This window comes from Enterococcus sp. AAFC-DPL-5182 (assembly GCF_058216605.1).
In genome coordinates this window covers 1903157-1960827 of the sequence record NZ_CM177101.1, presented here as the reverse complement: position 1 = coordinate 1960827, position 57671 = coordinate 1903157, and the positions used below count along the sequence as shown (strand labels likewise).

Annotated in this window: 54 protein-coding genes (1 of these 54 cut by a window edge); 13 read left to right on the top strand and 41 right to left on the bottom strand. The window is 36.2% G+C overall.

Annotation, left to right across the window (positions count from 1 at the left end; translation table 11 throughout):
- The 5 genes from AC4BB7_RS09030 to AC4BB7_RS09010 form a co-directional block, all read left to right on the top strand.
- Positions 1 to 379, top strand: the 3' end of a protein-coding gene (locus AC4BB7_RS09030; RefSeq protein ID WP_490482798.1) for an Ig-like domain-containing protein. It extends 5219 nt beyond the left edge of the window; 379 of the gene's 5598 nt are visible here — the last part of the coding sequence; the start codon falls outside the window, past its left edge; it ends in the stop codon at positions 377 to 379.
- A 186-nt stretch (positions 380 to 565) separates the two neighbouring features.
- Positions 566 to 1495 carry a homoserine O-acetyltransferase MetA gene (gene metA, locus AC4BB7_RS09025; RefSeq protein ID WP_490482797.1) on the top strand — a complete coding sequence of 310 codons (930 nt, stop codon included), beginning with the start codon at positions 566 to 568 and terminating at the stop codon, positions 1493 to 1495.
- A gap of 416 nt (positions 1496 to 1911) precedes the next feature.
- Positions 1912 to 3267, top strand: a complete 1356-nt coding sequence (locus AC4BB7_RS09020) for a citrate transporter (RefSeq protein ID WP_086313074.1) — start codon at positions 1912 to 1914, stop codon at positions 3265 to 3267.
- A 20-nt stretch (positions 3268 to 3287) separates the two neighbouring features.
- A complete protein-coding gene (locus tag AC4BB7_RS09015) occupies positions 3288 to 4511 on the top strand; it encodes an amidohydrolase family protein (RefSeq protein ID WP_490482796.1) in 1224 nt (407 codons plus the stop codon).
- Between the two features lie 330 nt (positions 4512 to 4841).
- Positions 4842 to 6185, top strand: a complete 1344-nt coding sequence (locus tag AC4BB7_RS09010) for an FAD-dependent oxidoreductase (protein ID WP_490482795.1) — start codon at positions 4842 to 4844, stop codon at positions 6183 to 6185.
- A 54-nt stretch (positions 6186 to 6239) separates the two neighbouring features.
- Here AC4BB7_RS09010 and AC4BB7_RS09005 read toward each other — a convergent pair whose 3' ends face one another.
- Entirely contained in the window at positions 6240 to 6632 is a 393-nt protein-coding gene (locus AC4BB7_RS09005) for a VOC family protein (RefSeq protein WP_086313071.1), read from the bottom strand.
- 147 nt (positions 6633 to 6779) lie between these two features.
- Between AC4BB7_RS09005 and AC4BB7_RS09000 the strand changes: the two genes are divergently transcribed.
- Genes AC4BB7_RS09000 through AC4BB7_RS08990 form a run of 3 tightly spaced genes read left to right on the top strand, consistent with a single transcriptional unit; the run spans position 6780 to position 8385 of the window.
- A complete protein-coding gene (locus AC4BB7_RS09000) occupies positions 6780 to 7091 on the top strand; it encodes a winged helix-turn-helix transcriptional regulator (RefSeq protein ID WP_010772493.1) in 312 nt (103 codons plus the stop codon).
- A gap of 55 nt (positions 7092 to 7146) precedes the next feature.
- Positions 7147 to 7602 carry a nucleoside deaminase gene (locus tag AC4BB7_RS08995; RefSeq protein WP_490482794.1) on the top strand — a complete coding sequence of 152 codons (456 nt, stop codon included), beginning with the start codon at positions 7147 to 7149 and terminating at the stop codon, positions 7600 to 7602.
- Between the two features lie 57 nt (positions 7603 to 7659).
- Complete coding sequence (locus AC4BB7_RS08990) at positions 7660 to 8385, top strand: alpha/beta fold hydrolase (protein WP_490485135.1); 726 nt, start codon at positions 7660 to 7662, stop codon at positions 8383 to 8385.
- A 265-nt stretch (positions 8386 to 8650) separates the two neighbouring features.
- Here AC4BB7_RS08990 and cls read toward each other — a convergent pair whose 3' ends face one another.
- On the bottom strand, positions 8651 to 10111 hold the full coding sequence (gene cls / locus AC4BB7_RS08985) for a cardiolipin synthase (RefSeq protein WP_490482793.1): 1461 nt from the start codon (positions 10109 to 10111) through the stop codon (positions 8651 to 8653).
- A gap of 204 nt (positions 10112 to 10315) precedes the next feature.
- On the opposite strand from cls, the gene AC4BB7_RS08980 reads away from it, so the two are divergent.
- The gene (locus AC4BB7_RS08980; RefSeq protein ID WP_086314298.1) at positions 10316 to 10855 is read left to right on the top strand and encodes a DUF2179 domain-containing protein; all 540 of its coding nucleotides are present in this window, start codon (positions 10316 to 10318) and stop codon (positions 10853 to 10855) included.
- 82 nt (positions 10856 to 10937) lie between these two features.
- On the opposite strand, the gene AC4BB7_RS08975 is transcribed toward AC4BB7_RS08980, so the two are convergent.
- The 7 genes from AC4BB7_RS08975 to AC4BB7_RS08945 form a co-directional block, all read right to left on the bottom strand.
- Positions 10938 to 11879: a DUF1803 domain-containing protein gene (locus tag AC4BB7_RS08975; protein WP_490482792.1), complete on the bottom strand. Its 942-nt coding sequence runs from the start codon at positions 11877 to 11879 to the stop codon at positions 10938 to 10940.
- A 106-nt stretch (positions 11880 to 11985) separates the two neighbouring features.
- Positions 11986 to 12912 (bottom strand): manganese-dependent inorganic pyrophosphatase, encoded by a 927-nt coding sequence (locus tag AC4BB7_RS08970; RefSeq protein WP_490482791.1) that lies wholly within the window; start codon positions 12910 to 12912, stop codon positions 11986 to 11988.
- 96 nt (positions 12913 to 13008) lie between these two features.
- Positions 13009 to 13773, bottom strand: a complete 765-nt coding sequence (pflA, locus tag AC4BB7_RS08965) for a pyruvate formate-lyase-activating protein (RefSeq protein ID WP_086313066.1) — start codon at positions 13771 to 13773, stop codon at positions 13009 to 13011.
- Between the two features lie 65 nt (positions 13774 to 13838).
- A complete protein-coding gene (pflB, locus tag AC4BB7_RS08960) occupies positions 13839 to 16085 on the bottom strand; it encodes a formate C-acetyltransferase (protein WP_490482790.1) in 2247 nt (748 codons plus the stop codon).
- Positions 16086 to 16371: 286 nt separating this feature from the next.
- Positions 16372 to 18843, bottom strand: a complete 2472-nt coding sequence (gene parC, locus AC4BB7_RS08955; RefSeq protein ID WP_490482789.1) for a DNA topoisomerase IV subunit A — start codon at positions 18841 to 18843, stop codon at positions 16372 to 16374.
- Between the two features lie 12 nt (positions 18844 to 18855).
- The gene (gene parE / locus AC4BB7_RS08950; RefSeq protein ID WP_086313063.1) at positions 18856 to 20934 is read right to left on the bottom strand and encodes a DNA topoisomerase IV subunit B; all 2079 of its coding nucleotides are present in this window, start codon (positions 20932 to 20934) and stop codon (positions 18856 to 18858) included.
- Between the two features lie 122 nt (positions 20935 to 21056).
- Positions 21057 to 21482, bottom strand: coding sequence for a CoA-binding protein (locus AC4BB7_RS08945; protein WP_086313062.1), 426 nt, complete (start codon positions 21480 to 21482; stop codon positions 21057 to 21059).
- Between the two features lie 116 nt (positions 21483 to 21598).
- On the opposite strand from AC4BB7_RS08945, the gene plsY reads away from it, so the two are divergent.
- Complete coding sequence (plsY, locus tag AC4BB7_RS08940) at positions 21599 to 22231, top strand: glycerol-3-phosphate 1-O-acyltransferase PlsY (protein ID WP_086313061.1); 633 nt, start codon at positions 21599 to 21601, stop codon at positions 22229 to 22231.
- A gap of 53 nt (positions 22232 to 22284) precedes the next feature.
- Here the strand turns inward: plsY and AC4BB7_RS08935 are convergent, their stop codons facing one another.
- The 17 genes from AC4BB7_RS08935 to AC4BB7_RS08855 all read right to left on the bottom strand — a co-directional run bounded on the left by AC4BB7_RS08935 (position 22285) and on the right by AC4BB7_RS08855 (position 39058).
- Entirely contained in the window at positions 22285 to 23160 is an 876-nt protein-coding gene (locus AC4BB7_RS08935; RefSeq protein ID WP_490482788.1) for an aldose 1-epimerase family protein, read from the bottom strand.
- A gap of 12 nt (positions 23161 to 23172) precedes the next feature.
- Complete coding sequence (codY, locus tag AC4BB7_RS08930) at positions 23173 to 23964, bottom strand: GTP-sensing pleiotropic transcriptional regulator CodY (RefSeq protein WP_086313059.1); 792 nt, start codon at positions 23962 to 23964, stop codon at positions 23173 to 23175.
- A 122-nt stretch (positions 23965 to 24086) separates the two neighbouring features.
- The gene (hslU, locus tag AC4BB7_RS08925; protein WP_086313058.1) at positions 24087 to 25490 is read right to left on the bottom strand and encodes an ATP-dependent protease ATPase subunit HslU; all 1404 of its coding nucleotides are present in this window, start codon (positions 25488 to 25490) and stop codon (positions 24087 to 24089) included.
- A 16-nt stretch (positions 25491 to 25506) separates the two neighbouring features.
- The gene (gene hslV, locus AC4BB7_RS08920) at positions 25507 to 26055 is read right to left on the bottom strand and encodes an HslVU peptidase proteolytic subunit (protein ID WP_086313057.1); all 549 of its coding nucleotides are present in this window, start codon (positions 26053 to 26055) and stop codon (positions 25507 to 25509) included.
- A gap of 144 nt (positions 26056 to 26199) precedes the next feature.
- Positions 26200 to 27099, bottom strand: coding sequence for a tyrosine recombinase XerC (gene xerC, locus AC4BB7_RS08915; RefSeq protein WP_490482787.1), 900 nt, complete (start codon positions 27097 to 27099; stop codon positions 26200 to 26202).
- 221 nt (positions 27100 to 27320) lie between these two features.
- Entirely contained in the window at positions 27321 to 28646 is a 1326-nt protein-coding gene (trmFO, locus tag AC4BB7_RS08910) for an FADH(2)-oxidizing methylenetetrahydrofolate--tRNA-(uracil(54)-C(5))-methyltransferase TrmFO (protein WP_086313055.1), read from the bottom strand.
- A gap of 56 nt (positions 28647 to 28702) precedes the next feature.
- Positions 28703 to 30781, bottom strand: coding sequence for a type I DNA topoisomerase (topA, locus tag AC4BB7_RS08905; RefSeq protein WP_086313054.1), 2079 nt, complete (start codon positions 30779 to 30781; stop codon positions 28703 to 28705).
- Positions 30782 to 30901: 120 nt separating this feature from the next.
- Complete coding sequence (dprA, locus tag AC4BB7_RS08900) at positions 30902 to 31783, bottom strand: DNA-processing protein DprA (protein ID WP_490482786.1); 882 nt, start codon at positions 31781 to 31783, stop codon at positions 30902 to 30904.
- Positions 31784 to 31850: 67 nt separating this feature from the next.
- A complete protein-coding gene (gene rnhB, locus AC4BB7_RS08895; RefSeq protein WP_490482785.1) occupies positions 31851 to 32618 on the bottom strand; it encodes a ribonuclease HII in 768 nt (255 codons plus the stop codon).
- Positions 32608 to 33471 (bottom strand): ribosome biogenesis GTPase YlqF, encoded by an 864-nt coding sequence (gene ylqF, locus AC4BB7_RS08890; RefSeq protein ID WP_490482784.1) that lies wholly within the window; start codon positions 33469 to 33471, stop codon positions 32608 to 32610. The genes rnhB and ylqF overlap by 11 nt, the downstream gene beginning before the upstream one ends.
- A gap of 8 nt (positions 33472 to 33479) precedes the next feature.
- Positions 33480 to 34034 carry a signal peptidase I gene (gene lepB / locus AC4BB7_RS08885; RefSeq protein WP_086313050.1) on the bottom strand — a complete coding sequence of 185 codons (555 nt, stop codon included), beginning with the start codon at positions 34032 to 34034 and terminating at the stop codon, positions 33480 to 33482.
- Positions 34035 to 34193: 159 nt separating this feature from the next.
- Entirely contained in the window at positions 34194 to 35639 is a 1446-nt protein-coding gene (locus AC4BB7_RS08880; protein WP_490482783.1) for a S41 family peptidase, read from the bottom strand.
- A 96-nt stretch (positions 35640 to 35735) separates the two neighbouring features.
- The gene (locus AC4BB7_RS08875) at positions 35736 to 35954 is read right to left on the bottom strand and encodes a YozE family protein (protein ID WP_490482782.1); all 219 of its coding nucleotides are present in this window, start codon (positions 35952 to 35954) and stop codon (positions 35736 to 35738) included.
- A gap of 4 nt (positions 35955 to 35958) precedes the next feature.
- Positions 35959 to 36468, bottom strand: a complete 510-nt coding sequence (msrA, locus tag AC4BB7_RS08870; protein ID WP_086313047.1) for a peptide-methionine (S)-S-oxide reductase MsrA — start codon at positions 36466 to 36468, stop codon at positions 35959 to 35961.
- Positions 36465 to 37148, bottom strand: a complete 684-nt coding sequence (locus tag AC4BB7_RS08865; protein WP_490485134.1) for a YpmS family protein — start codon at positions 37146 to 37148, stop codon at positions 36465 to 36467. The genes msrA and AC4BB7_RS08865 overlap by 4 nt, the downstream gene beginning before the upstream one ends.
- Before the next feature lie 8 nt (positions 37149 to 37156).
- Positions 37157 to 38053: an SGNH/GDSL hydrolase family protein gene (locus tag AC4BB7_RS08860; protein ID WP_490482781.1), complete on the bottom strand. Its 897-nt coding sequence runs from the start codon at positions 38051 to 38053 to the stop codon at positions 37157 to 37159.
- A gap of 162 nt (positions 38054 to 38215) precedes the next feature.
- Positions 38216 to 39058 carry a DegV family protein gene (locus AC4BB7_RS08855; RefSeq protein ID WP_086313045.1) on the bottom strand — a complete coding sequence of 281 codons (843 nt, stop codon included), beginning with the start codon at positions 39056 to 39058 and terminating at the stop codon, positions 38216 to 38218.
- 130 nt (positions 39059 to 39188) lie between these two features.
- Here AC4BB7_RS08855 and trhA point away from each other — a divergent pair, with 130 nt between their 5' ends.
- A complete protein-coding gene (gene trhA, locus AC4BB7_RS08850; protein WP_170922944.1) occupies positions 39189 to 39842 on the top strand; it encodes a PAQR family membrane homeostasis protein TrhA in 654 nt (217 codons plus the stop codon).
- Between the two features lie 161 nt (positions 39843 to 40003).
- A complete protein-coding gene (locus AC4BB7_RS08845; protein ID WP_010761341.1) occupies positions 40004 to 40204 on the top strand; it encodes a hypothetical protein in 201 nt (66 codons plus the stop codon).
- Positions 40205 to 40281: 77 nt separating this feature from the next.
- On the opposite strand, the gene AC4BB7_RS08840 is transcribed toward AC4BB7_RS08845, so the two are convergent.
- From AC4BB7_RS08840 to AC4BB7_RS08775, 14 genes are all read right to left on the bottom strand, one after another.
- The gene (locus tag AC4BB7_RS08840) at positions 40282 to 40794 is read right to left on the bottom strand and encodes an adenine phosphoribosyltransferase (RefSeq protein ID WP_069644738.1); all 513 of its coding nucleotides are present in this window, start codon (positions 40792 to 40794) and stop codon (positions 40282 to 40284) included.
- 3 nt (positions 40795 to 40797) lie between these two features.
- Positions 40798 to 43110 (bottom strand): single-stranded-DNA-specific exonuclease RecJ, encoded by a 2313-nt coding sequence (gene recJ / locus AC4BB7_RS08835; protein WP_490482780.1) that lies wholly within the window; start codon positions 43108 to 43110, stop codon positions 40798 to 40800.
- Between the two features lie 126 nt (positions 43111 to 43236).
- A complete protein-coding gene (locus AC4BB7_RS08830) occupies positions 43237 to 43674 on the bottom strand; it encodes a LapA family protein (RefSeq protein ID WP_490482779.1) in 438 nt (145 codons plus the stop codon).
- A 108-nt stretch (positions 43675 to 43782) separates the two neighbouring features.
- Positions 43783 to 44583, bottom strand: coding sequence for an SDR family NAD(P)-dependent oxidoreductase (locus tag AC4BB7_RS08825; RefSeq protein ID WP_490482778.1), 801 nt, complete (start codon positions 44581 to 44583; stop codon positions 43783 to 43785).
- Positions 44584 to 44595: 12 nt separating this feature from the next.
- Positions 44596 to 45525 (bottom strand): ribonuclease Z, encoded by a 930-nt coding sequence (gene rnz, locus AC4BB7_RS08820; RefSeq protein WP_490482777.1) that lies wholly within the window; start codon positions 45523 to 45525, stop codon positions 44596 to 44598.
- Between the two features lie 68 nt (positions 45526 to 45593).
- Positions 45594 to 46889 carry a sensor histidine kinase gene (locus AC4BB7_RS08815; RefSeq protein WP_490482776.1) on the bottom strand — a complete coding sequence of 432 codons (1296 nt, stop codon included), beginning with the start codon at positions 46887 to 46889 and terminating at the stop codon, positions 45594 to 45596.
- Positions 46882 to 47574 (bottom strand): response regulator transcription factor, encoded by a 693-nt coding sequence (locus AC4BB7_RS08810; RefSeq protein ID WP_490482775.1) that lies wholly within the window; start codon positions 47572 to 47574, stop codon positions 46882 to 46884. The genes AC4BB7_RS08815 and AC4BB7_RS08810 overlap by 8 nt, the downstream gene beginning before the upstream one ends.
- A 92-nt stretch (positions 47575 to 47666) precedes the next feature.
- On the bottom strand, positions 47667 to 48239 hold the full coding sequence (locus AC4BB7_RS08805; RefSeq protein ID WP_086313037.1) for a DUF1269 domain-containing protein: 573 nt from the start codon (positions 48237 to 48239) through the stop codon (positions 47667 to 47669).
- Between the two features lie 69 nt (positions 48240 to 48308).
- Positions 48309 to 50189: a carbohydrate-binding domain-containing protein gene (locus tag AC4BB7_RS08800; RefSeq protein WP_490482774.1), complete on the bottom strand. Its 1881-nt coding sequence runs from the start codon at positions 50187 to 50189 to the stop codon at positions 48309 to 48311.
- A gap of 9 nt (positions 50190 to 50198) precedes the next feature.
- Positions 50199 to 50876 (bottom strand): DUF4956 domain-containing protein, encoded by a 678-nt coding sequence (locus AC4BB7_RS08795; protein ID WP_086313035.1) that lies wholly within the window; start codon positions 50874 to 50876, stop codon positions 50199 to 50201.
- Positions 50866 to 51594 carry a polyphosphate polymerase domain-containing protein gene (locus tag AC4BB7_RS08790; protein WP_490482773.1) on the bottom strand — a complete coding sequence of 243 codons (729 nt, stop codon included), beginning with the start codon at positions 51592 to 51594 and terminating at the stop codon, positions 50866 to 50868. Before AC4BB7_RS08790 ends, AC4BB7_RS08795 begins: the two co-directional genes overlap by 11 nt.
- Before the next feature lie 135 nt (positions 51595 to 51729).
- Entirely contained in the window at positions 51730 to 52842 is a 1113-nt protein-coding gene (gene ald / locus AC4BB7_RS08785) for an alanine dehydrogenase (protein WP_086313033.1), read from the bottom strand.
- 23 nt (positions 52843 to 52865) lie between these two features.
- Positions 52866 to 54140: a kynureninase gene (gene kynU / locus AC4BB7_RS08780; RefSeq protein WP_490485105.1), complete on the bottom strand. Its 1275-nt coding sequence runs from the start codon at positions 54138 to 54140 to the stop codon at positions 52866 to 52868.
- Positions 54141 to 54221: 81 nt separating this feature from the next.
- Complete coding sequence (locus AC4BB7_RS08775; protein WP_490485104.1) at positions 54222 to 55409, bottom strand: MFS transporter; 1188 nt, start codon at positions 55407 to 55409, stop codon at positions 54222 to 54224.
- Between the two features lie 322 nt (positions 55410 to 55731).
- Here AC4BB7_RS08775 and AC4BB7_RS08770 point away from each other — a divergent pair, with 322 nt between their 5' ends.
- On the top strand, positions 55732 to 56175 hold the full coding sequence (locus AC4BB7_RS08770; protein ID WP_490485103.1) for an Lrp/AsnC family transcriptional regulator: 444 nt from the start codon (positions 55732 to 55734) through the stop codon (positions 56173 to 56175).
- 120 nt (positions 56176 to 56295) lie between these two features.
- On the opposite strand, the gene obgE is transcribed toward AC4BB7_RS08770, so the two are convergent.
- Complete coding sequence (gene obgE, locus AC4BB7_RS08765) at positions 56296 to 57609, bottom strand: GTPase ObgE (RefSeq protein WP_490485102.1); 1314 nt, start codon at positions 57607 to 57609, stop codon at positions 56296 to 56298.
- Positions 57610 to 57671 lie beyond the last annotated feature (62 nt).

Here is a 57671-nt window from a genome sequence, read left to right as displayed (position 1 = left end):
TCAAAATGCAGCTGGAGAAGTTCTAGGTACGGCGACGGCAGGCGATAACGGTGGATTTGTTATTGAAATCCCAATCGGCTTTGCTGAACCAAAAGAGCTGATTTTAGCAATTGCCAAAGATAGCGATGGTAATCAAAGTGAACCAGCTAGCTTTAAACTGCCAGCCGATCCAAGTGACGGCAATGGCAACGGTAATGGAACTGGTAACGGCGGCAACTTAGGTAATAATAGCGGTTCTGGCTTGAAAAACCTAAGCGGCGGACAAAAAAATCTTCCTAATAACGGTGAAATTGTCAGCAATTGGGGAGTAGTAGGAGCGTTACTATTAGGTGTCTTTGCCTTCTTCACCTTCAAACGCAAAAACAAAGAAGAAGAATAATCTAAGGCATTAACAAGTTTACTTTCTATAAGGGAAAACATGAGGTGGGACTAATATCCTGCCTCGTGTTTTTTTGATGAAAATCAAAATTAGAAGTTTGCTTAGCGTTTTCTCAGAAAGAAACTTCCTTTCTCCCGCGTTTTATCGTAAAATGAAATTAGACAAATAGAAAGGGAGGATATGGGTATGCCGATTCGTGTTCCAAAAGAATTACCAGCTATTAAAGTATTAGAGAAAGAGAAAATTTTTGTAATGGACGAAGATCGTGCTATGCACCAAGACATTCGACCTTTAGAAATTTTAATCTTAAATTTAATGCCTAAAAAAGATGAAACAGAAGTTCAACTGTTAAGACTACTCAGTAATACGCCATTGCAAATAAATGTTGACTTCTTGCATATGTGTAGTCACGAGGCAAAAAATACATCAAGTGAACATCTAAACCGCTTTTATTATCAATTCAAAGAAGTTCGGGAGAAATTTTACGATGGTTTGATTATTACAGGCGCACCAGTTGAACAATTACCATTTGAAGATGTTGATTATTGGGAAGAATTACAAGGGATTTTCGAATGGAGCAAATCACACGTGTTTTCAACGTTTCACATTTGCTGGGGAGCGCAAGCAGGGCTTTATTACCATCATAAAATCGATAAGTACCTATTAGACCAAAAATTAACAGGGATTTATGATCATGATGTACTGGCGCCAACGTGGAGTATTTTAAAAGGATTTGACGATTTATTTTTTGCTCCTCATTCACGTTATACTGGCATTAAAAGAAGTGATGTCGAGAATGTGGCAGAGTTAGAGGTTTTGGTTGAATCAAAAGAGGCTGGGGTTTTTTTAGTTGGAAATAAAAATAATCGAGCATTCTATGCAACCGGACATTTAGAATATGATCGGGAAACGCTTGAACAAGAATTCGAGCGAGATCAATTAAAAGGGATTCATCCTAAACTACCTAAAAATTACTTTCCAAATGATAACATGAAGGAACGACCTCAACTAAGATGGCATATGGCAGCTTCATTGTTATTTTCTAATTGGTTAAACTATGCGGTTTATCAAAATACACCGTATGATTTAACTGAATTGCTTAAAGAAAAAGAATAGTAAAGACAAACAGCATAAACAAATTGTGTACTTCGATTTGCATATGCTGTTTTTTTACAAATACTGCATACATAAAAATGCAAGCGTTACCGTTCTTTTCTAATTCTTACAACTTATTGGTGCATTCTTGTTCCTTTTTTTAGAAAATAAACGTATTATAAGATGGAGGAAGGAGGTTGCGGTAGCTGAATTGAAACAAGTAAACAAGATTATTTCAATCACATAAATAGTTATTTATCCTATTTTCTATTTGAGAATAAATAACTTAATCAAGTTGAAGAACTAAAAATGGACATACCCATAATTTTGTATCCTATTGGAATATTTCAAAGGGTATAAAATTCAGTAATTAAAAAAATGCAATGATTACTTGTTAAAAAAAGAGGTTTTAATTAGCCAAAGTTGGAGGAATAATGATGAAAATACCTAAAAGATTTTTGAGTGGACTACTACTTTCAATACTGTTTCTTTTTTCATTTGTGCCTGCATTTGCACAAGAGATTGATGCAATTACAGCACCTACGGGAATAAAAGCGGTTATCGTAATCATTCCATTGATTTTAGTTTTAGTTTTATTATTTATGAAAGTCGATATGATCATTGCTGGTTTTGTCGGCGGTGTTCTAGCGATGATTATTGGTGGAATTGGATTAGAACAAGCCAATAAGCAATTATTAGAAACTATCCCAATGATGCTCGGAATTACTGTGCCAATCATCAATTCTGCAGTTGCAATGGCCGTGTTTAAGTCAGGCGGTTATTCAGCAGCATTAACACTTGCCAAACGTGGGACAAAAGGCAAAGTCGAATATGTTTCAGCATTTATTGTTATTTTGTTAGCAGCAGCGACATATATGTCAGGCATTGGCGGCGGAAGCGCAATGGTTATCGCACCATTAGCATTTGTAGCGGTCGGGGCCGTTCCTGAGCTGATTGCGGCGATGTCACTTGCGGCAGCTGTTTCGTTTACGACTTCACCAGCTTCATTGGAGTCTAGTATCGTTTCTAAATTAGGCGATTTCAGTGTAGCAAAATATGTTTCAGATATGCGTCCGATTTGGTTACTTTTTTGTGCGTTAGCTATTATTCTAGCTTTTTGGGGAACAAAACGTCGAAATATTGGTTTTAAAGAAAATAGTGATGATGAATACGCGCAAATGAGTAATAAAGCATTATTTAAATTGACTTTACCTGCAATCTTTTTATTGTTTGCCGTAATTTTCGGTCCTGTAGTTAATGATCTTGTAGGATTCCCATTATTGACGCCGCTAGTCTATATGGTTTTGACATTGGCTTTGATTTTTATTTGTTCAGATTTCACGTTGAATCAGTCTGTGGAAGCTATGGTGGATGGTTCTACGTATATTTTGACTCGATTGTTCCAAGTAGGTATTTTCCTAGCATTTATTAATATCATTGCTCAAACTGGTACCTTTGCTGTTATTGCGGGTATTGCAAGTGCTGCGCCTACGTTGATCATGGTTCCAGTTGCGATTTTAACGGGAATTTTAATCGGTGTTCCTGCGGGTGCTTATGTAGGTTCCGTGTTAACACTTGTTCTCCCTGTAGCTGTGTCATTAGGTTTTTCATCTATCGAGCTTGGATTAGTTGCAGTTGGAGTAGGGCTAGGAAGCCAAATGAGTTTTGTTAATATCACGATGCAAGCTTTATCATCTGGATTCCAAATTCCGATTTTAGATGTGGTAAAAGGCAATGTAAAATGGATCAGTTTAGCTTCAGTTGTATTGATTGCAATTGGATTCTTTATTTAAAATAGAAAGGGTGTTCAAAAATGGATATTTTAATTAAACAAGCAAGATTAAGTGATGGAGAAGCGTTGCAGGATGTTGGAATTAAAGATGGGAAAATCGTTGCAATTTCAGAAAGTATAACTGAGAATTCGGTTACTGTGATCGAGGCTCAAGGTCGGGTATTGATTCCCGGATTAGTAGAAAGTCATATTCACTTAGATAAAGCACTGATTGCAGATAGAAAACCAAATAAGTCTGGAACTTTACAAGAAGCTATTAGTGTTACAGCTGAATTGAAACCCACATTTACAGAAGAGGACATTTACACACGGGCAAAAAGAGCCTTGGAAATGATTATTTCTCACGGTGTGACAGCAGTTAGAACCCATGCGGAATTTGATCCTGCACAAGGTTTTTCGGGTTTTAAAACAATTATGAAATTAAAAGAAGAATATCGAGATTTAATCGATATGCAAATCGTTGCGTTTCCTCAAGAAGGGATTTTTAAAGCTCCGGGGACTGAAAAAATGATGTACGAAGCAATGGAAATGGGTGCAGATGTTGTCGGGGGGATTCCTTACAATGATGCACCAGCTGATAAACATATCGATTTAGTTTTTGAAATTGCTAAAAAATATGATAAAGACATTGATCTTCATCAAGATTTCAGTGATGAAGCTACAGATATTTCGATTGAGTATTTGTGTAAAAAGACGATTGCAGAAAATTATCATGGCAGAGTTTCTGTTGGGCATTTGACTGCGCTTCATGCATTAGAACCTGAACGACTAAATGAAATTATTACCTTGATGGCTGAAGCACAAATCAGCGTTATGGCTTTACCTGCTACAGATTTACATTTAGGCGCTAGAAATGATCTATATAATGTGAGAAGAGCGGTAACACCAATCAGAAAACTTCGTGATGCTGGCGTGAATGTTTGCTTAGCTACCAATAATATTCGCAATGCGTTTACTCCTTATGGGAATGGTGATTTAATGCAGATTGCCATGTTAGCGATTCCTGTGGGACATTTAGGCGGAGCAGATGATTTACCGACTGTTTTACCTATGATTACAGACAATCCGGCTAAAGCACTAGGGCTTCAACATTATGGTCTTCAAGTAGGGGATAATGCGGACCTTGTTTTGTTAGACACGAAAGTAAAAGCTGATGCGATCATTGATATCCCTGAAAGAAATTATGTCATTAAGAATGGCAAAATCACTGTCGAAGTAAAAAAAGAAGTGACTATTTTTAAATAATCTGATTTTATAGCCAACTATGAACGTATTTAACTGTTTATAGTTGGCTTTTTATTATGTCTAATCAAACTAGTTTTCTATAATTTATTTATGTAAACTATAGTTAGGAACGATTATCACTTTAACCAAAAAGGTGAGTATGCAATAGATATGATAAATTCAAATGAATATACTGATATGAAAACAATATGTAAAGAATACAAATAAAAAAATACTTGTAATTCTCAATTATTTAACTTAATTGAGAATAAAAAAGTGGAAAAACTTGTAATAACCTATGATTATATGATACTCTTTATTATATAATAAAGAATATAGGAGGAATGTGAAATGAAAGTAATAGTTTTAGGTTCATCGCACGGAGGTTACGAAGCAGTTGAGGAATTATTAAATTTACATCCAGAAGCAGAAATTCAGTGGTATGAAAAAGGAGATTTTATTTCTTTCTTATCATGTGGCATGCAACTTTATTTAGAAGGTAAGGTAAAAGATGTCAATTCCGTTCGATATATGACAGGTGAAAAGATGGAGAGTAAAGGAGTCAATGTCTTCTCGAATACTGAAATCACTGAAATCAAACCTGAGAGTCATCAAGTAATAGTTAAAGATTTATTGTCAGGTGATGAACGCATCGAAGCTTATGATAAACTGATCATCAGTCCAGGAGCGGTTCCGTTTGAATTAAATGTCCCAGGAAAAGATTTAGAAAACATTTATTTGATGCGTGGCAGAAAATGGGCTATCAAATTAAAGGCAAAAACGGTTGATCCTGAAGTGAACAATGTTGTCGTAATTGGAAGCGGCTATATTGGTATAGAAGCAGCAGAATCATTTGCTAAAGCTGGTAAAAAAGTAACAGTGATCGATATTTTAGATCGACCTTTAGGCGTGTATTTAGATAAAGAATTCACAGATGTTTTGACAGAAGAAATGGAAGCTAACAATATCAACGTAGTAACTAATGAAACCGTTCAAAGTTATAAAGGTGAAGGACATGTTCAAAAAGTTGTAACAGATAAAGCAGAATATGATGCTGATCTAGTCGTTGTGGCAGTCGGTGTTCGTCCTAATACGGGTTGGTTAAAAGATACATTAGAGTTACATCCTAATGGGCTGATTAAAACGGATGAGTACATGCAAACAAGTGCTCCAGACGTTTTTGCTGTAGGAGATGCGACAATGATCAAATATAATCCAGGTGAAACAGAAGTCAACATTGCGTTAGCAACAAACGCAAGAAAACAAGGTCGTTTTGCAGTGAAAAATTTAAATGGTCCTGTAAAACCATTCCCAGGTATTCAAGGTTCATCAGGTTTAGCCGTTTTCGACTACAAATTCGCCTCTACTGGTATCAATGAAGAAATGGCCAAAAAATTAAATAAAACAACGAAATCAGCCTTAGTTGTGGAAGATTATTTAATGGATTTCAATCCAGACAAACAAAAAGCTTGGTTCAAACTTGTATATGATCCCGAAACAACACAAATATTAGGGGCACAGTTGATGTCAAAAGCAGACTTAACTGCAAACATCAACGCTATTTCTTTAGCAATCAAAGCGAAAATGACAATCGAAGATTTAGCCTATGCTGATTTCTTCTTCCAACCATCGTTTGATAAACCTTGGAATATTATCAACACAGCTGCACTAGCAGCTATGAAGAATGAACAATAATTTTATAGTAAAAAACCAATTGCTAAATATTTTTTAGCAATTGGTTTTTTTATTTTAGCGATCAAGAAGTTCGACCCAAATACCATCTGGATCTTCTACTATAGCAAACCGAACTCCATTTTCATCACTAGAAATTGGAGCAACAACAGGAATTCCAGCGTTTGAAACTTTTTCAAACAGCCTATCTAAATCGCTAACAGTTACAGTTAACCAGCGTAAACCAGTCGCTGCTGTTGGTCCTCCCAAAGGATTCTTTTCTACACTGCCGATTCCAGCTTCCAAGAGTTTCAAAATCGAACCATCAATAGAGAATCGGTGAAGCGAGATACCATTTGTCTCTAAAACACCAATGTAGGGTAACTCAAGAATCTCTTCATAAAATGTTTTACTTTTTTCAAAGTTAACAGGATTTATTCCTATTTGTAAATTACGAAATGTTGTTGACATATATTGCACTTCCTTCGTCGAGTTTTTTGTATCAAATTTATGCTTTTATTTGATATGTATTGATATTATAATAATGGAAACAAAGATACTAGTACTAACATTTTTGTTACCTAGATATTTTTGATTTAAAAAGGAGTTTTTGAATTTATGAACGAAGAAAAAAACTGTGCTATAAGTAACATAATGAATATTTTAGGTGGGAAATGGAAACTAGAAATACTGTGGCAAATATTGAATGATGAAGGTATCCGATTTAACCAGCTGAAGCGAAACATACCAGGCGTCACAAATGTCGCTTTAATCAGATGTTTAAAAAGTTTAGCTGAGCATAAATTTATCAAACGAATCGACAAAAAAACTGTTCCTCCTCATGTGGAATATTATACGACAGAAAAAACGCAACTTTTATTTCCAATTCTTTCACAATTAGCTGAGCTCGGAAAAACAATTAGTTCGTGAAAAAAGGACTGTTAGTTAACTAAACAAATAATTGAAGTGAAAGAGGGACAATCAGATGATGAACCAGCATCCAAGAACTAGAATCATGTCAGAGTTAATCCGAAAGCAGTGGAGTACACACTCTATTTATGCCGCAATTGTAAATAAAGAAATGGAAATCGTTACTATTGGTCAAACGACTGTTCAAGAAAATAATGATCCAACAGCACATGCTGAAGTCAATGCAATCAGAGCAGCATGTAAGTTTTTAAAAACCGATATTTTACCAACTGGTTATTGGTTATATTCAACATTCGAACCTTGTCCGTTATGCTCATCTGCCATCATCTGGAGTGGTCTTGATGGGGTTGTGTATGCTAATGACCCCAGATTTAGAGGAACTTTACCAAATTGGTCATTTATTAAGTGCAAAGAAATTCTAAAACAAGGTGCTGATATACATCAAGTGAATTTAATCGAAAATTTTATGTTAGATGATATAAAAGGATACTTCACTAGACCTCAGAAATAAAAAAGTTTTTTCAACGTTAACGAGAGAGGGGAGGGATAGATGTAATACTCTAATGAGATTGCAAAAATATATTATACAATTGTTGGTCAAGGGGATCCGTTACTAATTATCCACGGCTTTTCTATTGACCACAGAAGTGTTAAAGGGATTGTCGAAGAGTCTCTTCAGAATAAAGAGTATAAACGGATTTATATTGATTTACCTGGTATGGGAAGATCGGCCGCACCAAGAAAAATGATTAACGCTAATGAATTATTGACCGTTTTAATTGAATTTATAAATGATATCATTGGTAAAGAATCTTTTTCTCTTTTAGGTTATTCATATGGGGGATACCTAGCATTAGGAATAATAAAAGCGATACCTGATAGAGTAGAAAAGTTAATCTTATTAGTACCTGTAGTGAAGGCGCTTTTTGGTCAAAGGCGTTTGCCGAAAAGACTCGAAGGAGGAGCGGCATATTTTGAAATTGAAGATAAAACCCTTTTCGAAGAATACAAAAACAATGCTGTTAATATCACTAAAAAAGGATATGAAAACTATGTTTCAGAAATCCATTCAGGACTTTCTGTAGGAGACCGCGAATTCCAAAAGTCTTTTCGAAAAAATGGCTATTCATTCGATTTCGAAGAAAGTCTTTTTGGTGAAGTTATCAATTGTGCAGCTTTAATTATTTTAGGTGGACAAGATGAAGTTGTCGGCTATAAATACATGCTCGAAAATCAAAAAGACTTTTCGAAAGGGGTTTTGATTCTGTTAGAAAATGCTGGACATAATTTTTAACTAGATGAACGTGAAAAAGTAACGAACGAAATTAGTACATTTTTAGAATTACAATAGAGTTTATTAAGTATAAGGATAAAACATATAAATCTATCCATATTTTACAGTTCAGAAACTACTTTGTATAATGTATATTATGTTAACTAGAATATGAAATCGAAAAAGCGGATTGCAATTATTACATCGGAGTCTTCCATCTTACTCTTCTTATCTGTATATAAAAAAAGGAACAAATTCGTAAGATATCGAGTTTGTTCCTTTTTTATTATAGTATCGGTGATAACAATCGTGAAAAGTTTTGCTTAAATCGTAACCAATGAGATTGATTGCGAATAATTTCGTCCGTTAATAAAAGACTGTTATCCATATCGGATTCAAATATTTGAGTTAGTTTCCATGCGATTCTGGTATCATAGATAAATGTACTTACTTCAAAATTCAATGCGTAACTTCTAATATCCTGATTTGTGGTACCGACCATACAGATTTCATTATCGATAATCATCGTTTTAGCATGCAAGAAGCCATTTTGATACATATAGATCTTAATCCCTCTTTTGTGTAGGTAATTGGCATAATACTGAGTTGCACGATAAATAAATGGATGGTCTGGCATACACGGAATCATGATGCGCACATCAATACCAGATCGAACTGCAATCAACAATGCATTGATCATACTGTCATCTGGTATTAAATAAGGTGTTTGAATCCAAACCGATTTTTCAGCAGATAAAATCATTTTGATAAAACCGCTTTTTAAGATTTCTTCTTCAGAGTCCGGTCCATCAGACACCACCTGTAAGGCTAAATTTCCAAGTTCGTTGTCTTCAGCAATTTGGAAATAGTTTTCTAAATAATCCATTTTTTGTGATTCATGTTGTACAGAAGCGTTCCAATCCATAATAAAAATCTCCTGTAGGGAGAATACGGAAGTGCCAACTAAACGGATATGTGTATCTCTCCAGTAACCAAATTTCTTACTTTCTCCTAAATATTGATCGCCAACATTAAATCCACCAGTCCACCCAATCTTCCCGTCTATTACGACGATTTTACGATGTAGGTGATAGTTTAAACGAGTCTTGCTAATCATGTTTTTTGACGTAATAAAAGGTGCAACCTTCCCTCCTAAGGCAACGAGTGCAGCAAAAAACTTTTTATTTGCTCCAGGAGAGCCCCAAGGATCATAAATCAAATGAACCGATACCCCTTCTTTTACTTTCTCCCCTAATAAATCTAAAAACTGATTCCCGATATGATCGTTAAAAAAGGAATAATATTCAACATGGACTGTTTCTTTAGCCTGACGAATATCATCAAATAGGGCATCGAATTTTTCTTTTCCATCTGTATATATTTTTAGACTATTCCGTTTACTTAATGGTGAAGAATCCATATTTCTAAAGTATTTATTCAACACACGTGCGTCAGTTAATAAATTAATATCCAATTTTCCATCTGACTTTAGATTGTCTTCATCGACCATGTTCTTGATTTCAGTAATTTTTTCTTTATCATAAGCAGTCAGATTGAACACTTTTTGCCCATTGATGCCTCTGCCACAAAAAAGATAAATAATAAAGCCGATTCCTGGTAAAAATAATAACGTCATGATCCAAGCTAAAACACTTGAAATGCTACGTGGTTTTCTAAAAACAGTAATAAGTGCTGCAGTGGTATTTAATAACAATAATACCAAAAGTATGATGATAAAAATTCTCATCCGATTTCATGTCTCCCTTAAAATACGTAATATATTGATTATAGCAAAAACCATAGATTCATCCAACAAATAACATCTCTTAAAAAAAGATTCGTTGTGTGCATGGCCTAAATCAAAATTATTTTTATATTTGGATTTTTACTATTTTAATTCTCATAATGTTGTACTATAATATGCTGATATTGTTAATTGAAAAGAGGAAATATTAAAATGGACATCAAAATGTTAGTAACTATCTTTGTGGTTAATTTTTCTTATATTACATTGAATACGATTCGTTTTATGCTAACTATGAAAGGCTATCGCTTGATCGCGCCTTTAGTAAGTATGGCAGAGATAACGATCTACGTGTTAGGCCTTAGCATGGTACTCAACCGCTTAGATAATCCACTAAATCTAATTGTGTATGCGCTGGGTTATGCAGTGGGTATCAGTGTTGGAATCAAAATCGAAGATTATTTAGCGCTGGGATACATTATGGTAACAGCTATCCTACCTTCTTCCACAGAGCAGCTCAATCTACCAGAAATCCTAAGAGATCACGGTTATGGTGTTACACAAAGTTTTGGCGCTGGTCGTGAAGGTGAACGAATGATTTTAGAAATTTTATCTCCACGTAAAAATGAACGTAGCCTTTATAAACTAATCAACGAAAAAGAACCTAGAGCATTTATCATTTCGTATGAACCTAAGTTTATCTCCGGTGGTTTTTGGACAAAGAAAGTACGCAAAAGAAATAAATGATCAAACAACGTCTCTTGATTTATTAAAAATGAAGGACGTTGTTTGATTCATATGCAAGTTTACATAATATAATTATGGTAACTTAGTGTTTGAAGTAACGAATTTGGTTTTGATTTGGAAAACATGTACTAAACAAAATGCTATATACTTGCATCTTATAGAATATACGTTGGTTCTGATCGTCAATGGTCTTCCATAACAACCTGAATTCTGTTTCTAGTTTATCTAGAGTAAGTTGGTTTTCTTCTGAAAGTTTATCATCCTCTAGATAAGTTGCTTCGAGGAATAATTCTCCTTCAGTATTTCTGATTAAGTCTTTTGTAGTTATCAAAGCCTCTTCAAAAATATTTGGTTTTCTTACTCTTGAAGGATTTCGCTTAGCAGAACGAATTACTTTTTGAATTTGGGCTATAAAATAATGGATGTCCACATCACCAATTATGTCTTGTAAGGGTTTGAAATGTTCAGGTAGCTCTACCCTTCTCGAAAGTAAATTGAAATAATTGGCCAAGTCAAACGGAATCTGATTTTCTTGATAAACAGACACAAATCGTAATGTATCATTCCCCTCCTCTCTTTTGCGATAGAATGGTAAAGAGAATGACTCTGGAGAAGATTCGATACCAAAAAAGTAACCCTCCTCCTCTTCTTCAAAAAGCAAGGACCACAGCCATTCCCCAAATATAAAGAAATTGACTTGTGATGAATTCTTTTGAACAATATTTCTTAATAGACTGGTTATTGTTTCAGGAATTTGTACGTTTTTTTGGGTGGAATATATTGGAAAGGTTAAATGATATCTTCTGTTTTTTCGCTCAAGAAGGCCATATTTGATTAACTTATCCAAATATAATTCTAAATTACTATCTGTTGGAATATTGGCTTTTATTTGACGTAATATCACATCTTGCTCGTTGTGGTTAGAAAGATAATCCACTATTTTTTTGAATAATGGATCAAAAATCAAGTTATTTAACTCTGTTTCATTTTTGTCTGTTGTAAAATAGTAGGTTGTATTTTTCACGATAAGATCACTCTTTCTTTAACCTAGATAAAAAATAAAAACTACAGGTGGAGTCATTAAAACACCACCTGTAGTTTATTAAGTTGCTAAATCAGATGTATAGTTTTTAACTAAATGCTTCTGTTAATTGAGGAACAACTTGCTTTTTACGAGAAACAACTCCATTTAAAAATGCACGGTTATTATCTAATTTCACCTTAAATGCTGCTTCTACTTTATCTAATGAATCTCCAATCACTAATAATTCAGAATCACTATTTAAAATATTTGTGATGATCAAGACGAATAAGTCATACCCATTCGCTGAGTTTGCGTTATTCATTGCCGCTTCTAGCTCTACTTGACGGTCTAGTACTTCATTTAGATCAACTGTATTGACTTGTGCGATACGAACGTTTTTATCTCCCATTGGGAAACTTTTAGCATCTAAATCTAATAACGTTTCAGCAGATTTATCACTTAAATTTGTACCAGCTTTTAACATATCTAAACCATAGCCGTCTAAGTTGATTTCTGCGATATCTGCTAATTCATTTGCTGCATCGATATCTTCTTGTGTACATGTTGGTGATTTGAATAACAACGTATCTGAAATGATCGCTGACACCATCATCCCAGCAATTTGTTTAGGGATAGTGACATTGTTTTCTTTAAACATCTTTAAAACGATTGTACTTGTACAGCCTACGGGTTCTGCACGGTAGTATAATGGATCAGCTGTCTCAAAGTTAGCGATACGGTGGTGATCGACTACAGCAAGGATAGTTAGATCTGCAATATCAGCAATACTTTGTTGGAATTCGTTGTGATCTACAAGCATGACTTGTTTTGTTTCATTAGCAGCGCTTTCTACGATTCTTGGTGCATCTACATTGAAGTAATCTAGTGCATATTGAGTTTCTTCGCTTGGTGCACCTAATGCTACAGCTTCTGTATCTTTACCTAGTTCTTTTTGTAAGTATGCAAAGCTGATTGCAGCTCCAATTGCATCTGTATCAGGATTTTGGTGTCCAAAAACAAGAATTTTTGACATAAAAATAGTTCACTCCTTCTTTTTTCTTCATTACTAATAATAACAAAAAATAGAAAAGAAACAACAATAATTGCCGCTCTTTTCTATTTTTATAAACTATCTTGTCGCAAAACCTTGATAGTCATCGACATGAAGTAGTTTTTTAGCATTTTCTACACGGTCTTCTTTAGGCGGCTCGATACCATTAAGTGGATATTCTAGGCCTAATTCATCCCATTTATATTTGCCCATTGTATGATACGGCAATACTTCAACTTTATCGACGTTTTTTAATGTTTTAATAAAAGTATCTAAACGGATTAAATACTCATCGTAGTCACTACGCTCTGGAACTAAAACGTGACGAATCCAAACCGGTTTACCAATTTCAGAAAGATATTGGGCCATTTCTAAAATATTTTCATTTCCTAATGAAGTCAGTAATTTGTGCTGTTCATTATCAATGTGTTTGATATCAAATAATAATAAATCAGTATAATTCATCAGTTCTTGAAATTGGCTAAAGAAAGGTTCTTCTCTCGTGAATGGTTTGCCACAAGTATCGATCGTTGTATGTATTCCTTTTTCTTTCGCTTTTTTAAATAAGTCAGTTAAAAATTCTAATTGAAGTAACGGTTCGCCACCGCTGACAGTGATGCCGCCTTTATCGCCCCAATAAGAACGATACTTGATTGCTTCATCCAAAACTTCATCTGTTGTAACTTCGCGTCCACCAGAACCAATTTTCCAAGTGTCTGGGTTATGACAAAATTGACAACGCATGCGGCAACCTTGTGTAAAGACAATAAAACGAACGCCGGGTCCATCAACGGTCCCAAAATTTTCTGTAGAGTGGATTCTACCGATAACAGGAGTTGTCATTTCTTGTTCCTCATTTCTTTTAAAAAAAGGGCTGACACGAGGTCAACCCTTCAATTGTTTGTTTATTATAGTCTGTCGTGAGAAGTTCTAGAGATAACGTCTGCTTGTTGCTCAGGAGTTAAGTCACGGAATTTCACGGCATATCCAGATACACGAATTGTTAAGTTAGGGTATTTTTCTGGATGAGCTTGCGCATCTAATAATAATTCATTTGTGAATACGTTAACGTTCAAGTGGTAACCGCCTTTATCAAAGTAGCCGTCCATTACGTTACGTAAGTTGTCGATTCTTGTGTCATCATCTTTACCTAAACCGTTAGGGTTGATTGTTTGTGTATTAGAAATTCCATCTAATGCACTTGTATATTCTAATCTAGCAGTTGAGTTAAGTGATGCTAAAAGACCATTTTTCTCACCTAAGAATTTACCATCTTGGTAACTTGGGTTAGCACCAGGTGCTAATGGTTTACCCGCACGACGACCATCTGGTGTGTTACCAGTTGCTTTACCATAAACAACGTTTGAAGTGATTGTTAATAGTGACGTTGTTGGTTTTGCATTACGGTACGTATGTTGACGTCTGATTTGAGTCATGAAGTATTCAAGGATCCAGTTAGCCATTGCATCTGCTTCTTCATTATCGTTACCATAAGTTGGGAACTCATTTTGAGGAACATAGTCAATTGCTAATCCATCTTCATCACGGATTACTTGTACATTACCATGTTTGATCGCCATTACTGAGTCTGCAGCATGTGAAATCCCTGCAATCCCTGTTGCGAAAGTACGGTTTAAGTTGCTTTCCATGAAGGCTAATTGTGCTGCTTCATAAGAATATTTATCATGCATATAGTGGATAACATTTAAAGTATTTACATATAATTCAGCTAACCAATCCATAATATCTTTATAACGATCGATAAATTCGTTGTAGTCTAAAGTATCGCCAGTCATTGGACGGAATTTAGGAGCTACTTGCATCTTCGTTTTTTCGTCTACCCCACCATTGATTGCATAAAGGACAGCTTTCGCTAAGTTGGCACGAGCACCGAAGAATTGCATATCTTTACCCATAACTGTTGCAGACACACAACATGCAATTGCACAGTCATCTGATCCCCAGTTAGCGCGTAATAAGTCATCATTTTCAAATTGGATAGAAGAACTTTGTTTCGCAATTTTAGAAGCAAATGTTCTAAATCCAACTGGTAAATGTGAAGAATATAACACAGTTAAGTTTGGTTCTGGAGATGGTCCCATGTTTGTTAATGTGTGTAAGATACGGAAATCACTCTTCGTCACTAATGAACGGCCATCTAAGCCCATACCAGCGATTGATAATGTTGCCCAAATTGGGTAACCAGAGAATAATTGGTTATATTCTGGAGTACGAGCGAATTTAACCATACGTAATTTCATGATTAAGTGATCGATCATTTCTTGTGCTTCAAATTCAGTGATCAATCCAGCTTCTAAATCACGTTGGATATAGATATCTAAGAATGCTGAGATACGTCCGATAGACATTGCAGCACCATTTTGTGATTTGATTGCTCCTAGGTAACCGAAGTATAACCATTGGATTGCTTCTTTGGCATTTTCAGCAGGTTTAGAAATATCAAAACCATAAGTTGAAGCCATTTCTTTAAGATCAGCCATTGCTCTGATTTGTTCAGAGATTTCTTCTCTTAAACGAATAACATCGTCTGTCATTACTTTGTTACCAGTATTGCTTAAATCTTTTTTCTTTTCAGCTATTAAGAAGTCCATACCGTATAATGCAATACGACGGTAGTCACCGATGATGCGACCACGTCCATAAGCATCTGGAAGACCTGTGATGATTTTGTTTTTCCGTGCTGATCTCATTTCTGGTGTATAAGCATCGAAAACACCTTGGTTGTGTGTTTTTCTCCACTCTGTGAATATTTTAGACATTTCAGAGTCTACTTCATATCCATTTGATGTTAAAGAGTTGTTTGCCATATTGATACCGCCAAATGGCATAAATGCTTGTTTTAATGGAACATCCGTTTGTAAACCAACGATTGTTTCTTCTTCTTTGATCAAATATCCAGGTTCGTGTGATGTAATTGTTGCAGGAATGTTGCTGTCCATGTCGTATACACCATTTTTTTCATGTTGTACTTCAAATAATTCCTGTAATTTTGTCCATAATTTGTCTGTGCTTGGCGCGATTGGTTCTAGGAAAGAATCATCACCTGTGTATTCAGTGTAGTTTCTTTGAATAAAGTCACGTGTGTCTACTGATGTTTTCCATTTGTCGCCTTTAAAGCCTTTCCATTGCTCCATTGTGGGCCTCCTTAGTATGCTGAAATCTACTGTAACAGCTTTATGTGATTAGTATAACACATCGCGGATTTTATGCAAGCCTTTCCTTACTATATTTCGAACTAATCACTGTTTTTACGACCTATTTCAACTTGAAAAGCTTATATAACAACGTTTTGTGTTTGTGATAAAATTAACTAAGTTGTTTTTTGTTGATAGTGAAAGTAAGAAATCTGTTATACAAAAAGAGGTTTCTGTACTAGTACAGAAACCTCTTTTTGCTAATTATATAGAACAGTTATATGAATTATTTAGGATTTTCTTCTTCTTTTGCTTCTAGTTCAGCTGTATGCATTTCATGTACTTCAAGAATTTCACCATCTTGTTTTTCATCAAGCATAAAGGAACCGTTTGATGTTCGATCATTAATTGGATACTTTTCAGAGTCAATCGTATACTGCTTACCGTTTTGTGTTGTAACTAATAGTTCTAATGGGCTGCTTTCCGACATAAAGGTTACACGATGTGGATTTTTTTTCAATTCTCTAAGAACCATCAATCCTCGTTTGGCACGTCCCAGTTGAGGTAATTCTTGAGCCAGCATTCGTTTAATGCTTCCTCGCTGTGTTAACATCACGATCGGGGTATCGCCGTCTTCATGAACTAATAAACCATTCACTACATAATCTTGCTCTTTCAAGTTCATGGCTTTAACACCGGCAGCTTTGGCACCTACTACAGGTACTTCTTCTAGTGGATAGCGTAAACCAAAGCCACGATGGCTAACTAAAAAGACATCTAAGATTTTTTGTTCATTTGTCAAATAGACATTTACGATTTCATCTGTTTCAGATTTTAGTTTCATACAGTTTGTTGGACGACTCTTATAGGTCCTCCAAGGTTCGAAATCGGTCATTTTACTTTGTTTGATCATACCTTCTTTTGTCATAAAGACAAATGTTTTGGTTGGAGATAGTTCTTTATAGGTATAAACAGCTATAATCGATTCGTCGATTGAGAGATTTAAAATAGCTTGTGAAATATGTTCACCTATTTCCTTCCATCTCAAGTCTGGAAGTTCGTGGACTGGTCGATAAATCACATTAGCTTTATTTGTAATCAGCAAGATGTGATCTAATGTATTGACTTCTCCTGTGTAAAGCAGGAAGTCCCCGTCTTTCATTCCCACTTCTTCTGGTTTCGATGCGCTGTAAGAGCGTAAACTGCTGCGCTTGATGTACCCTTCATGGGTAACCGTAACAACTACATCTTCTTGAGCAATCAGAACCTTTGTATCAATCTTGATTTCTTGAATTTCATCTTCGATTTGTGTCAGGCGTGGATTACCATATTGTTTTTTGACTTCACGTAATTCTTTTTTCATCACGTTGAATAATTCTTTTTCATCACTTAGAATTTTTGTCAACTCAGTAACAAGCTGGTTTAACTCTTCCGCTTCTTTTTCAAGTTGTGTAATATCTGTATTGGTTAAACGATACAATTGTAACGTCACAATCGCTTCTGCTTGTTCTTCAGTAAAGGCATAGGCTTTGACTAAATTCATTTTAGCATCTTTTTTATCTTTACTACCACGGATCGTTTCGATCACTTTATCTAAGATCGATAAGGCTTTGATTAGACCGGCGACGATGTGTTGGCGTTTTTTTGCCTTATTCAATTCATATTGACTGCGGTTAGTGATCACTTGTTTACGGTGCGCAATATAACTATCTAAAATACGTTTTAGACCCACTTGTTGTGGTGTCATATTATCAATAGCAACCATGTTGAAGTTATAGTTGATTTGTAACTCAGTATTCTTGAAAAGATAATTCAAAATGCCTTCAGCATTTGTATCTTTTTTTAATTCGATCGCGATTTGTAAGCCTGTTCGGTCACTTTCATCACGAACTTCGGCAATTCCGTCGATTTTTTTGTTTAAGCGGACTTCATCCATCTTCTTAACTAAAGTCGCTTTATTGACTTCATAAGGAATTTCGGTGACAATAATTTGCTGTTTGCCGCCTTTTAAAGGTTCAATTCTTGTTTTAGAGCGAAGGATTACTTTGCCACGACCTGTTTCATAGGCTTTTTTGATTTCTTCTTTCCCTTGTAGAATTCCACCTGTCGGGAAATCCGGTCCTGGAATAAATTCCATCAGTTTATCTAATGTCGCATTTGGGTGGTCGATCAGATAAATCGTACCATCAATGATCTCAGCTAGATTGTGTGTAGGAATTTCTGTAGCATAACCCGCTGAAATCCCAGTTGAACCATTCACTAATAAGTTAGGATATTTTGCAGGTAAAACAGTCGGCTCTTTTTCAGTATCATCAAAGTTCCAAACAAAATCCACTGTTTCTTTTTCGATATCTTTTAAAAGTTCTCCACTTAATTCAGATAAACGAGCCTCGGTATAACGCATTGCAGCTGGCGGATCACCGTCCATACTTCCGTTATTCCCGTGCATTTCGATTAGAACTTCACGAAGTTTCCAATCTTGGCTTAAACGAACCATTGCTTCATAGATACTGCTGTCACCGTGGGGATGGTAATTCCCCATGATATTTCCGACTGATTTTGCGGATTTTCTAAAACTTTTTTCAAAGGTATTTCCATCTTTGTTCATGGAGAATAAAATTCTACGTTGTACAGGTTTTAACCCGTCACGAATATCAGGTAGGGCCCGTTCTTGAATGATATATTTGGAATATCTTCCAAAACGATCGCCCATTACTTCTTCAAGCGTTAATTCTTGAATATCTTGGCGTTTTTCCAAATTTGTCACTCCCTACTCTAAATCAAATAAACTGATTTCTTCTGCCGCTTCGGCCTCTGCATTTATACGTTCAGTTTCTTCTTTTTTTTCTTCATCTAGTACTTCATTTGAAATGGATGGTGAAATCTCCGTCTCGCCATCTTTTCTATCTAAGATGCTGCCATCTTCTTCTAAAGTAAATTGTACATGGCGCTCGATCCATTTTCTTCTTGGTTCGACTTTATCGCCCATAAGAGTCGTTACACGGCGTTCTGCTTGCGCAGCATCATCTATTCTTACACGGATCAAAGTACGTGTCTCAGGGTCCATTGTGGTCTCCCACAGCTGATCTGCGTTCATTTCCCCTAGACCTTTGTATCGTTGTAGCATATAGCCTTTACCGACTTGTTCTGTTACGTTAGATAATTCTTCGTCTGTCCAAGCATACTCAGTTACTGCCTTTTTACCGATCCCTTTTGATACCTTATATAGAGGCGGCAACGCAATGTAAATTTTACCTGCTTCAATCAGCGGTTTCATATAACGATAAAAGAATGTTAGTAATAAGACTTGGATGTGAGCACCATCGGTATCCGCATCGGTCATGATAATAACTTTATCATAATTACAGTCTTCAATTGAAAATTCTGGTCCAACACCTGCTCCGATCGTATAAATCATTGTGTTGATTTCTTCGTTTTTCAAAATATCCTGCATTTTTGCTTTTTCAGTATTTAGAACTTTACCACGCAACGGTAAGATCGCTTGGAACTTTCTATCCCGACCTTGTTTAGCTGAACCCCCGGCAGAATCTCCTTCGACTAAGTATAATTCATTTCGTTTGGGATTACGTGATTGCGCTGGTGTTAGTTTTCCAGATAAAAGAGATTCCCCTTTTTTCCGTTTTTTGCCATTTCGACTTTCTTCACGAGCTTTACGAGCTGCTTCACGAGCTTCACGAGCTTTGATTGCTTTTCGAATCAATTGTTGGCTCATTTCACTGTTTTCTTGTAGATAAAAACCCATCTGTTCTCCGACAACGTTATCTACCGCATTTCGAGCCATTGGGGTTCCTAATTTTTCTTTGGTTTGACCTTCAAATTGCAATAAATTTTCAGGAACACGGATTGATAAAACAGCAGCTAATCCTTCACGGAAGTCACTCCCCTCAAGATTTTTGTCTTTTTCTTTTAATAATCCGACTTTTCTAGCATATTCATTGTATGCTTTCGTCATTGATGACTTCATCCCGACTTCATGGGTTCCACCATCTTTTGTGCGGACATTATTTACAAAGGAAAGAACATTTTCTGAATAGCCGTCATTGTATTGATAGGAAAGTTCAACTTCGATTCCGTCCTTTTCACCTGAAAAATAAACAACGGGTGTCAAGGTATCTTTTTCTTCATTAAGATAGGCAACGAATTCTTTAATACCTTCTTCATAATGAAAAATTTCTTCTTTAGGCTCTTCACCTCTGAGGTCTGTTAGGGAGATTTTTACGCCTTTTAATAAGAAGGCAGATTCTCTTAAACGCTCTGCTAATGTATCGTATGAAAAATGAATAGTGGAAAAAATAGTATCATCTGGTAGGAATATGACAGATGTTCCATTCTTTTTATTCGTTTTTCCAACTTTTTTTAGCGTACCTACAGGTTTTCCGCCATTCTCAAAACGTTCCATGTATTCTACACCATCACGAACGATTCTAACTTCTAACCAGCTAGACAACGCATTAACAACACTGGCACCCACACCATGCAATCCGCCAGAGGTTTTATAGCCGCCTTGACCAAATTTTCCTCCTGCGTGAAGTACGGTGAAGATTACTTCTACAGTTGGGATTCCAGACGCGTGCATTCCAACTGGCATTCCCCGACCTGAGTCAGTTATTTTGATGCTATTATCTTTTTGGATCGTCACACTGATTTCATTACCGTAACCAGATAATGCTTCATCAACTGCGTTATCAACGATTTCATAGACTAAATGATGTAATCCACGGCTGTCTGTGGAGCCGATATACATTCCTGGTCTTTTTCGTACAGCTTCCAATCCTTCTAAAACTTGGATGGAGGCGTCATTGTATTCATTGTTTACTTTTTTCGCCAAAGAAAAAACTCCTTATTCTTGAATTATAGGGCGCGAGGCCACATCATTACAATAATACTCTAAAAGCTCTCAAAAAAAAAGAGCTTTCCTAAACGGCCACTCTTTCTTAAGATCATGTGCATCTATTTCGGCATTTCAGCTAATTCAATTTTAATGCAACGATTCATTATAATAGCATTTCTACCTGCTTTTTTCAACAGTTCCGCAGCTTCTTGACTTTCAAGACCCAATTGAGCCCAGAAAACTTTGGCATTTGTTTCTATAAAATCTTGAGCAACTTCTGGCAAAAATTCACTACGCCGGAAAATATCGACAATGTCGATTTGACCTGGTACATCTTGTAATCTCTCGTACACGTGTTCACCAAGAATTTTTTGTCCAGCTAATATGGGGTTTACAGGAATGATTTCATAACCATATTCTTGCAGTAATTTGGCTATTTTGTAGCTTGTTCGATCTTCTTTTCCGCTTAATCCAACGATAGCAATTCGTTTCGCTTGTTTTAGGTAATTAAAAATTTCTTCTTGCGAGGGGTTTTCTACAGGCATTTTGCTCATCCTTTCAAATTTCTCTTCATTTCATTATACAACGAATATTTAATTATTGTTAGCTGTTTCTATTCATGATAAAATAAATGCTAGTTTGAACGGAAAGAGGTTGCTCAATGAAATTCTTTGTGCTATTGATTATAGCTTATCTACTTGGTTCTATCCCTTCGGGTGTTTGGGTTGGAAAACTTTTTTTTAAAAAAGATCTTCGCCAATTTGGCAGCGGCAATACGGGAACGACGAATACGTTTAGGGTTTTAGGGAAAAAAGCTGGTATAGCTGTTTTACTAATGGACATTTTAAAAGGAACGTTAGCAACTAGTTTACCGCTACTATTTTCTTTGAATGTTAACCCGTTGGTTTTTGGTGTTGCAGCAGTTTTAGGTCATACATTTCCAATCTTTGCAAATTTCAAAGGAGGAAAAGCTGTCGCGACAAGTGCAGGGATGATTTTGGCTTACAATCCAGCATTTTTTGTTTATTCTGCCTTAATTTTTATTATTATGTTATACATTACTAGCATGGTAAGTTTGACTAGTATGATTAGTGCTGTATTGATTACTCTTTCAACCATTATATTGCCAGTTGCGATCCCTGCTATCTTGCCTCAATTTGATTGGTTGTTGACGATGATTGCTTTTGCTTTAACAATTTTTATTTTTATTCGTCACAAAGATAATATTAAACGAATAAAGGACGGTACTGAAAGTCGCGTACCTTTTGGGTTGGGCGCAAAAAAAGAAAACTAAAAACTAGGATACAAAGTATTATAGACTTTGTATCCTAGTTTTTTATTTCAGTCTTATTTAGCTGTAAGAGTGTATTGTGTTTTAAAGACTTCTGCTGTGGCTAATTTATTGATCCCCTTTTTGTCAACAAGGTTTCCGGTAGCATTTACTTCATCCGCAATGCCGCACCACGGCTCTATACAAACGAATGGTGCTTCTTGTGGATAAGGAGACCAAATTCCCACATAAGGCATGTCAGAGTAGCTTAAACTAATACTGTGAGGCCCTTCGTCTGTTTCAATCGTAAACGTATTGACTCCTTTAGTCTCAAAGATAATAGCGTCATTTTTGAAAAGTTCTCTACGAATATCCAGACTTGTATTTGTCTGCCCTAATGTTTTATGCTCGAAATCTGCGAAAGGTCCTGCTAAAGGAATCTGAGTACGTGATTTCTTAGGTGAAAAACTCAAATAATAATCATCAAACGTCAAACCTTGTTCTAAAGGAACGTTAAAAGCAGGATGACCGCCGATTGAAAAATACATTTCACTGTTTCCTGTATTCTCAACTTGATAATTAACCACTAAGTTATCTGCTTCTAAGGCATAAGATAGAATCAACTCAAAATCAAATGGATACACTTTTTTTGTCTCTTTATTGCTTTTTAATGATAGTGAAACTAACTCGGAACCGTGTTCGATCACTTCAAAAAGACTATCTCTAGCAAATCCGTGCTGACTCATAGGGTATGTTTGATTTTCATATGTGTATCGATCATCTTTTAGGCGACCAACGACTGGAAATAATACGGGCGCATGACGACCCCAAAAAGCTGGATCTGCTTGCCAAATGTATTCTATATTATTTTTCTTTGATTTCAAGCTAACTAGCTCAGCACCATCTTCAGCAATCGTGGCGATCAAAAATTCATTTTCAATTTGTACAGTCATTTCTACGACCTCCTACTTGTTATCTTTTTCCAATTCTTTAATAAATTGTTTGTTTAAGACTTTCAGATACGTTCCTTTCATACCTAGAGATCGTGATTCAATGATTCCGGCAGATTCTAATTTTCTTAATGCGTTCACAATCACAGAACGAGTGATTCCGATTTCATCTGCAATACTAGAGGCAGTTAGTCTACCCTCTTCACCATCTAAAGCTTTGAAAATCGCTTGGACTGCTTTTAATTCACTGTAAGATAATGTATTGATTGCCATTTGTACAGCAGTTGCACTCCGAACATTTGCCTCGATGTTTCTTGATTGTTGGTATAGGATCTGCATCCCAACAACAGTTGCGCTATATTCGGCTAAAACTAAATCATCTTCATCAAACGATTGTTCTACTCTAGCTAAAATAATTGTTCCTAAACGTTCACCTGCTCCAAACATTGGAACGATCGTTGTTAGACCAAAAGGATATTTCTCACGTAGTTCAACAGGAAAGGCAGTTAAGTCACTGGTGATTGAAATATTCGCTTCTGTTTTGACTAAGTTGTCAGCAGCATCTGTATAGCTTTGCGGAAATCGTTTTTCTTCGAACATGTGTTTAACGCGGGCATTATTCACATCTAACTTTTCGTTATACCCTAACAAAACGCCTTCGTTACTGATAATGTAGGCATTGCTATCTAAGACATCGCCTAAAATCACCGCCATTTTGTCGTATGGTAATTCTGCTTTTTGATCAAACGTATTTTTTTGTTGTAACAGTTTATTGATTTGACGGGTTTTTTCTAATAAAGTAGTCATTTTTACTCCTCCTAATTTAAAAGCTGAGCGGACTCTTCCTGCTATGAAAGTAAAGCAAGAAAAATGAAGCGTACTCTTCATTTTTCTTTTTTAGAGGAACAAGCCAGCAAAGCTAAATAATACTAAAGAATGTAGCGGCTCAAATCTTCATTTTGAACAATACTATTTAATTTTTCATTTACATAAGCTTCTGTTATTGTAATTTCACCCATTTGCATATCAGGAGCTTCAAACAGCAAATCTTCCAACAAACGTTCTAGAATCGTATGCAGACGACGAGCTCCGATATTATCAGTGTCACGGTTAACGTTAAACGCAATATTGGCGATTCGCTCGATGGCTTCTTTCGTAAAGATTACTGTGACATTCTCAGTACCGATCAAAGCAATATATTGCTTGATCAAGGCGTTATTCGGTTCTGTTAAGATTCTTACAAAATCTTCAGCTGTTAGATCGTCTAATTCAACACGAATTGGAAATCGACCTTGTAATTCAGGGATCAAGTCACTTGGTTTAGATAAATGAAATGCTCCTGATGCGATAAATAATATGTGATCCGTTTGAATTGGACCGTATTTTGTATTGACTTGTGAACCTTCAACAATAGGTAAAATATCACGTTGGACTCCTTCACGAGAAACTTCACCCGAATTTTGTTGGCTTTTGGAAGTGATTTTATCAAACTCATCTATGAAAATAATTCCGCTACTTTCGGCTAAACGAATTGCCTCACTATGAATATCGGCATCTTTGACGATTTTTGCAGATTCTTCTTTTACTAATAATTCTTGAGCTTCTTTCACTGTGACAGTTCGCTCCACTTTTTTCTTAGGAGATAGAGCTCCTAAAGTTTCGTTTAGATCTATTCCCATCTGTTCCATACCAGCATTCATAGCAGGCATTGTTTTTTTAGGTTCTTCGATTTCGATAGTGACTTCACGATTATTTAATAACCCTTTTTCGAGTTGCTCAAGAATCGTCTTACGGTTAACTTTGATCTCCTCAGTTACTTCTTCTTGTGTTTCTTGAGGTTGTTGTGTACTGTTGAACATTTGCATCATTTGTTCAAACTGATTGTTTGATGTTTGTTTTTGCTCTTTTTTAATTCCTGGTACTAGCACTTTTACCAATCGATTATTTGCTTTTTTTAAAGCTTGTGAGTAAACGCGGCTGTATTGCTGTTTTTCCACGATTTGTATAGCCTGTTCAACTAAGTCACGAACCATGGATTCCACATCTCGACCAACATAGCCGACTTCTGTAAACTTAGTTGCTTCAACTTTTATAAAAGGTGCATTCACAATTTTCGCTAAACGTCTAGCAATCTCTGTCTTTCCTACACCCGTGGGTCCGATCATCAGCATATTTTTAGGTGTTACATCTTGCTGCATTTTTTCTTCAAGTTGCAAGCGACGATATCTATTTCTTAAAGCGACTGCAACTGATTTTTTAGCTGTTTCTTGTCCAATAATATATTCATCTAATTCTTTCACAATTTCTCTCGGTGTTTTATTCAATTCATTCATGGTCATTGTCCCCCATTTACAATTCTTCTACAATAATGTTGTGATTTGTAAAGACGCAGATATCTGCGGCAATGTTTAATGCATTTTTAGCGATTTCTTTTGCAGACATTTCTTTGTCTCCGTAATGTTTCATAGCACGTGCTGCAGATAATGCAAAGTTACCGCCAGAACCGATTGCTAAAATGCCATCGTCTGGAGTGATTACTTCTCCCGTGCCCGAAACTAACAGCATTTCTTTGTCGTTCATAACGATCAACATCGCTTCTAATTTTTGCATAGATTGCTGAGTCCGCCATTCTTGAGCCAACTCAACTGCAGCACGAGTTAGATTTCCATTGTATTCGTTTAACTTACCTTCAAATTTTTCTTCTAATGTAAAAGCATCTGCTACACTTCCAGCAAATCCGACAACAACTTCATCATTGTAGATTCTGCGGACTTTTTTAGCAGTTCCTTTCATAACAACAGATTCGCCCATTGTTACTTGGCCATCACCAGCCATTGCAAATTTTCCGTCTTTTTCAACAGCACAAATCGTTGTTGAATGAAATTGTGATTCAACCATTATACTTCCTCCTAAATTTAAAAACGTAGTAGGCTTATTTACCCTTGATAGAAAATAGAGAAATATAAGAGTGGTATTTTTTGCCCCAATCATATTGTATTTTTTTCGAAGAGTTAGCCTATGAGTTTGTCAAAAATTTCCTCATTATGCACGAGGATGAAATGTTCGATAATTTTTTTGTAAGCTTTCTTTTGTTACATGGGCATAAATCTGCGTAGTAGATAAATCAGAGTGTCCCAATAGTTCTTGAACTGTTCGCATGTCAGCACCGTTGTTTAATAAATGGGTTGCAAATGTATGGCGCAACATGTGAGGATGAATATCGCTATTTAATGTACTTTTTTTAATAAGTTGATTTAAAATGTATTCAACTCCTGTTGGCGTGATTTGTGCCCCGTGATGATTTACAAAGACAAAGGCATGTTCTTGCTGATGGTTGTCCATCAAGACGGCCCGTCCGTTTTCTAAGTAGTCTTTTAATGCATCTTCAGCGAAAGAGCCAAAAGGCACATAACGGTCTTTATTCCCTTTTCCGTGAATCAACAATACATTTGCAGAAAAATCAATTGATTGTAAAGTTAAGTTTGTACATTCACTTACACGGATACCAGTTCCATAAAGAATTTCTAACAATGCTTGATTTCTCAAATCTAACGGTTTCGTTCCTTTAGCACTTTCGAATAAAGCATCCATTTCTTTTTCATAGAAGAAGCGAGGAAGGCGTAATTGTTTTTTCTTCATATGGACATAGGAAAAGGGATTTTCCTTGATTGCTTCATTTTTAAGTAAAAATTGATAAAAAGATCGTAAACTGGCAATTTTTCTACTTATAGAATTTCGACTGTATTCTTTGTCGTAGAGAAAACTAAGATAGGTTCGAATATCTAAATGATCCACCTTCAAGTACTCTGGCTCTCCAGAATTCTTTAAAAAATCAAAAAAGTTCATAATGTCTTCTTCATAAGCGATTTTAGTCTTTTCAGAATACCCACGTTCAACAATTAAATAATCTAAAAATAATTCTGGCCATTTTTTTTTCTGCATAGACACTTCCCCCAATAAATTACAAAGTAACTTTAGCATAACCATTTTGAAAAAACAAACGAATTGTCAGAATTTAATCAATATTTTCAAATTTGGTAACAATTTATTCATATTTTACTTTAAATGCTCATAAATTATAAGTGTAATTTAATTTTTTGTTCGCTTGTCAATCAATAATCAAAAGACCAAGACAAATTGAATAGTTTGTCTTGGTCTTTTGATTATTTAGTTTGTTCCACAAGATTTAGGTCTTGTGTCACTTTGGCTAACGTCGTCAATGCTCTGTCTGCGATTGCTTCATAGCGTTCTTTTTTATCTTTGATTCTTTCTGGCATTTCTGGGAATAGCCCAAAATTAGCATTCATAGGTTGGAAATGTTTGCCTTCTGCATGGGTAATATAATACGCCATACTTCCTAGAGCTGTTTCTCTTGGAAAGACTACAGGTTCTTCCCCTTTTGCTAAACGAGCAGCGTTCATTCCAGCAAGTAAACCACTAGCTGCACTTTCGACATAACCTTCAACGCCCGTCATTTGTCCAGCGAAGAACAGATTTTCTCTTTTTTGAGATTGGTATGTTGGCTTCAATAATTCTGGTGAATTCATAAAACTATTCCGGTGCATCACACCATAACGAACAAATTCAGCATTTTCTAAACCTGGAATCATTTGGAAAACACGTTTTTGTTCCCCCCACTTTAGATGTGTTTGGAAACCAACTAGATTGTATAAAGAAGCGGCTGCATTATCCTGGCGCAATTGAATAACAGCATATGGGCGTTTACCTGTCTTAGGATCTTCCAATCCAACTGGTTTTAACGGACCGAATAACATAGTTTTGATGCCACGTTTAGCCATTACCTCGATTGGCATACAACCTTCAAAGAACTTCTCTTTTTCAAAGGTTTTTAACGGGACAACTTCAGCTGAAATCAAGGCTTCATAAAATGCTTTGAATTCTTCTTCTGTCATTGGGCAGTTTAGATAAGCGGCTTCACCTTTATCGTAGCGGGATTTCAGGTATACTTTATCCATATCGATCGTTGATTTATCAACGATTGGAGCAGCTGCATCATAGAAATAGAAACCATCTGATCCATTAAACTCTTTGATTTGCTCTGCTAATGATTCTGAAGTTAACGGTCCAGTTGCAACAATCACTATTCCTTCGGGTATTGCAGTGATTTCTTCATTTTTTACAGTAATCAACGGATGATTTTTGATTTTCGCTGTAATTTCTTGTGAGAATGTATCACGATCAACTGCTAAAGCACCACCAGCGGGTACTGCTGTTTTGTCTGCACTACTAATAATGATTGAATCTAAGCGACGCATTTCCTCTTTTAACACACCCACAGCATTTGTTAAGTTGTTTCCTCGTAGTGAATTGGAACAAACTAACTCAGCAAAATTTTCTGTTTGATGGGCAGGCGTCTTTTTAACTGGACGCATTTCATAAAGGGTTACTGGGACACCAGCATTTGCAACTTGCCAAGCGGCTTCACTGCCAGCCAAACCAGCACCGATAACTGTTACAGAAGTAGACATATATTTCCTCTTTTCTTCAAAAAACCAACGGGATTTTCCGCTGGTTTTTAACTTTCTTATTTTTGAACATTTTCTTCGTAATCACCATTGATACAAACGACTTGTTTCCCGCCTTTAACTTTCTTTTCGACGAGATACTGTCCACATTTTGGACATGGACGACCGATTGGTTTGTCCCAAGAAGTAAACTCACACTCTGGATAACGACTGCAACCATAGAATAATCGATTCTTTTTAGATTTGCGTTCAATGACTTGACCTTCATTACAGACTGGACAAGTCACGCCGATTTCTTTAACGATCGCTTTAGTGTTTCGACATTCTGGAAAGTTACTACATGCAAAGAACTTGCCGTAACGTCCTAGCTTGATTACCATTGGGTGACCGCAAAGATCACAATCAAAACCTGCTGGCTCATCTTTGATCTGTATTTTTTCGATTTTTTCTTCTGCATTCGTCAACTCTTTTTCAAATGGTTGGTAGAAACGATCGACGACTTCTACCCATTTTTCTTGACCAATCCCGATTTTGTCTAAATCGCCTTCCATTGAAGCTGTAAAGTGGACATCCACAATTTGCGGGAAGAATTCAACAATCAACGAGTTGACAATTTCGCCTAATTCAGTTGGCTCAAACCGCTTATTCGTCAATTTAACATAATAACGTCTTTGAATCGTTTCTAAAGTGGGGGCATAAGTAGAAGGACGACCTACACCATTTTCTTCTAGGGCACGAATCAAGGTTGCTTCACTAAATCTTGCTGGTGGTTGTGTGAAATGCTGTTTTGGTTCGATATCAAGGGCATTCACTTTGTCACCCTCAGCCAAATCGGGAAGGATATTTTCTTTATCCTCTTTACCGTCATCACGACCTTCAACATAAACTTGCATGAACCCTTTGAATTTCACCTTAGCCCCATTGGCGATGAAAATCACGCCGTTTTGTTCTAATGTTACTTTCATTGTATCTAATACAGCAGGTGTCATTTGACTAGCAACTAAACGCGACCAAATTAAAGTATAAAGTTTTAACTGATCTTTGTCTAGGTATTGTTTGATTTCATTTGGTGTACGCATTACGCTTGATGGACGAATGGCTTCATGAGCGTCTTGAGCACCTTGAGCATTCTTCACTTTGCGTCCGCCGTGAGCTGAAAACTCACTTCCATATGTTTTTTCAATATACTCAGCTACTTCTACTTTAGCTGAATCTGCTATTCTGGTAGAATCAGTACGCATATAGGTAATCAACCCCACTGTTCCCTGTTTCCCTAGAGCAATTCCCTCATATAATTGTTGAGCGACCATCATGGTTTTTCGGGTTCTGAAGTTTAATTTTCTAGCTGCTTCTTGCTGTAGGCTACTCGTTGTAAAAGGTAGCGCAGGATTTCTCTTACGTTCTTTTTTCTCAACTTTTGTTACATCGTACTCTTTTCCTTTGATTCGTGTAGTGACTTCTTTGACGGCTTCAGCGTTTGGTAATTTTTTCTTTTTACCATCTAAGCCCCAGAAATTCGCTTTGAATTTCTTTTTCGCTTTTTGGAAATTGCCATCAATACTCCAGTATTCTTCGGGAATAAACTTACGGATGTCATTCTCACGATCAATTATGATTTTAAGAGCTACCGATTGTACACGTCCAGCACTTAGTCCTTTTTTGACTTTTCTCCATAATATTGGGCTGAGTGAATAGCCAACTAGTCGGTCTAAAATCCGACGGGCTTGTTGCGCGTCAACCAAATCTAAATTGATTGTACGTGGTTCTTTAAAAGCAGCTTTTACCGCTTCTTTTGTAATTTCATTAAATACAACACGATTTTTATCATTTAAATCCAAGCCAAGAAGGAAAGACAGATGCCAAGCAATCGCCTCTCCCTCTCGGTCCGGATCGGCTGCGAGATAAACTTTTTCGGCTTTTTTAGCAGCGGCTTTTAAACTTTTGATTACATCGCCCTTACCCCGAATTGAGATATAGTGCGGTTCATAATTATTTTCAGTATCAACGCCCATTTTACTTTTGGGTAAATCTCGAATATGCCCAACACTGGCAACAACCTTATAGTTTTTTCCTAAATATTTTTCAATCGTTTTGGCTTTAGCTGGTGATTCTACAATAACTAGATATTTATACGCCATTCAACGTGTGGCTCCTTTCGGTTTTTGTGTTTCTTCTATTATATATATCAAAATGTAGAGAACTCACAAATCGTACTTCATCATATCTATTCATCAAAGGTTTGTCAAGGATTGATACAGCTAAATCGAAAAAAACTGAATTTCATCTAAAATATCTTGAGGACAAATTGTACATTTAGCGCCTTCCTGAATAAGACCGTGACAGCCATCTGATTGAGAATTAAATAGATTGCCTGGTACCGCAAATACTTCACGCCCGTACTCTAAAGCTGCTTGTGCAGTAATTAAGGATCCACTTTTTTTCCGTGCTTCGATTACACATGTACCTAAACTTAGGCCAGCAATGATTCGATTTCTCATAGGAAAATGATATTTTCTCGGTCCTGTACCATTGGGGTATTCACTTATGACTAATTGCTCGGTCATCATTTTCCGTTGAATGTGAGCTGTTTCCTTTGGGTAGCAAATATCAAGACCAGTTCCTATCACACCTATGGTATTTCCACCATGTTGCATTGTCACCTGATGGCTAACACTATCGATACCTTTTGCCAATCCGCTAACAATCGTCAAATCATTGCTGATCATCTCAGGGATCAATTGGCGTACAACATTGATTCCATATACAGAAGCCGCTCTGGCCCCAATGAAAGACAAGCAATTTTTTTCTAAGAGTTTTGGATTCCCTTTATAGAACAATAGTACTGGACAGTTGTAAATTTGTTTTAAATAGTAGGGATAGATTGCATCTAGGATCGTGATAAAGGTATGCGACTCTTGATACACGTTCAATTCGTCTGAATCAGCTGTCCAGCGATCCCAAGATTCAGAAAATAGCTTTTGATACGTTGTGATTCCAGCAATTTGTATAATTTCTTCTTTTGAAAAATCCGTACTGTTATTATACTTCATTGAAAAATCTAACACTTTCAGCATACCTATGTTGCCAATGCCATGACAAACAGCTAACTTAAAGAGTAAATCTCGTTGTTGTTCTTCCATAAAAAAAACCTTCTTTCACAAATACTTGTTGTAATAAGTATTCGCAAAAAAAAGGTTTTTTTATTTTTTAACACATATCTTTGATTGGTGCAAAAGTCTTTCTGTGAATCGTACAGATTCCTTGCTGCTGTATTCCTAGTAAATGTTCTTTTGTACCATAACCTGCATTATTTTCAAATCCATATCCTGGATACATTTTGGCATAGTCTTCCATTAAACGATCGCGAATGACTTTTGCTACAATACTTGCCGCAGCGATTGAAATCGAGCGAGCATCCCCTTTGATAATATTTTCTTGAGGAATTTTGACATCTAATGTCATAGCGTCGATCAATAAATAATCTGGAATAAAACAAAGATCTTCCAAAGCGATTCCCATAGCCATTTTTGAAGCCTGATAGATATTGATTTCATCAATTTTATTATGGTCCACCATACCTATCCCAATTGAAATAGCTTGATTTTGAATTTCATCATAAAGCTCATCTCTTTTTTTCGCAGATAATTTTTTTGAATCATTTACACCAAGAAGTTGAAAGTTCTCAGGTAGAATAACTGCTGCTGCAACAACAGGTCCTGCAAGTGGACCTCGTCCAACTTCATCTATTCCTACAATAAGGCGATGTCCTTTTGCTCGTGCATTTTTCTCAAACGATTGCATTTCTTCAAATAATGCCAACTCTTTTTCATGTCGTTTTAGTCTTCTATCCCACTGGACTAGTGCTTGTTGAACACCACTACGCTCATCTGCTTGCCACTGTTGGATTCTTTTGTCTTCTCTGTTATCAATTGTAGTTAAGGCTGTTTTAATTTGCTGAATTGACTCAGTTTTCATTTTTTGTAGCTCCTAATTCTTCCCAACGATCTAAAGTATATGGTCCTAATTTGCTGCTGCGGATCTCTTGAATGATCATTTCACTTGCTCGATCATAATCATCATTAAATCCACGCTTTTGACTGATCAACATCAATAGTTCAGCACCTGGTAAAAAAGTTTCTTCTTGTGTTAATTTATAGCGTTCAACCAAACGCTCTGGATAAAAACGTGAAAAAAAAGCTAGTCCGTAAATAGCTAAATCATCTAAATGAAGCAGTTGATCTTTAATTGCTCCAGTTAATGCTAACTTTTTACCGATTTCTTGATCTTCAAATTTAGGCCATAGGATTCCTGGTGTATCCAATAGTTCTAGCTCAGTCCCTGAACGAAGCCATTGCTGCCCTTTAGTTACGCCAGGCTTATTACCTGTTTGGGCGATTTTTTTCCCTACCAAACGATTCATGAGTGTTGACTTTCCAACATTTGGAATACCAATACACATTGCACGGATGGCTCTTGGTTTCAATCCTTTTAAGCGTTCACGTTCAAGTTTTTCTTTCAGAGCTTTTTTGGCTTCAGGAATGATTTTATTGACTCCTTTATTCTGCTGTGCATTAATAACTAAGGTATGATAGCCTTTTTCTTGAAAATATTGCTGCCATTTCTGGTTTTGTTCTTTATCAGCTAAGTCTCCCTTGTTTAGTAAAATCAAGCGCGGCTTTTGTTGTACAATCTGATCCATCATCGGATTTCTGGATGAAAGAGGTAATCTTGCATCAATCAACTCAAAAACGATGTCAACGTATTTAATTTTTTCAGATACTTCTCTTCTAGCTTTGGCCATATGCCCTGGAAACCATTGTATTGTCATTTTATCACCTATCTTGGTATGAATTTCATATGTGTTATTGGATAATATACAAACTGAGCTTTTCCTAAAATATACTTACTTTCAACAGCACCAAAAGAACGACTGTCCTTTGACATTCGTCGATTGTCGCCTAAAACAAAATAACTATCTTTAGGTAAAACGTCTGCTGTAATAAGATTACTTAAATCAAAATCAGTTGTGTAAGGAACTGCCTCATGATCTTTTTTGATGTTTTTTTCTAGGAAAGATTCTTCAATCGGCTTGTCATTTATATAGAGTTGATCGTTGTCGTAACGAACTGCTTCTCCCGGCAGCCCGATTACTCGTTTAATATAAATGGCTCCATTTGGTAATTTAAACACTACAACATCAAAACGTTTGATTGAGGAAAATTTCTCCATCACAATCATGTCACCCTGACTCAGCGTTTTTTCCATTGAATTTCCGTCAACTGGGACAGGGATCAGAATGAAACCTCTTAATATAAATAACAAGACGAACGAAGGAATGAGTATTTTCATGAAAAAAATAAAATAGCCAATATAAGATTTTTGTTTTTCCACTCTGTTCTCTCCCTTTTTCTTGTTGATTCTATTATAAAGGAAAAACACTTGAAAAAGCGACTAATTTAAAGGAAAATTTATTCTATATGTAAGCAAAATAAGAAATAGGTGTGAAAAAGGGCATTTTCAAGTAATAGTCCCTCTTCACACCTGCTTTTGTTAGTCTTTTTTAGATATATTTTGAAGTTCTTTAATACCAGTGTCATAAGCTTGATCGTTGTTTTTAATTTTTTTTCCTATTTCAATTTCGATTTGTGCAGCAGTCTCATTGTCTACCTCTCCCGTAACAGGAAGGACACTGTCCGTTTGTAGTGCTCGAACAGCAGCTGTCGTTTGTTCTGAAAAATCACTACTGTCAGCATTAACTTCGTAGCCAAGCGCATTTAGTAAGGTGTTGACGTTTTTGACAACTGGTGAAGAATCACCTGATTTTAGAGTTTTATCTCTAGAAATTGGTGATAAGTATGCATAGTCAGGATAATCAGCCTTGACGTTAGGTTCTAGACCTTTTTCATGAATCCATTCACCTTTTGGCGTTAACCATTTTAGAACGGTTAATTTGATTTCACTCTTATCATTTAAATTTTTAACGGTTTGAACAGTCCCTTTGCCAAACGTTTTTGTTCCAATAATCTTTTTATTACCTGATTCTTTTAGGGCAGCTGCAAAAATTTCAGATGCACTTGCACTTCCCTCGTCCACCAGAACGACAGTTGGTTCCTTTACTTTAAAGCCGCCGTCTAATTTGCTAGAAGCAACATCTTCACTTGTATTTCCGTTTTTATCCTCAAATTTTACAATTGTTTTCCCATCTTCAAGGAACATGCTCGCCATTTGTTCCACCTGGTCAAGCAATCCACCGGGATTTTGGCGTAAATCGATCACAAAAGATTTTGCGCCTTCTTTTCTTAACGTTTTGATTGTTTCTTTAAGCTCGTTATAGGTATTTTCACCGAAAGAAGTAATCTTGATTGATCCGATCGTTGGCTCTTTTTTATCTAATTCACCTTTAACCGTTTCAAGTGGAATGGTATCTCGTGTAAGTTTTAATTCAAAAGTTTCTTCGCCACGCTTAATTGTTAAACGTACTTCAGTCCCCTTTTTTCCACGAATTTTGCTGACGACCTGAGACAGTGTTTTTCCTTGTGTTTCTTCATCGTCGACTTTTAAAATCGTATCGTTTGTTTTGATTCCTGCTTTAGCGGCAGGAGATCCTTCGATCGGCGCTTGAGCTACAGTCGGTAAGTCATCAGTCATTGTCATGGTTGCACCGATTCCTTCAAAACTACCCGAAAGACTTTGATCCAGCTCGTCTGCTTCTGGTTCATTCAAGTAACTGGAGTAAGGATCATCTAAGGATTCTGTCATGCCTTTTAACGCACCATCGACTAGTTTTTTCTCGTCGACTTTTCCTACATAGTTATTAACGATTTCATTATATAGATCATCAACTTTTTTTAACTCACTTGTTTGAGCAGGATTATTAGAAACTTGTTTTTTATATTGATAGTCAAAATAAATATAACTACAACCACCTGCCAAAAAAGCAACACAAGCAATTGAAATAATATATTGATGAAAAGGCACTTGTCTTTTATTTTTCATAAGCTCATCTCTTTTCTGTAAAATTATCATTGCATGTTTTCCAGTTTACCATGAATAAAAAAGAAGGAAAAGCTTTCTTTGCCTTTCCTTCTTTTTTTATTTATTGTTTTCTAGATATTTTTCCCATAAGTCATCAAAAATGTGCATATTACTTAAATAATCGGCATTCATTTCTAAATAACTAGATAGCTCATGATAGTCTTCAGACTGTTTTGGAAATTGAATATCTTTTGCTGCATCATTTGCGAATTGGCTCTCTTCGGTCTTCTTAGGAGCTCTTAGTGTCATTAAGTAGTGATAAAAACTTCTTCTCATATATTCACCAATTTTCTTCTATAAAGTTTGCTCGATTTAGATGTGCTTGTTCATATCGTTTAGGATCTTTTTGGTAAAAATCTTGGTGATATTCTTCTGCTGGGTAAAAGATACTTGCAGGTTCAATCGATGTAACGATCGGCTCGCTAAATTTGCCGCTTTCTTGTAGCTCTCGCCGACTTTTTTCTGCAATTTTTTTCTGCTCTTCATTTGTATAAAAGATAACTGGACGGTAATTATCCCCGCGATCTTCAAATTGACCTAGAGCATCTGTTGGATCTGTCTGTTGCCAATATATTTCAACTAGTTTTTCATAAGGCATTACTAGTGGGTCAAATTCAATCTCAACAGCTTCTGTGTGACCTGTAGTATGACTCAGTACTTGCTCATATGTTGGATTAGCAACGTGACCGCCCGTATAGCCGGAAACTACTGAGTGAATACCAGGTTGTGTGTCGAAAGGCTGGATCATGCACCAAAAACACCCGCCAGCAAAGATTGCTTTTTCGCTCAATTCGATTCCTCCTTCTTGTCACTGTTATCTTTTGGCAAGTATATATTCATACGAATATCATCATCCACTAGATTTATTTTTTCTGCGCGTATAAATAAACCGTTTTGCATTCTAAATTGATCTAAACGTAATAAAATCGTACTATCTTCTGGATTTACTTCTACCCAATTAGGTAATTTATAATCTCTTTGGACAAATTTTAAAATTTCTTTCATCGGTAATCCTAATGTCCCGATGGATAAGCTTTTTGCTTTTAATTGTACATTGCCATTGTCCATCACATAAGGATCAAAATAAAGGTAAAATTGGATAGGGTGTCCTAAAACTTTAAAAGTGCCATTCAACATTGCTTCATTTTCTAAATAAAATTTATAGGTGATATCTGATCCCTTTTGAAAATCACTAAGATAAAAATCGATCAACGCATTTACCTGTTTTTTCTTGGATTGAATTGCTACAACGGGTGTACCGTCTTTTTCTACTAGTTCAGGAACAGGTTTATAGTTTGGTTCACGAACCTGTGTGATTCTTACAAAAACAAAAGCTAAGCTACCAATAATCAGAGCAACTAAAACAATGAATGCTACTTTCCAACGGTTGATTGTACTTTTCACTTCAGGCGCTTTTTTTCTTCGTTTATTTTCTTTTTTCATTTCTTTTTTTTCCTCTGGTTCATTCATCATCTTTATCATTCACTTCCCTTTTTAAGCCATTCATTTTGTGTTTTTACCATTTCATCACGAACTGTACTAGCCATGATTTGATACCCTAAATTATTGGGATGGAAGTGATCTTCTTCATAAAGAGCATTATTTTTGATATCCTGCTCACCACTGGAGGTCATACCAGAAGCTATGTCTTCGCTGCTGACGATCCCTACTTCGTCACCTGCACCTTTATAGAGTAAATCATTGATTGGAATGAAGTATGCGTTTTTCTCTGCTTTGACGATTTCTTCTGTTCCATTGTTCCAACTATCAACTATCTCCTGCATCTCGGTAATATCAGGGAAGTAAAGATAAAAAGGATTGTAGATCCCTAAAACGTAGATTGGTGCATGACCATTATATTTGCGGATCGCTGTTAGTAGTTTGTCTACCTCTTTTTGATATTTTTTTAATGGTTTTTCAAATGAATTTTTTGTTAAGCGAAACACGTCACCCTTGATTACTTTCATTAAATCGTTCCCGCCTACAGTCAATGTAATGACATCTGCTGATGCTAAGCCATCTTGAATTTCTTGACTCTTTTTGATTCTTTTAAGAATTTGATCGCTACGATCCCCATTTTTACCAAAATTATCTGTTTGAACCCCATTCAAATGATAGCGTTCTTGTAAATCACTTGCAACTAATGGAACAAAGCCGCCAGAGTTTGTTAGATCACCAATTCCTTCTGTCAGCGAATCACCAATGGCAGTGTAATGAATCACTTCTTTTGTTTGAGCTTTAGTCGTTTGTTTTGTACCAGTACCTAAAATTGGACCTGCTTTTGGAAGTGCTACAATCAATAATAAAAAAACACTGATAAGCGTTATGAAAAAAAGAGCAAAACTGGACCAATTTTTTTTGAAAAATACTTTCATTGTTTCCCTTCCTTTTCTGTAAATCCTAAAAAATTCAAAAACTTATTGATTTACAGTATTTGGATTTTCTAATTCTTATAAAGTAAATTATCTCTATTTTAAGTTAGTTTGTACAGTAAAATTTTTATTAAAAAAAGCAGATCAGTTTGATCTGCTCAAAACTCAGTCTGTATAGTACATTATAGCGAAAGCACCTTTACCTGTATGCGTTGCAATGACAGGATTTGTGTGCAATACAGGGATTTCCATATCAGGGAACAACGCTTGGAGCCCTTCTTTGAATCCATTCGCTAATTCTAGTCCATCTGCGTGAGAAATACCGATTTGTCGTACATTCGGCAAATGACTTAACTCATTTTTTAGCTCGTCAAACCATTTATTAAAAGTTTTCATTCCTCGTCCTTTAGCAACAGGAATCAATTCTGTATGTTCGAAATCCATAACCACTTTCATATTGAAAATACTAGATAAAAGTCCAGTTGCCCGGCTGATCCGACCGCCCTTCACTAGGTTGTCTAATGTAGATATCCCAATAAAGAGTTTCGTATTTTCTTTAACATGATTGATTTCAGCTAAAATCTCTGGCACGCTTGCTCCGTTTTGGGCAAGTTTAGCTGCTTGGATTACTTGGAATGACAACCCTTGGTCAGTGAAATCACTATCGATCACAGTAACGTTTGCAGAACTGAGATTGCCAGCTTGTCTAGCTGCCTCCACTGTACCGCTCAATCCTTTTGTCATGTGAATTGAAATCACTTCACTGCCATCAGCACCTAAGCGATCATATAGCTCAACAAATTCACCAATAGGTGGTTGGCTCGTCTTGGGTAGTGCTTTTGCTGTACTCATCAATTCCATAAAATGTTCGCCTTCTAAATGATCATCATCAGCATATACTACGCCATCGATCATCACAGATAAAGGCATCATGTGAATATCTAAATCATCGCGTACACTTTTCAGCATTGTGCATGAAGAATCAGTCACAATTTTTACATTTGTCATAATTTTATCACTCTTTCTTTAAAAACAACCTCAATTCGTGGTAAAATACTTTTGAGGCGTGAATGTCTGTTTTTATTATAACAGACAAAGAATTATTTTTCACCAAATTAAAATGAAGGAAGTTGATTTCTTGGAAAAAGTAAAATTCTCCAGAAAATATATGATTTTAAATGAAGTACTTAATGCAGTAACTCATGGGATTGGGGCTGGATTAAGTATTGCAGGGTTAGTGATTTTGCTGGTTAAAGGTGCTCGTCTTGGTTCGGCTGTTCATGTTGTTTCATATGCTATTTATGGGTCGACACTGATTCTCCTCTTTCTATCTTCGACTCTATTTCACAGTCTGATTTTCACGCGGGCAAAGAAAGTCTTTCAAGTTTTTGATCATAGTTCCATTTTCTTATTGATTGCTGGAAGTTATACCCCTTTTTGTTTATTGAGTATCAAAGGCTGGTTAGGTTGGTTATTGTTTGTACTCATCTGGGTAATGGCAATTAGTGGTGTTGTCTATAAATCTTTGACACTCCATAAACAAGAAACGGTAAAAAATGTTTCTACAGTGATTTATATTATTATGGGGTGGCTTTGTATAACTGCGGCAAAACCTTTATACGATTCTTTAGGACCTACAGGTATTGCTCTGCTAGTGGCAGGAGGCGTTTCTTATACTTTAGGTGCTGCATTTTATAGCTTGAAGAGTGTTCGCTTTATGCATGTAGTTTGGCATCTGTTCGTTATGTTGGGAGCTGGATTTATGTTCTTTTCAATTTTACTTTATACTTAAAAAAATACAAAACCCCTTTATTTAAAGGATTTCCGATACTTCTTTTTGATTAATCAAAAAAGAAGTATCTTTTTTTGTATTTATCTCTTTACAAACCGAACAAACATTCGTATAATAACTATACAAACGTTTGTTCGATAAAAATTATGAGGTGATTAAGAATGAAAGCAGTTCGTCGTGGCGGGTTATTATTTGTTGTATTGATTATTGGTATTTTCTTAGGAACATTAGGACTACAGTCCGCTTTACTTATTGTTAGCCCTCTATTTATTATATGGTTCATGTTATGGGATGAAAAAAGATATACTCATACAAGAAAAAAAAATGAACATCAACACTATGTTTATCGTAAGTATCCATAGTCTTTAGCAGGAAGCTCTTTTCCAAAATATAAAAAAAGATCTTCGTTCCTGGTTATTCCAGAACGAAGATCTTTTTTTTAATATTCCATCAATGTAACAATTTCATAACCAGTAATTTTATCTCGTCCATGCAAGTCCATCAATTCGATCAAAAAGGCACAGCCGACAACAATGCCACCTAAAGATTCGATCAATTCAATCGTCGCCTTGATCGTACCGCCAGTTGCTAATAAATCGTCACAAATCAATACTCTTTGTCCTGGGATGATCGCATCCTTATGAAGAGTTAATGTATCAGTACCATATTCTAAGTCATAAGTTACTTCGATTGTTTCACGGGGCAATTTGCCTTTTTTACGAACTGGAGCAAATCCAACACCTAGCTCATATGCGACAGGACATCCTACGATAAAACCGCGTGCTTCAGGTCCTACGACCATATCAATTCTTTTTTCTTTTGCATAATCAACGATTTGTTTTGTTGCTTCACGATATGCCTCACCATTTGCCATCAATGGTGAGATGTCTCTAAAGATGACCCCTTTTTCTGGATAATCCGGAATACTAGCAATATAATCTTTTAAGTCCATTTTCTAAACTTCCTCCTCATTCCACAGCCATTGTTGTAACGTTTCACGATCGCTGTATAACAAAAACTCTTCTGTTTTGATTTTTTTTAGGCGAGTTTGATAGACCTTACTTTCCGTTAATGGATGATTTTCAGGACTTTCAACTTTTCTTAAAACACCGTTTTCTATTGTAACAAATCCTAGATCAAAAAACACCTGAATCATAAAAATTAATAGTTTTTCTTGTATTTTTAAATGTTGTGCCACAACATTTAACTTATAACGAACATCCACTTGTTCTTGTTGTCTCACAAATTTGTATAGTTGCGCATATTGTTCCCTTGTTCCGGTTCCGTTCAAATAGGCTTCTTCTTGAGAAATCCCCATCATATAGACCCGTTCTATTTTAGCAGTTTGTGTGATTTGTTTTAATAAATCCACATCATCTGGGCAATCAACAAAAACTACTTGTTGACTATTCGTTTTTTCAATTCTCTCAACGGTTTCAGTTATAGTACTGAATAAAAACTGATCACTCGTAGGGTCATCGATCAATTTTTGACTATTTTCATTAAAATAGATATATAGAGTATTTGCAACGGGTATCTCTTTTTGACGAGCACTTTTTCCACGTAAATCGAACAATTGAACACCATCAACAGAAAAATCAGTGACCATCAGCTGGGGCTTTTTATTCCCATTCCATTGATTGATCGATAATTGACCTACAATATTGGTTGTGCCCTGACCCAATTCATCTATTTGATTGCCCATCTGAAAGGCAATCGCATCTAATTTAGCACCAATTTGACTTAATTGGAATTTAAGGTGACTTTTATCAGCGCCAATTTGACGGCTTTGTTCAACTGTGACATCTTCAAATAAAAAGTTTGGAACGGGATTATCTGTTCCAAAAGGAGCCAGAATTTTTAGCTGCTGAATAAAAGGGATTGTTGCTTCTTCAACTTTCAGTGATTCATCGAGCAACAATTCTTGACCTTGGGAAAGATCGATCTGATTTACTTCAAGATAATTTGCGAGATGTTTTTTTACTTTATCAATATTTACTACAGGTAAAGTCATACCAGCAGCCATATGATGACCCCCGAAATGAGAAAAGTCTTCCCGAATTTCATTTAGGGCATCATACAAATTCAATGCTGAAACACTACGCCCTGAACCTTTAGCTATTTCGTTATTTTCATCAATTGTCAGTACAATTGTCGGTTTTCCTGTATCTTGCATGATTCGTCCAGCTACAATACCTAAAACACCTTCGTGCCAGCCTTGTTTTGCAACAATATGAATCGGCTCTGTCGAATCAATAAGTTCAAAAGCTTCTTTAGTGATTGTAGCTACGATTTCTTTACGCGTCTCATTTTGACTATTGATATAAGATGCAATTCGTTCTGCTTCTTCTTCGTCAAAGGTAGTCATCAATTCTACTCCTGGAGTTGCATCGCCTAATCTACCTAAAGCATTCAATCGTGGTGCGATCGTAAACCCAATACTCTCTTCACCGATTGCTTCTTTTTTCAACTCTGCCAGATGGATCAAGATGTCTAAACCAATTCTTTCACCGTTTTGAATCATTTCCAGTCCCATTTTGACAAGGACTCTGTTTTCATCGGTCAGCGAAACTAGATCTGCAATTGTTCCAATCGCAACTAAATCAAGAAATTCTGCAGGCAATTCACCTAATAATGCCGTTGCAACCTTAAAAGCCACCCCTACCCCAGCTAAATCTCCAAATGGATAGTGTCCTTCTGGATGTTTTGGATGAACAATTGTAAAAGCATTTGGTAACTCTGGCGGTAGTTCATGATGATCTGTCACAATAACATCAATCCCCTGTTCGGTTGCGAAATTGATGGCTTCATGCCCTGCTACACCATTATCCACAGTAATGATCAGTTGGACACCATTTTCGATTTGTTCTTTAAATACAGCTAAATTAGGACCATATCCATGAATAAAACGGTTTGGCAAGAAGTATTCCACTTCCCCACCAATCAATTCTATCGCTTCTTTCATCACTGTCGTACTTGTAATGCCGTCTGCATCATAATCTCCATAAACTAAGATTTTTTCGCCCTTAGCTACGGCCTCTTGAATTCTCGTAACAGTTTTTTCCATGTCATGCATTAAAAAAGGATCATAAAGATTTTCTATTGTAGGACGTAAAAATACTTCTATCGCTTCCTTTGACTGGATACCACGATGCCATAATAGTTGCCCTAGTAAAGGATTTATTTGTTCATTGGTTAGTATAGTTGAAAATTCTTCAGGTAATTCTGTCTTTTCTCGTAATTGCCACATATATTTTGCTTTTTTCACGACGTCACTCCTAACCAAGTAATTATAGCAAATAGAATCAGAAAACTAAAGAAACTATCCTGAAAATCAACAAATAAAAAAAGCAGAGATAAGCCACTTCTGCTTTCTCTCCGCTTTTTTGTGTTTTTAACTCTCTTCTTCCTTACTTCTTGGTTTAGTAAAATGATCAACACGACTACCAACAGATTCCGCATCTGAGACTGGCGTGATAGGTGTTGGTGCAGCGGTATCATATTTTGCTTGTAATTCAGCCAGTTGATTTTCATATGCCCGCTTTACTTTTTCAACTTCTTCTTGCGCTAATTTATCTGCATCGTTTTTGTACAGTTCAATGTCTTTCTTTAATTCTTTTACTTGTTTCTTTTGCTTCCACATTGTAGTTGTTGAAGTCAGTAGACCAATCAGTGCACCAACAATGGCAGAGCCCAAAATAATGAGGATCAATGGACCTGAGATTTTAGCAAAGCCAAAGTTGACTGGTACTGTCTGATTATTTAATACAGCAAAAATGACAACGATCAGAACCAAAATAAGACCGATAACAACACGCCACTGATTTTTCATAGTTTATTTCCTCCTCTGTATATAGATAACAATATTCCCTTCGCTATCTCTTCGTTTGAGCTTCAGTATATTTTTTACTGAGGTTCATAGGAAAAGCTATGAGGTTTATTATTTCTTATTCAATATTCCACCAGCTAGTAGATCGCCTATATGAGGAAATAATGTGTACAAACGATATGCACCTTCCATCACTTTTGGTCGATTGATTTCACGCTTACAGGTTCCCATGGCATTAACAATTTCTTTCGCTAGTTTGTTTGGTTCTAAAACAAACAAATCAACCGAAGCTAAATAGTCCCCAGAAGGATCCGCTTTATCGAAAAATTCTGTTTGAATAGGACCTGGATTAACTGTTGTCACGGAAATGCCTAATGGCTTTAGTTCTAGACGTAAAGCATTTGAGAAACCTAGGACCGCAAATTTAGTTGCTGAATAAACAGTCGACTTTGCTGTCGCCATCTTCCCAGCCATTGAGGCCACGTTGATAATATGTCCAGTTCCTCTTTCAGCCATTTGAAGGGCTGCTTTTTGAGTAAAGACCATCATACCTAAAACATTTACTTCAAACATATTTCTAGCAACAGCTAAATCAATATCTATGAAGTTTTCAAAAATTCCAAAGCCAGCATTGTTCACTAATATATCGATTGGGCCAACTTCTGATTCGATTTTATGAAAAACATTCTCTACATTCTCAGGATCTGAAATATCTAGTTGGAAAGAGAATGCTTGTTTTCCACTTAACTCTTCACATGTTTCTTTGACTTTCCCAATCAAATTGATGCGTCTAGCACACACCACCACAATTGCCCCTTTTTTTGCTGCTTCATAACAAATTTGTTCCCCTAAACCAGCAGAACCACCTGTTACAACAACAATTTTATCTGTTAAATCCTGTCCCTTAAACATTCTATTTCCCCCTTACTCAGATTTAAATGGAATCTCTACAATTTCCATATCCTTAACGATTTTTGTGTTAGGAAAAATTTCTTTCGCTTCATTTTCTAACTGGATAATATCTCCTGTTAAATAGCGGGCGCTGATATGAGTGAGTATTAGTTTTTCCACTTGAGCTTTTGATGCAACTTCTGCTGCATGGTGACTTGTGGAATGATAATAAGCTTTCGCCATTTTTTCTTCGTCTTTATTGAATGTACTTTCGTGAACTAAAACATTCGCCTTTTCTGCAAGTAATATACTATTTTGTGTTTTTCTTGTATCACCTAAAATTGTAACGATTCTGCCTAGTTTTTTTTCACCAACAAAATCTTTACCGTTGATTACTCGTCCGTCTGGTAATTCTACAGATTCTCCTCGTTTGATCTTGCCGTATATTGGCCCTGACGGAATGTTTAAAGCAGCTAATTTATCTACTTGTAATTCCCCTTCGTGATCAGCTTCTACGATTCGATAACCAAAGCTCGCAATTCCATGATCTAGCGCTTTACATGTTACAGTAAATTGTTTGTCAGAAAATACGATACCTTCTTTGATTTCAATAAACTTAAGTTCATACGAAAGCCGCGTTTGCGAGACTTTTAATGCTGTCCGAACGAAATCAGCAATACCAACGGGTCCGTAAATCTCTAGTTTCTCATTTCCACCTTGGAATGAACGACTGCTTAACAAACCTGGCAATCCAAAAATATGATCTCCATGAAGGTGAGTAATAAAAATTTTTTCGATTTTTCTTGGGCGAATATTACTTTTTAAAATTTGTAATTGTGTTCCTTCACCACAATCAAATAACCACACAGCATTTCTTTCATCTAATAATTTTAAAGCAATGCTGCTTACATTACGATGCTTTGCTGGAACCCCAGCTCCTGTACCTAAAAATTGTAATTCCATGAGCTACCTAACTTTCTTTAAACTTCTTCTTTATTTTAGAAGAAAGTCGTCGCTTTAGCAAATAATATTTATTTTATAGGAAAACGCAGAACCACTGTTGTTCCTTTTGGTGTTGTATCTTTCAATTCGATTTTTCCTTGGTGTTCATCCACGATCCATTTTGCAATTGCAAGACCAATGCCGTAACCGCCTGTTTTTCGATTTCTTGATTCTTCTACACGATAGAAGCGTTCAAAGACCGCCGTTTTTTTCTCTTCACTAATGCCAATCCCAGTGTCGCTGATTTTAATGAGCCATTGATTATTTTTTACACTTGAAAAAACGACTATTTTTTCACCAGCTACAGTATATTTTAGTGCGTTATCCAACAAAATGATCAGTAGTTGATGCATTCTTTTTTTATCGAAAACGAGTTGTTGATCTTCCCCTAAATCAATAAGAAATTCTTTTCCTTCTGCTACAGCTAATTCTTGATAAGGCATAAGCACCGTATTCAAAAAAGGATTGATTTTCACAGGTTCTTTTTCCAGAGTCAATGAATTGGAATCCGAACGAGCCAGTAAGAGCAAATCACTTGTTAATTGGCTTAAACGTTGAACCTCGTCAAGTGATAAAGCAATTGTTTCTGATTCTTCTAAAATTGTATGGTTTGGCTTAGTAAATAATCGTTCCAGCTTCGCTTGAATGATCGTTAGCGGTGTTCTTAACTCATGAGAAGCATTTTCAACAAATTCCTGTTGTTTTTTCCAGGAAGTCAATATAGGTTTCATAAACCATTTTGAAAGGAAATAACTTAAAGCAATCGATAATAAACCGAAAATAATCATACAAATGATCAGTATTTGCTTAAACTGTTCAACAGTCCCTTTGATTGGATCTGTGTTCACTAAAAGTTGAATATAGGCTATTTGATCTTGATTTTCTACAGGTAGTGTGATCGAGTGAAAGTGTAAAGAACGACCGTTACTGTCATTTGTTTGGATACTACTAATGTTATGTAAATTTTTAGTTGATAACGTTAAGTTTTGAAAATCGTAATAACGAGAGCCTAACTCAGCTTTGTTGGCTATTTTGCCTTCTTTGGTCCAAAGAATCACCTGTTGTTGAAAATTGTTTGGAGGTGGTGTGTCTAACTTGCCTAGTGGACGTGAATTGTCTTGCACTTGCTGGGATTTCGTTAATTGATGTTGTAAAAATTTTTGATCATCAGCAAGTCGTTGCAAATCATGATCCACAGTTTGGTACATAGACGTTTGAACTAATTGAAAAACGATCAAACCTAATATCAAAAAAATACTTGCAAATGAAATTAAGTTCATCAAGAAATAATTAACTCGTTGCTTTTTACTTAGTTGCTTATTCATGGTCCTGTCCCTCCGGTACTTCAAAGAGATAGCCAACATTTCGTAAAGTTCTAATCCAATGATCGATTCCCCATGGTTTCAAATTTTTTCTCAGATTACTCATATAAACCTCTACAACTGTTAATGTTGTGTCAGACTGAAACCCCCAAATTCGATCAAATAATTGATCTTTCGTAATAATTCGTCCCTTGTTTTGCATCAAATAATGCAATAGATCGAATTCTTTTCCCTGAAGTGTTAATTCATTGCCATTAAAGCTTGCTTGACGGTTATCAAGATCTAAACGTAACTTACTAACGATTAGTTCATTTTTCCCATTCATTCCTAGAGCACGTCGTGCAAGTGCCTGAACGCGTAACAATAGTTCTTCTCGGTGGAACGGTTTGGTCAGATAATCATCTCCGCCATTTTTAAACCCATTAACTTTATCTTCCAGATCATCTTTAGCAGTTAATATCAAAACAGGTGTATATATATTTTTCTTTCTTAAAGCTGTTAAGATCTGTTCACCAGACATTGAAGGCAACATCAAATCCAAAACGATCAAATCATAGATCCCACGTTCTCCTTCGTATAACGCCTCTTCTCCATCATAAACTTGAACAATTTCACCGAGTTCAGATAGAATCTCTAAAATACTATCTGATAGGATCTCATCATCTTCTACTAATAACAGTTTCAGCACTTACTTTCACATCCTTATAATCAAAAAAGAAGACGTGTAGAAATAGTTTCTGTCACGTCTTCTAGTTTATTTATTTTGCCACTGATGATCGACTAATGTTCATTTTTATCATCGGAATCTTGTTTTTTATCTTGCCAAGATTTTTCAGCTGAATCTTTTGTTTCTTTTTCTACAGCTTTGGCATCTGTAATTTCTTTTTCTACATCTTCAAAATCTAAACGGGTAATTTCTCCGCCTAATTCGTTCATGATTAATTGATTTAACGGACGATTATCCTCTTCCTCAGCAATCAAGATCAATCCTGTTTCTCCGTCACCAATTTGCTTTGTTACGTGTTCAAAGACGGTCTGAGCGCCTTGGATTTCTTTAGCATCTTGAGAAGCTCCGAATAAACTTCCTGCAAACCAACCAAGTAAAATTCCCAAGGGTCCTCCTAATATGCCGATCAGCATTCCGATCATACTATTTTTTGCAGTATGGTTATTGCCTGTAAAGTCAATAAAATCATCAATTTTAAATTGGTGTACACCATCGTTTACATGGGTTACTACCGCCATTTGTTCGCCCTTGATTTTTTGTTCCACATACAATTTCTTTATTTCTGAAAATGCTTGGTAAGCTTGACTCTCTACTTCAAAATGCATAATAATAACTCGCTTAGACATATAACCACCTCGTTCTATTTGATACTCTTATTCTATCAATAAACTAGCTATAAACGCAATGAAAATCAATTATTTAGGTGGTTGACCTCCAGGGCCGCCGCCCATTTGGTTGCCGGAAACTTCTGCACCGGTTTGGTCTACTGAAGTCAGCACATCCTCGATTGAAATTTTGGCAAGTTCTGTTCCACTTGAATAGTTACTATCACTGTACAATCCATTTTTTTCCATGCCAGAGTCCTTACCGCCAGTGAATAAAGTCACAGTTTCATCTACTATTAACTCAGGTGAGCTAATAGTAATATGTGAAAAACTCTTTTCTGGTGCAAATGAAAGAATTGTATCTCCTGCTCTATTGCTCAAATTAACTAAAGTTCCTTCTTTTTGAGTATCGTCAAAGTAAAGACTCAATGTCGCTTGTGAGGAAATGTCACTAGCACTCATTGCCATACCCGAGCTGCCGCTTGCAGCAAGAATACCACCATCCATCGTAAAGCTTCCATCATAATCTAGTGCTGCATTTCCGTTGTCTGTTGGTCCATTGACGATCAACGTTCCAGCAGTCATCCGAACATCACCATTACTATCGATTCCGTCGCCATCGGCATTTACATAGATAGTCCCACCATTTACTTCTATAAATTTAGTACTATCTAAAGCTTCGCCAGGTTGTCTGGTACCAGTGCCTGGTTCACCAAATGAATCTGCACCAAACCGCCCTTCTTGATCTGCTTCATCAGAACTTCCTCCTGCAGCATTGATTCCATCATCTGAAGCATTGACAGTAATATCTCCATCATTGATTATAACTGAGGCCCCTTCTAATCCCTCATAAGAATGGTCTATATTGATTGTTCCATTGTTGATCAGCAAATCTGTATCAGCATGAATCCCGTCATCGCCACTTGCTAATTTAAACGTACCATTGTTGATTGAAATAGCAGCATTTGAATGGATTGCATCATCCGCTGTATTAAAATCAAAGTTTCCCTCATCTATAACAATATTTCCAGAAGCTTTCAGTCCTTTAAAACTAGCTGTTGTGTCAATCGATTGCTCTTCATAACCATCGGCCGTCTGTATTTTAAGATCCGCTTGTGCAATGGATAGATTTGTTTCAGCCTGAACACCATCATTTCCTGAATAAATCGTAAAAGTTCCGCCATCAAGTGCAATCCAGCCTTTGTCAGTTTCAGTACTGTTATTAGCTTGAATCCCGTCACCTTCAGTCGTTTTTAAAGAGAAAGTCCCGTCAGCAATTGAGATAGAGTCTTTGCCTTTGATAGCATTATTCTTAGCAGTTACATTGATGGTTCCGTTTGTAATAACTAGATCATCTTTACTCCGGATACCGTTACTATAATTACCAGAAACTTCTAGAGTTCCAGTCCCATTGATTGTTAAATCATCTTTACTGAAAAAAGTAGCATCAGGTTCTGTTTCTTCTGTAGAAGTGAAATTGTATTTATTTCCATCTGAAAGGCTATTTTCCGAATTTTCAGCTAGTGTTGTGATTACTTTTTTAGCCTGCTGAACATAAATTGCAGATGATGTGTCATTGGTGATTGTAACAGTATTTAATATTAGGTGGACTGTTTCGTCATTCGCTACGATTTTTATTTGTCCGTTGTAACTACCAGTTAAAATATACGTCCCGCCTGCTGTGATAGAAAGCGTATTATCTTTTTCAGATACGCCTGAACCTTCAATTTTGCTGCCGGAATCTATCAGCTCAATTTTGGTTGCTGTTTTTTCGTCATAACTCTCATCAAAATCTTCGTCATCGTATTTACCATATTTTGTTTCAGATGTTTTTTTAGCCTCTTGAACTGACACACTTTGTTCTTTACTTGAATTTGCAGTTGTCAGACTGTTTGTTTCTTCTTTAGCACATCCAGTAAATAGAATGAGTAAAATTGTTAATGCTGTTAAACCAAATTTATTTATTTTCATTTTATCCACCTACAATTCTTCTCTATTCGTTGAAACTTTCCCAGAAACAATCGTCAAATTCCCATTTCTTATGCGTATAGCATCCATTAGCTCTTTTTCTCTTGTATTATCTTTTAGAGTGATTCGATATCGAAGTTCATATAAACTACCCATGTTAGTTGTTTTTACTGAGTCTAGACTAGCTGAATAAGTGTACTGCTGAAATAAGTCATCAAATAGACCTGGGTAATCTAAATCCTCGGGAATCGTGATCTTTACTTCCCTTTCAGAAATTTTTTGTTTTTCGCCAAAATGAATCGTATTTAAAAGCAGTAAGAAAATGGCAATAATCAAAGAAAATAATACAATATAACTAACATAGCCCATTCCTGTAGCAAGACCAATCCCCATTGACCAAAAAATGCTAGTGATTTCTCTAGCTCCACCAGCAACTGAACGGAATCTGATTAAGCTAAATGCACCTAAAACAGCAACACCTGTTCCTAAATTCCCGTTGACTAGCATGATTACCAATTGAACTAAAATAGGTAGAATAGCTAAAGTAATGACAAAGTTTTTGCTATAAACATTTCTGTACATATGAATAAAAGCGACTAATAAACCCAATAAAACTGAAGTAATAATACAAACTAAAAGTTGTTTGATTGACAAATCAACTGAACTTTCCACTAATAGACTAGACAACATGCTGAAAATCCTCCTTACAATATAGGTAACGTTGGTATGTTTGTGCATATTTTGAAAATGATGTTGGATAAATCTCAAGTTCTCCTAAGATTTCTGAAAACCATACTGGATAAGCTCCTAATGCTTTGACTTCCATTAAAACGTCAATTTCTGGTGCTACTCTATCGCCATGATCATCTAATGTATGACTTAATTGTTCTTTTCGGTAGCGAATATTAAAATCAAAAGTAATCCGAAAATCTTCATTTTCTGACGCAAATAACGCTCTTCGATCGTAAGCAATCATCACTTTAGGTTCTAATCTTTTTCGAGCGAACAACCAATCTATTTCTTGTTTGATTTGTTGATCTTTTGTAGTTTTCAACTGAAATGAATGAGGTTTTTTAAGATATTTTTTTGCTGTGCGATAAGGCAATGCTACTCTCCTTTTATAAACCACACCACTGACTTTCTTTTTTATTTCAAGAAAAACAGTGCTATCTTCGTTTGGAAGACCATAACTTCTAATGCGGAATTTTTCTTTATAAACTGGCTTTGCGATGGAGTTTCGAATCATCTCATAATTTTCTGTATCAAAATAGATAGAAATAATGGTGTGTAATCCATATTCATCCTCTTCCATGTAAGGCTGTAATTTTCTCTTTAATTGTTGGTACACGATGTTAGTCAGTGCATATTTTTTTTCTTTTCGTTGAAAACTGTTTTTTAGTTTAACCATTCTATCTCCTCCTTTGACTAAATTCAGTATATAAAAGAAAACATAAACGAACCTTAAAGGGAGAAAGAAAAAGTCATCCTATTACTGAATAACAAACTCACTCAGTGATAGGATGACTCGAAGAACGTATTCAATTTAGTTTAATAGCTCTAATACCGGGGTATACTCCTTGTTTTGATCTTTTGCTACAGCCTCCATAGTTAAGTGCTTTTTATACGTATTGATCCCTGTTGAGACAGTTTCATTTTCTTTTGCTGCACGTACAATCCCTTTGTTAGCGATCGTAACAGCATATGGAATCGTAGCATTCGTCAAGGCAAATGTAGAGGTTCTAGGAACTGCTCCAGGCATGTTTGCTACAGCGTAATGAACAACGCCATGCTTAACATAAGTTGGATTATCATGTGTGGTGATTTGATCTGTCGTTTCAAAAATTCCACCTTGATCAATTGCAATATCGACAATAACAGCACCTGGTTTCATTTGTTTGACCATTTCTTCAGTGACAAGTTTCGGTGCTTTGGCTCCTGGGATCAGGACTGCTCCTATCACCACATCCGCTTCTTTTACTTTTTTCTCAATATGGTAGGCATTAGAGATCAATGTTTGTACATTATTTCCAAAAAGATCATCTAGTTCAGCTAATCGATTAGGATTAACATCTAAGATTGTTACTTTGGCCCCTAGACCAATAGCAATTTTGGCGGCATTTGTTCCTGCTACGCCGCCACCTATAATAACCACTTTCCCTCTTTCAACACCAGGAACACCAAAAAGTAAAATGCCTTCTCCACCTTTCGGCTTTTCTAAAAACTGTGCCCCGACTTGTACGGACATTCGACCTGCAACTTCGCTCATCGGTGTCAACAACGGCAGGGTATGATTGAGACTCATCGTTTCATAAGCAACAGCAGTCACATTGTTTTCGATCAAAGAGTCGGTCAATTCAGGTTCTGGTGCTAGATGAAGATAGGTGAATAAAATCAAGTCATCGTGAAAATACTGAAATTCTTGTTTTAATGGTTCTTTCACTTTTATAACCATATCAGATTGCCAAACTGCAGCAACATCCGTTTCAATTTCAGCGCCTACATCTTCAAATTCTTGATCCGTAAAACCTGAACCAATACCAGCTGAACTTTCTACCACTACTTGGTGACCATTGTTGATCAAGCTAACAACGCCAGCTGGTGTAATAGCTACTCTGTTTTCATTGTTTTTGATTTCTTTTGGAATACCGATACGCATGATTTTCACCTCACTGATTTATTTTATACGACTAATGTTCGTTCGTTACTGAACTGTTGATATTTTTTATTGATGGCGATGTCTTCTAAAGTTTCAACCAATGTGTATACTTCTTCATAGGTGTTATATAAAGCAATAGGCGCTAAACGAATAACATTTGGTTCTCTGAAATATGGAATGATATTTGCTACTTTTAACGCCTTACAAATTCGATAAGCTTCATCGTGTTCTAAACAAACATGACCGCCTCGCTTACTATCTTCACGAGGATTTCCAACAGCATAACCATATTTCGCAAGTTTTTCATCGATCAGATACATTAGATACGCAGTAATCGATAGTGATTTTTCACGAATCTTATCCATCCCTACTTCATTGAAAATCCCTAGTGTACCTTCTAATGGGGCCATTGCCAAGAAGCTCGGAGAACCAATTTGCCAGCCACTCGCATCATGTTGGTGCTCAAATTCATGTTTCAGTTCAAACTGAGTATCATCCTTATTGCCCCACCAACCAGCTAAACCTGGTGCTTCTTTAAAATGCTTCTGATTCATATAAAGTCCGGCGATAGATCCAGGACCAGCAGATAAATATTTATACGTACACCACACAGCAAAATCAGGATCTACATCTTTAAAATCCATTGGTATTGCGCCAATCGCATGACACAAATCCCAACCTATTAAAATTCCTCTTTGATGCGCTGCTTTTGTTACCCGTTTCATATCTAAAACTTGCGAACTACGATACAAAACAGTTGGTAATAAAATAATTGCTACATCCTCTGTCATCGCTTCGATAATCGAAGATTCATCAATCAAACGTCCATCAGCACTTTTTACCACTTTCACAGCGTCTTTAGGATCATATCCTCTTAATCGAACTTGACTGTCAATCGCATAACGGTCTGTCGGAAAATTCAAATCATCAACTAAAATTTTGTAGCGTTCTTTCGTTGGTTTGTATAAAGTACTGATACATTGATGGATATTAATTGTTGTACTACCTGTAATCACAACTTCTTCTGGGTACGCATTGATCAGTGGTGCCGATAACTCTCCTAATTTACCTGCATAATGAAACAAACCATCCCACAATTTGATACCTTCCTTTTTCCAAATATCCATCATATTTAGTAAGGCTTTTTCAGCATCTTTAGAAGCTAGTCCAAGAGAATTACCATCCATGTATATTTCACCTGGCTGAACATAAAAGCGATCTCTGATATTTCTAAGTGGATCTTTCTCATCTAATTCTTGCGCAAATGCTAAATCTGTCCGAAAGTTTCTTTCCATCATTCGTCACCTTCCAAGTTTTGATTTTTTATTTAAAAGAAGTCTTTCCTTAGAACGAAAACACTTCCCTGTTTACAAGTTGAATTACACCAACAAATTCTCATTCTTTTTACTTATTTTAATGAATCCCAAAATTGCGAATACCGCGAGTAGTCCTACACCACCAAGTAAATAAATAGCCATTGACCAAGATTCACTTGATTCACTCACTTTTGTAACAAGCGGAGTTCCTATAAAAATTCCGACATAATAAAATAGATTGATAAAAGAAATACTCGCGCCAATCAATTGCTCTTGTTTTACTACTTTTGGCGCTAAAATCATCACACAAGAAGAAGCTAGACTCGCTCCAGCTGAAAGTGCAAAGAGTTGTGCTATAAACGTGAAATTACTGGATAAAAAGCCCATCCATAGTGTGGCGACTAACATCAATACAAATGAACAAAAAATAATCATCTTTCCTTTTTTTGTTTTATCGATCAAGTAACCCGCTAAAGCACCAAATGGGATTCCAAATAATCCGAAATAACCAGTATAACGATTGGCTAGTACTTCTGATAGTCCGTATTGTTGGATATAAATCTGTGGATAAAGATTGATAAAAGCGAATAAGATAAACGCCATACAACCTTGAGCGAGCGCTAACCACCAAATCGCCTTATTTTCAATCGCTTTTTTGAATGAACCCTTTTTTTCTTTGGCAACCGATCGACTCGTTGGTTCATCTAATAAGAAGAGATACAGACATAACAATAATAATGATACTCCTGCGATAACTAACCAAAGTGAACGTAAGCCGTAAGCCTGTGACAAGGGTTTAAATAGATTCATCGCTAACATTGAACCTAATGCTGAAAAAGTTCCCCAAATCCCCGTTGCAATCCCGCTATTCCCCTCTTTAAACCAAAAATTGATTAAGACGATCCCAACCATAATGATCATTGAAAACGAAATCCCTTCAATGGCCCTTGAAATCAATAATGACCAAAAATCATGAGTGAACGCACCCCAAACATTGCCGATCGCTAAACAACCCATCAATCCCATTAATAATTTTTTAGGGCCAAATCGCGTGACCAACGTCCCTCCAGGAATTGCTAGAAAAATTCCGGAAACCGTAAAAATCGACATTAACCATGATACTAAAGAAAGACTTACACCTAGAGTTTGACCTAATTCATTTTGGATCGGAACCAATTTTAATTGACTTAAAGAGACAATTACTCCACCTAGATACAATAACAAAAATTTTAACCATCTGTTTCTTACCATAAAGAACGCTCCTTTTCGGTCTGTCTTTTTAGATTGAAGAAACAACGCATCTACTAGTAAATGATCACGTCATCTTAAGATAAGTTAATCATAACGAATTTTTCGTTTTTTTGTATATAAAAATATGAATGAATAGTAAGCGTTTTCTTTTCGATTTAGTAAAAGTATGCCAATTATTTTTACAATCTGAAATCTATGCAATGGATTAGTCGATCAATTAATCTTATGTAAAGTCAAATTCTTCTGGAAAAGGCTACTTTTTTCCTCTATAATGAAACATACAAAATAGTTCTGAATACAACCATTTTAAGGAGGTAGACCATTGGATAAAACTGACCACAAACTTTTGCGGATTCTCCATGAAAATTCTCGAATTTCGATTGTAGAGCTTTCCCAAAAAGTCAACCTGAGCCGCCCTAGTGTAAAAGAACGAATCGATAAGCTCGTGGAAAAAGGTATCATCACCAATTTTACGATCCAAGTCTCAATGGAGCAGATCAAACAAACCATTACTTTTTTTACAGAATTGAGTCAAGTGACTCTACCTGTTGAAAAAACCTTAAAACAATTAAAAAATAATCCTTACGTAAATGAAGTCCATATTGTAAGTGGTGAAGTCAATTATTTAGTGAAGGCAACTGTAACAAACACAACTGAAATGAAAAATTTATTGGCAAATTGGATGCAATTTGCCAATGTAAAAAGTTCAATTATTCTAGAAAGTCCAGTAGAAAATCGCTTATATCTGGGTGCTGATAATGAATAAGAACAAGTAAATTAGCCCTATTTTCTTCTTTGTAAAGAATAGCCTTCTCATTGTGAATAAATTCACTATTGAAACTCACAAAAAAGAGCTAATAGATACATCAGCTCTTCTCTCATTTGATTACTCTACAAATTCAAATTCGTATTCTCCGATTCGGACGATATCTCCATCTTTTGCTCCACGAGCGCGCAGTGCTTCATCAATTCCCATACCACGTAATTGACGTGCAAATCGCATCACACTTTCATCATGTTCAAAGTTAGTCATTTGGAATAGTCTCTCTAAAGACTCTCCTGATAGAATCCATGTCGCATCTGGATCACGATCAATTGTAAATTCTGGGCCATCTGGTTGGAAACCATAATGAACAGTATCTTCTATGATTTCTTCTTCATACAATGGGAATTCAGGCGTTACATCGATTAAATCAGCTGTTGCATTAAGCAAAGGCTCAATTCCTTTACGTGAAACCCCAGAGATTGGAAAAATCGGTAAACGATCTGCATACTCATCTGTTCGTTCTTTTTCGATTTGTTCTTTGAATTTTTTTAAATTCTCTTCTGCTTCTGGCATATCCATTTTATTTGCTACGATAATTTGTGGTCTCTCCATTAAACGCATATTATGAGACGCTAACTCTTTGTTAATAGCTAGATAGTCTTCGTAGGGATCGCGTCCTTCCATCCCACTCATATCGATGACATGTAAAATAACTCTAGTTCGTTCGATATGACGTAAAAACTGAGTACCAAGTCCCACCCCTTGAGAGGCTCCTTCGATCAATCCAGGCAAATCTGCTGCGGCAAAGCTTCGTCCATCACTTGTTGACACCATTCCAAGGTTAGGAACTAATGTTGTAAAGTGGTAGGCGCCAATTTTAGGTCTAGCGGATGAAATCACAGATAATAAAGTAGATTTTCCAACAGATGGGAATCCAACTAACCCAACATCAGCTAAAACTTTTAATTCTAATTCGATTTTTCTTTCTTGACCAGGTTCGCCATTTTCAGCAATTTCAGGAGCTGGATTTTTAGCAGAAGCAAAACGAATATTGCCGCGTCCGCCACGTCCGCCCTTAGCTACAGTCAACATTTGACCATTTTCAATCAAATCTCCAATTAAAGTACCTGTCTCAGCATCACGAACCGTTGTACCTGGTGGAACTTTTACAAATGTATTTTCTGACCCGCGGCCATGCATTCCTTTACTCATTCCATTTTCACCTGGTTGTGCTTTAAAATGACGGTTAAAACGAAAATCCATCAAGGTACGCAATCCTTCTTCTACAACAAGAATTACATCTCCTCCTTGACCACCATCACCTCCGGCAGGCCCGCCGTCTGGTACATATTTTTCTCTACGAAAGGCAACCATTCCGTCTCCACCCTTACCAGCTTTGACATCGATTGTTACCTGATCTAAAAACATGGACATATTGTGTCCTCCTATCTTAAAAAGGTTGGGACAAAAGTATTATGCCTTCTATAAGTCTAGTA

Bases quoted from the DNA above. Each gene is read 5' to 3' on its own strand.
- hslV (WP_086313057.1), bottom strand. From the start codon at position 26,055: ATGGTTGAATCACAATTTCATTCAACAACGATTTGTGCTGTTGAAAAA.
- AC4BB7_RS08830 (WP_490482779.1), bottom strand. From the start codon at position 43,674: ATGAAAAATCAGTGGCGTGTTGTTATCGGTCTTATTTTGGTTCTGATC.
- AC4BB7_RS08865 (WP_490485134.1), bottom strand. From the start codon at position 37,148: ATGAATGAACCAGAGGAAAAAAAAGAAATGAAAAAAGAAAATAAACGA.
- AC4BB7_RS08800 (WP_490482774.1), bottom strand. From the start codon at position 50,189: ATGAAAATAAATAAATTTGGTTTAACAGCATTAACAATTTTACTCATT.
- xerC (WP_490482787.1), bottom strand. From the start codon at position 27,099: ATGCAGAAAAAAAAATGGCCAGAATTATTTTTAGATTATTTAATTGTT.
- AC4BB7_RS08840 (WP_069644738.1), bottom strand. From the start codon at position 40,794: ATGGACTTAAAAGATTATATTGCTAGTATTCCGGATTATCCAGAAAAA.
- AC4BB7_RS09010 (WP_490482795.1), top strand. From the start codon at position 4,842: ATGAAAGTAATAGTTTTAGGTTCATCGCACGGAGGTTACGAAGCAGTT.
- rnz (WP_490482777.1), bottom strand. From the start codon at position 45,525: ATGGAATTACAATTTTTAGGTACAGGAGCTGGGGTTCCAGCAAAGCAT.
- AC4BB7_RS08815 (WP_490482776.1), bottom strand. From the start codon at position 46,889: ATGAATAAGCAACTAAGTAAAAAGCAACGAGTTAATTATTTCTTGATG.
- AC4BB7_RS08775 (WP_490485104.1), bottom strand. From the start codon at position 55,409: ATGGTAAGAAACAGATGGTTAAAATTTTTGTTATTGTATCTAGGTGGA.
- AC4BB7_RS08880 (WP_490482783.1), bottom strand. From the start codon at position 35,639: ATGAAAAATAAAAGACAAGTGCCTTTTCATCAATATATTATTTCAATT.
- AC4BB7_RS08805 (WP_086313037.1), bottom strand. From the start codon at position 48,239: ATGTCTAAGCGAGTTATTATTATGCATTTTGAAGTAGAGAGTCAAGCT.
- AC4BB7_RS09000 (WP_010772493.1), top strand. From the start codon at position 6,780: ATGAACGAAGAAAAAAACTGTGCTATAAGTAACATAATGAATATTTTA.
- AC4BB7_RS09015 (WP_490482796.1), top strand. From the start codon at position 3,288: ATGGATATTTTAATTAAACAAGCAAGATTAAGTGATGGAGAAGCGTTG.
- AC4BB7_RS09005 (WP_086313071.1), bottom strand. From the start codon at position 6,632: ATGTCAACAACATTTCGTAATTTACAAATAGGAATAAATCCTGTTAAC.
- AC4BB7_RS08825 (WP_490482778.1), bottom strand. From the start codon at position 44,583: ATGTTTAAGGGACAGGATTTAACAGATAAAATTGTTGTTGTAACAGGT.
- pflA (WP_086313066.1), bottom strand. From the start codon at position 13,773: ATGACAACTCCTGTTATCGGTAGAATCCACTCTACAGAAAATTTTGGG.
- AC4BB7_RS08970 (WP_490482791.1), bottom strand. From the start codon at position 12,912: ATGTCAAAAATTCTTGTTTTTGGACACCAAAATCCTGATACAGATGCA.
- AC4BB7_RS08945 (WP_086313062.1), bottom strand. From the start codon at position 21,482: ATGCCTGTAGAAAACCCCTCGCAAGAAGAAATTTTTAATTACCTAAAA.
- trmFO (WP_086313055.1), bottom strand. From the start codon at position 28,646: ATGTCTACTTCTGTAACAGTTATCGGTGCTGGTTTGGCTGGCAGTGAA.
- pflB (WP_490482790.1), bottom strand. From the start codon at position 16,085: ATGGAGCAATGGAAAGGCTTTAAAGGCGACAAATGGAAAACATCAGTA.
- AC4BB7_RS09020 (WP_086313074.1), top strand. From the start codon at position 1,912: ATGAAAATACCTAAAAGATTTTTGAGTGGACTACTACTTTCAATACTG.
- hslU (WP_086313058.1), bottom strand. From the start codon at position 25,490: ATGAATGAATTGAATAAAACACCGAGAGAAATTGTGAAAGAATTAGAT.
- kynU (WP_490485105.1), bottom strand. From the start codon at position 54,140: ATGATGGAAAGAAACTTTCGGACAGATTTAGCATTTGCGCAAGAATTA.
- obgE (WP_490485102.1), bottom strand. From the start codon at position 57,609: ATGTCCATGTTTTTAGATCAGGTAACAATCGATGTCAAAGCTGGTAAG.
- plsY (WP_086313061.1), top strand. From the start codon at position 21,599: ATGAAATTCTTTGTGCTATTGATTATAGCTTATCTACTTGGTTCTATC.
- cls (WP_490482793.1), bottom strand. From the start codon at position 10,111: ATGAGAATTTTTATCATCATACTTTTGGTATTATTGTTATTAAATACC.
- AC4BB7_RS08875 (WP_490482782.1), bottom strand. From the start codon at position 35,954: ATGAGAAGAAGTTTTTATCACTACTTAATGACACTAAGAGCTCCTAAG.
- ylqF (WP_490482784.1), bottom strand. From the start codon at position 33,471: ATGACAATACAATGGTTTCCAGGGCATATGGCCAAAGCTAGAAGAGAA.
- topA (WP_086313054.1), bottom strand. From the start codon at position 30,781: ATGGCGTATAAATATCTAGTTATTGTAGAATCACCAGCTAAAGCCAAA.
- AC4BB7_RS08935 (WP_490482788.1), bottom strand. From the start codon at position 23,160: ATGACTGTACAAATTGAAAATGAATTTTTGATCGCCACGATTGCTGAA.
- AC4BB7_RS08845 (WP_010761341.1), top strand. From the start codon at position 40,004: ATGAAAGCAGTTCGTCGTGGCGGGTTATTATTTGTTGTATTGATTATT.
- AC4BB7_RS08860 (WP_490482781.1), bottom strand. From the start codon at position 38,053: ATGAAAGTATTTTTCAAAAAAAATTGGTCCAGTTTTGCTCTTTTTTTC.
- rnhB (WP_490482785.1), bottom strand. From the start codon at position 32,618: ATGAAAACTGAGTCAATTCAGCAAATTAAAACAGCCTTAACTACAATT.
- metA (WP_490482797.1), top strand. From the start codon at position 566: ATGCCGATTCGTGTTCCAAAAGAATTACCAGCTATTAAAGTATTAGAG.
- AC4BB7_RS08790 (WP_490482773.1), bottom strand. From the start codon at position 51,594: ATGGTTAAACTAAAAAACAGTTTTCAACGAAAAGAAAAAAAATATGCA.
- codY (WP_086313059.1), bottom strand. From the start codon at position 23,964: ATGACTACTTTATTAGAAAAAACCCGTCAAATCAATAAACTGTTACAA.
- AC4BB7_RS08855 (WP_086313045.1), bottom strand. From the start codon at position 39,058: ATGACAAATGTAAAAATTGTGACTGATTCTTCATGCACAATGCTGAAA.
- AC4BB7_RS08795 (WP_086313035.1), bottom strand. From the start codon at position 50,876: ATGTTGTCTAGTCTATTAGTGGAAAGTTCAGTTGATTTGTCAATCAAA.
- ald (WP_086313033.1), bottom strand. From the start codon at position 52,842: ATGCGTATCGGTATTCCAAAAGAAATCAAAAACAATGAAAACAGAGTA.
- AC4BB7_RS08995 (WP_490482794.1), top strand. From the start codon at position 7,147: ATGATGAACCAGCATCCAAGAACTAGAATCATGTCAGAGTTAATCCGA.
- dprA (WP_490482786.1), bottom strand. From the start codon at position 31,783: ATGGAAGAACAACAACGAGATTTACTCTTTAAGTTAGCTGTTTGTCAT.